This is a genomic window from Pseudomonas sp. AU12215, assembly GCF_001675465.2.
GTDB lineage: Bacteria > Pseudomonadota > Gammaproteobacteria > Pseudomonadales > Pseudomonadaceae > Pseudomonas > Pseudomonas nitroreducens.
In genome coordinates this window covers 1-56301 of the sequence record NZ_MACM02000122.1, presented here as the reverse complement: position 1 = coordinate 56301, position 56301 = coordinate 1, and the positions used below count along the sequence as shown (strand labels likewise).

51 protein-coding genes and 1 other RNA gene (1 of these 52 only partly in view) are annotated in these 56301 nt (G+C 64.9%); 28 read left to right on the top strand and 24 right to left on the bottom strand.

What is annotated here, in order from left to right; translation table 11 throughout:
- From A9513_RS16190 to A9513_RS16180, 3 genes are all read left to right on the top strand, one after another.
- Positions 1–361, top strand: partial view of a glutathione S-transferase gene (locus A9513_RS16190; protein ID WP_065085070.1) — the 3' portion only. It extends 257 nt beyond the left edge of the window; only the last 361 of its 618 coding nucleotides appear in the window; its start codon lies off the left edge, out of view; its stop codon occupies positions 359–361.
- Positions 362–467: 106 nt separating this feature from the next.
- Positions 468–1400: an ABC transporter ATP-binding protein gene (locus tag A9513_RS16185; RefSeq protein WP_065085069.1), complete on the top strand. Its 933-nt coding sequence runs from the start codon at positions 468–470 to the stop codon at positions 1398–1400.
- A complete protein-coding gene (locus A9513_RS16180; protein ID WP_024763878.1) occupies positions 1397–2176 on the top strand; it encodes an ABC transporter permease in 780 nt (259 codons plus the stop codon). The genes A9513_RS16185 and A9513_RS16180 overlap by 4 nt, the downstream gene beginning before the upstream one ends.
- 203 nt (positions 2177–2379) lie before the next feature.
- Here A9513_RS16180 and A9513_RS16175 read toward each other — a convergent pair whose 3' ends face one another.
- Both A9513_RS16175 and A9513_RS16170 read right to left on the bottom strand, forming a co-directional pair.
- Positions 2380–3696, bottom strand: coding sequence for a heavy metal sensor histidine kinase (locus tag A9513_RS16175; RefSeq protein WP_065085068.1), 1317 nt, complete (start codon positions 3694–3696; stop codon positions 2380–2382).
- The gene (locus A9513_RS16170; protein ID WP_024763880.1) at positions 3693–4373 is read right to left on the bottom strand and encodes a heavy metal response regulator transcription factor; all 681 of its coding nucleotides are present in this window, start codon (positions 4371–4373) and stop codon (positions 3693–3695) included. Before A9513_RS16170 ends, A9513_RS16175 begins: the two co-directional genes overlap by 4 nt.
- 126 nt (positions 4374–4499) lie before the next feature.
- Here A9513_RS16170 and A9513_RS36545 point away from each other — a divergent pair, with 126 nt between their 5' ends.
- From A9513_RS36545 to queF, 5 genes are all read left to right on the top strand, one after another.
- Positions 4500–4631 (top strand): co-regulatory protein PtrA N-terminal domain-containing protein, encoded by a 132-nt coding sequence (locus tag A9513_RS36545; RefSeq protein ID WP_255302866.1) that lies wholly within the window; start codon positions 4500–4502, stop codon positions 4629–4631.
- Between the two features lie 171 nt (positions 4632–4802).
- The gene (locus A9513_RS16165) at positions 4803–5345 is read left to right on the top strand and encodes a plastocyanin/azurin family copper-binding protein (RefSeq protein ID WP_024763881.1); all 543 of its coding nucleotides are present in this window, start codon (positions 4803–4805) and stop codon (positions 5343–5345) included.
- A 10-nt stretch (positions 5346–5355) separates the two neighbouring features.
- A complete protein-coding gene (locus A9513_RS16160; protein WP_065085067.1) occupies positions 5356–7035 on the top strand; it encodes a copper resistance system multicopper oxidase in 1680 nt (559 codons plus the stop codon).
- 9 nt (positions 7036–7044) lie between these two features.
- Positions 7045–7752, top strand: coding sequence for a copper resistance protein B (locus A9513_RS16155; RefSeq protein ID WP_065085066.1), 708 nt, complete (start codon positions 7045–7047; stop codon positions 7750–7752).
- 213 nt (positions 7753–7965) lie between these two features.
- Positions 7966–8796, top strand: coding sequence for an NADPH-dependent 7-cyano-7-deazaguanine reductase QueF (gene queF, locus A9513_RS16150; RefSeq protein WP_065085065.1), 831 nt, complete (start codon positions 7966–7968; stop codon positions 8794–8796).
- Between the two features lie 70 nt (positions 8797–8866).
- Here the strand turns inward: queF and A9513_RS16145 are convergent, their stop codons facing one another.
- The 3 genes from A9513_RS16145 to A9513_RS16135 all read right to left on the bottom strand — a co-directional run bounded on the left by A9513_RS16145 (position 8867) and on the right by A9513_RS16135 (position 10530).
- Positions 8867–9130, bottom strand: a complete 264-nt coding sequence (locus A9513_RS16145) for a DUF4404 family protein (RefSeq protein WP_024763885.1) — start codon at positions 9128–9130, stop codon at positions 8867–8869.
- 78 nt (positions 9131–9208) lie between these two features.
- On the bottom strand, positions 9209–9790 hold the full coding sequence (locus A9513_RS16140) for a phosphonate degradation HD-domain oxygenase (RefSeq protein ID WP_024763886.1): 582 nt from the start codon (positions 9788–9790) through the stop codon (positions 9209–9211).
- On the bottom strand, positions 9787–10530 hold the full coding sequence (locus A9513_RS16135; RefSeq protein WP_065085064.1) for a phosphatase: 744 nt from the start codon (positions 10528–10530) through the stop codon (positions 9787–9789). The genes A9513_RS16140 and A9513_RS16135 overlap by 4 nt, the downstream gene beginning before the upstream one ends.
- A 112-nt stretch (positions 10531–10642) precedes the next feature.
- Here A9513_RS16135 and A9513_RS16130 point away from each other — a divergent pair, with 112 nt between their 5' ends.
- The 4 genes from A9513_RS16130 to rssC all read left to right on the top strand — a co-directional run bounded on the left by A9513_RS16130 (position 10643) and on the right by rssC (position 14077).
- Positions 10643–11359, top strand: a complete 717-nt coding sequence (locus A9513_RS16130; protein WP_065085063.1) for a UTRA domain-containing protein — start codon at positions 10643–10645, stop codon at positions 11357–11359.
- 168 nt (positions 11360–11527) lie between these two features.
- Positions 11528–12232, top strand: coding sequence for a VacJ family lipoprotein (locus A9513_RS16125; protein WP_024763889.1), 705 nt, complete (start codon positions 11528–11530; stop codon positions 12230–12232).
- Between the two features lie 181 nt (positions 12233–12413).
- Positions 12414–13598, top strand: a complete 1185-nt coding sequence (rssB, locus tag A9513_RS16120; RefSeq protein WP_024763890.1) for a two-component system response regulator RssB — start codon at positions 12414–12416, stop codon at positions 13596–13598.
- Complete coding sequence (gene rssC, locus A9513_RS16115; protein ID WP_017517513.1) at positions 13595–14077, top strand: anti-sigma factor antagonist RssC; 483 nt, start codon at positions 13595–13597, stop codon at positions 14075–14077. Before rssB ends, rssC begins: the two co-directional genes overlap by 4 nt.
- Positions 14078–14142: 65 nt before the next feature.
- Here the strand turns inward: rssC and tal are convergent, their stop codons facing one another.
- A complete protein-coding gene (gene tal, locus A9513_RS16110) occupies positions 14143–15063 on the bottom strand; it encodes a transaldolase (RefSeq protein WP_024763891.1) in 921 nt (306 codons plus the stop codon).
- A 62-nt stretch (positions 15064–15125) separates the two neighbouring features.
- Entirely contained in the window at positions 15126–16130 is a 1005-nt protein-coding gene (dusA, locus tag A9513_RS16105; RefSeq protein ID WP_065085062.1) for a tRNA dihydrouridine(20/20a) synthase DusA, read from the bottom strand.
- Between the two features lie 179 nt (positions 16131–16309).
- Here dusA and A9513_RS16100 point away from each other — a divergent pair, with 179 nt between their 5' ends.
- Both A9513_RS16100 and A9513_RS16095 read left to right on the top strand, forming a co-directional pair.
- Entirely contained in the window at positions 16310–16651 is a 342-nt protein-coding gene (locus tag A9513_RS16100) for a hypothetical protein (RefSeq protein WP_065085061.1), read from the top strand.
- Between the two features lie 148 nt (positions 16652–16799).
- Positions 16800–18359 carry a methyl-accepting chemotaxis protein gene (locus A9513_RS16095; RefSeq protein WP_024763894.1) on the top strand — a complete coding sequence of 520 codons (1560 nt, stop codon included), beginning with the start codon at positions 16800–16802 and terminating at the stop codon, positions 18357–18359.
- A 107-nt stretch (positions 18360–18466) separates the two neighbouring features.
- On the opposite strand, the gene A9513_RS16090 is transcribed toward A9513_RS16095, so the two are convergent.
- The 5 genes from A9513_RS16090 to puuE all read right to left on the bottom strand — a co-directional run bounded on the left by A9513_RS16090 (position 18467) and on the right by puuE (position 23603).
- Positions 18467–19813 (bottom strand): nucleobase:cation symporter-2 family protein, encoded by a 1347-nt coding sequence (locus tag A9513_RS16090; RefSeq protein WP_024763895.1) that lies wholly within the window; start codon positions 19811–19813, stop codon positions 18467–18469.
- 375 nt (positions 19814–20188) lie between these two features.
- Complete coding sequence (locus A9513_RS16085; protein WP_024763896.1) at positions 20189–21526, bottom strand: urate hydroxylase PuuD; 1338 nt, start codon at positions 21524–21526, stop codon at positions 20189–20191.
- Positions 21527–21579: 53 nt separating this feature from the next.
- The gene (locus A9513_RS16080; protein ID WP_024763897.1) at positions 21580–22086 is read right to left on the bottom strand and encodes an ureidoglycolate lyase; all 507 of its coding nucleotides are present in this window, start codon (positions 22084–22086) and stop codon (positions 21580–21582) included.
- A gap of 69 nt (positions 22087–22155) precedes the next feature.
- On the bottom strand, positions 22156–22671 hold the full coding sequence (gene uraD / locus A9513_RS16075) for a 2-oxo-4-hydroxy-4-carboxy-5-ureidoimidazoline decarboxylase (protein WP_015477806.1): 516 nt from the start codon (positions 22669–22671) through the stop codon (positions 22156–22158).
- Positions 22668–23603 (bottom strand): allantoinase PuuE, encoded by a 936-nt coding sequence (gene puuE / locus A9513_RS16070; protein WP_024763898.1) that lies wholly within the window; start codon positions 23601–23603, stop codon positions 22668–22670. Before puuE ends, uraD begins: the two co-directional genes overlap by 4 nt.
- Positions 23604–24011: 408 nt before the next feature.
- On the opposite strand from puuE, the gene uraH reads away from it, so the two are divergent.
- Positions 24012–24365 (top strand): hydroxyisourate hydrolase, encoded by a 354-nt coding sequence (gene uraH, locus A9513_RS16065; protein WP_024763899.1) that lies wholly within the window; start codon positions 24012–24014, stop codon positions 24363–24365.
- 163 nt (positions 24366–24528) lie between these two features.
- Positions 24529–26322 carry an ATP-binding protein gene (locus A9513_RS16060; protein WP_065085060.1) on the top strand — a complete coding sequence of 598 codons (1794 nt, stop codon included), beginning with the start codon at positions 24529–24531 and terminating at the stop codon, positions 26320–26322.
- Between the two features lie 97 nt (positions 26323–26419).
- Here A9513_RS16060 and A9513_RS16055 read toward each other — a convergent pair whose 3' ends face one another.
- Positions 26420–27766 carry an NCS2 family permease gene (locus tag A9513_RS16055; RefSeq protein WP_065085059.1) on the bottom strand — a complete coding sequence of 449 codons (1347 nt, stop codon included), beginning with the start codon at positions 27764–27766 and terminating at the stop codon, positions 26420–26422.
- Positions 27767–28161: 395 nt separating this feature from the next.
- On the opposite strand from A9513_RS16055, the gene A9513_RS16050 reads away from it, so the two are divergent.
- A complete protein-coding gene (locus A9513_RS16050; RefSeq protein ID WP_037017034.1) occupies positions 28162–28938 on the top strand; it encodes a GntR family transcriptional regulator in 777 nt (258 codons plus the stop codon).
- A 139-nt stretch (positions 28939–29077) separates the two neighbouring features.
- Here the strand turns inward: A9513_RS16050 and A9513_RS16045 are convergent, their stop codons facing one another.
- From A9513_RS16045 to A9513_RS16030, 4 genes are all read right to left on the bottom strand, one after another.
- Complete coding sequence (locus A9513_RS16045) at positions 29078–30520, bottom strand: efflux transporter outer membrane subunit (RefSeq protein WP_065085058.1); 1443 nt, start codon at positions 30518–30520, stop codon at positions 29078–29080.
- Positions 30517–31584 carry an HlyD family secretion protein gene (locus tag A9513_RS16040; protein WP_065085057.1) on the bottom strand — a complete coding sequence of 356 codons (1068 nt, stop codon included), beginning with the start codon at positions 31582–31584 and terminating at the stop codon, positions 30517–30519. The genes A9513_RS16045 and A9513_RS16040 overlap by 4 nt, the downstream gene beginning before the upstream one ends.
- 11 nt (positions 31585–31595) lie before the next feature.
- The gene (locus tag A9513_RS16035; protein ID WP_065085056.1) at positions 31596–33179 is read right to left on the bottom strand and encodes an MFS transporter; all 1584 of its coding nucleotides are present in this window, start codon (positions 33177–33179) and stop codon (positions 31596–31598) included.
- A 163-nt stretch (positions 33180–33342) separates the two neighbouring features.
- On the bottom strand, positions 33343–34266 hold the full coding sequence (locus A9513_RS16030) for a LysR family transcriptional regulator (protein WP_037017040.1): 924 nt from the start codon (positions 34264–34266) through the stop codon (positions 33343–33345).
- A gap of 164 nt (positions 34267–34430) precedes the next feature.
- Between A9513_RS16030 and A9513_RS16025 the strand changes: the two genes are divergently transcribed.
- Positions 34431–34853: a universal stress protein gene (locus A9513_RS16025; protein ID WP_024763904.1), complete on the top strand. Its 423-nt coding sequence runs from the start codon at positions 34431–34433 to the stop codon at positions 34851–34853.
- 194 nt (positions 34854–35047) lie between these two features.
- On the opposite strand, the gene guaD is transcribed toward A9513_RS16025, so the two are convergent.
- From guaD to A9513_RS16000, 5 genes are all read right to left on the bottom strand, one after another.
- Positions 35048–36352: a guanine deaminase gene (gene guaD / locus A9513_RS16020; protein ID WP_065085055.1), complete on the bottom strand. Its 1305-nt coding sequence runs from the start codon at positions 36350–36352 to the stop codon at positions 35048–35050.
- Positions 36353–36411: 59 nt separating this feature from the next.
- Positions 36412–37263, bottom strand: a complete 852-nt coding sequence (gene xdhC, locus A9513_RS16015) for a xanthine dehydrogenase accessory protein XdhC (RefSeq protein WP_024763906.1) — start codon at positions 37261–37263, stop codon at positions 36412–36414.
- 192 nt (positions 37264–37455) lie between these two features.
- Entirely contained in the window at positions 37456–39846 is a 2391-nt protein-coding gene (gene xdhB, locus A9513_RS16010) for a xanthine dehydrogenase molybdopterin binding subunit (protein WP_065085054.1), read from the bottom strand.
- On the bottom strand, positions 39839–41302 hold the full coding sequence (gene xdhA / locus A9513_RS16005; RefSeq protein ID WP_065085053.1) for a xanthine dehydrogenase small subunit: 1464 nt from the start codon (positions 41300–41302) through the stop codon (positions 39839–39841). The genes xdhB and xdhA overlap by 8 nt, the downstream gene beginning before the upstream one ends.
- A 318-nt stretch (positions 41303–41620) precedes the next feature.
- Positions 41621–42757, bottom strand: coding sequence for an alkane 1-monooxygenase (locus A9513_RS16000; protein WP_037008772.1), 1137 nt, complete (start codon positions 42755–42757; stop codon positions 41621–41623).
- Positions 42758–42940: 183 nt separating this feature from the next.
- Here A9513_RS16000 and A9513_RS15995 point away from each other — a divergent pair, with 183 nt between their 5' ends.
- The 6 genes from A9513_RS15995 (at position 42941) to A9513_RS15970 (ending at position 51571) form a co-directional block, all read left to right on the top strand.
- Positions 42941–43600, top strand: coding sequence for a GntR family transcriptional regulator (locus A9513_RS15995; protein ID WP_024763910.1), 660 nt, complete (start codon positions 42941–42943; stop codon positions 43598–43600).
- A gap of 33 nt (positions 43601–43633) precedes the next feature.
- Entirely contained in the window at positions 43634–47122 is a 3489-nt protein-coding gene (gene smc, locus A9513_RS15990) for a chromosome segregation protein SMC (RefSeq protein WP_065085052.1), read from the top strand.
- 299 nt (positions 47123–47421) lie between these two features.
- Positions 47422–48312 (top strand): cell division protein ZipA, encoded by an 891-nt coding sequence (gene zipA / locus A9513_RS15985; RefSeq protein ID WP_065085051.1) that lies wholly within the window; start codon positions 47422–47424, stop codon positions 48310–48312.
- Between the two features lie 87 nt (positions 48313–48399).
- Entirely contained in the window at positions 48400–50787 is a 2388-nt protein-coding gene (gene ligA / locus A9513_RS15980; RefSeq protein ID WP_024763912.1) for an NAD-dependent DNA ligase LigA, read from the top strand.
- 29 nt (positions 50788–50816) lie between these two features.
- Positions 50817–51119 (top strand): HU family DNA-binding protein, encoded by a 303-nt coding sequence (locus A9513_RS15975; RefSeq protein WP_226046604.1) that lies wholly within the window; start codon positions 50817–50819, stop codon positions 51117–51119.
- Between the two features lie 74 nt (positions 51120–51193).
- The gene (locus tag A9513_RS15970) at positions 51194–51571 is read left to right on the top strand and encodes a hypothetical protein (protein ID WP_037008766.1); all 378 of its coding nucleotides are present in this window, start codon (positions 51194–51196) and stop codon (positions 51569–51571) included.
- Positions 51572–51577: 6 nt separating this feature from the next.
- On the opposite strand, the gene A9513_RS15965 is transcribed toward A9513_RS15970, so the two are convergent.
- Positions 51578–51937 (bottom strand): type 1 fimbrial protein, encoded by a 360-nt coding sequence (locus A9513_RS15965; RefSeq protein WP_065085050.1) that lies wholly within the window; start codon positions 51935–51937, stop codon positions 51578–51580.
- A 219-nt stretch (positions 51938–52156) separates the two neighbouring features.
- Here A9513_RS15965 and ffs point away from each other — a divergent pair.
- Positions 52157–52253: signal recognition particle sRNA small type (gene ffs / locus A9513_RS15960), an RNA gene on the top strand.
- A 61-nt stretch (positions 52254–52314) separates the two neighbouring features.
- Here the strand turns inward: ffs and A9513_RS15955 are convergent.
- Positions 52315–53037 (bottom strand): ABC transporter substrate-binding protein, encoded by a 723-nt coding sequence (locus A9513_RS15955; RefSeq protein WP_024763915.1) that lies wholly within the window; start codon positions 53035–53037, stop codon positions 52315–52317.
- Between the two features lie 152 nt (positions 53038–53189).
- On the opposite strand from A9513_RS15955, the gene dnaX reads away from it, so the two are divergent.
- The 3 genes from dnaX to recR form a co-directional block, all read left to right on the top strand.
- Positions 53190–55367 (top strand): DNA polymerase III subunit gamma/tau, encoded by a 2178-nt coding sequence (gene dnaX / locus A9513_RS15950; RefSeq protein WP_065085049.1) that lies wholly within the window; start codon positions 53190–53192, stop codon positions 55365–55367.
- A 37-nt stretch (positions 55368–55404) separates the two neighbouring features.
- Positions 55405–55731, top strand: coding sequence for a YbaB/EbfC family nucleoid-associated protein (locus A9513_RS15945; RefSeq protein WP_017516839.1), 327 nt, complete (start codon positions 55405–55407; stop codon positions 55729–55731).
- A gap of 112 nt (positions 55732–55843) precedes the next feature.
- The coding region (recR, locus tag A9513_RS15940) for a recombination mediator RecR (RefSeq protein ID WP_065085048.1) at positions 55844–56301 on the top strand (458 nt) is incomplete at its 3' end.

Genomic DNA, 56301 nt, shown 5'->3' with positions numbered 1-56301 from the left:
GCAGCAGCGCGCCAGCGCCGAGAAGTGGATGGACTGGACCACCTCGTCCCTGGCCGCGCCGTTCCGCACCGTATTCTGGGGGACCGTGCGCACCCCGCCGGAACAGCGCGACCCGGCTGCCATCCAGGCTGCCCTCGATATCTGCGCGGGTCTGTTGGCAATTCCCGAGGCGGTGCTGGCAAAGCAGTCATACCTGTCTGGCGAACAGTTCGGTATCGGCGATATTCCTCTGGGCTGCTTCATCTATGCTTGGTTCGAAATGCCCATCGAGCGCCCGGCGCAGCCGCATCTCAAGGCCTGGTACGAGCGCCTGAAGGCACGCCCGGCCTACCGTGACGCCGTGATGACCGAACTGACCTGAGTCCCTGCGCGTGCCCCGAAGGTTGCAATCCTCGCGGCGTGCCCTTATCAAGCAGGCCTTTTTCCAGAGACGTGCGTCTTTCCACCGACTTGCAACGGGAAAACCCATGAGTTCCGCGCTGTCCATCCGTCAACTGACGAAGACCTACGGCAACGGCTTCCAGGCCCTCAAGGGCATCGATCTGGACGTCGCCGAGGGCGATTTCTTTGCCTTGCTGGGCCCCAATGGCGCCGGCAAATCCACCACCATTGGCATCCTCTCCACCCTGGTGAACAAGACCAGCGGCACGGTCAATGTGTTCGGCCATGACCTGGACAAGGATCCCTACGGCTTGAAGCGCTGCCTGGGCGTGGTGCCCCAGGAATTCAACTTCAACCAGTTCGAGAAGGTGTTCGACATCGTCGTCACCCAGGCCGGCTACTACGGCATCCCGATGAGCGTGGCCAAGGGGCGCGCCGAGAAGTACCTGACCCAGCTGGGCCTGTGGGACAAGCGCAACTCCGCCTCCCGCGAGCTCTCCGGTGGCATGAAGCGCCGCCTGATGATCGCCCGCGCGCTGGTCCACGAGCCGCGCCTGCTGATCCTCGACGAACCCACCGCCGGCGTGGACATCGAACTGCGCCGCTCGATGTGGAACTTCCTTACCGAGCTCAACGGCGAAGGCATCAGCATCATCCTCACCACGCACTACCTGGAAGAGGCCGAGCAGCTGTGCCGCAACATCGCGATCATCGACCACGGCACCATCGTGGAGAACACCAGCATGCGCAAGCTGTTGAACAAGCTGCATGTGGAGACTTTCTACCTCGACCTGCAGGGCACGCTCAGCGAGACGCCCAAGCTCGACGGCTATCCGGCGCGGCTGGTGGATGACCACACCCTGGAAGTGCAGGTGGACAAATCCCTGGGGATCAACGGTCTGTTCGTCCAGCTCAATGCCCAGGGCGTGCAGATCCTGAGCCTGCGCAACAAGAGCAACCGGCTGGAGGAGCTGTTCGTGTCGCTGGTGGAGAAGAATCTGTCGAAGGTGGCGGTATGAGTCACGAACTGCGCGCCAACTGGGTCGCCCTCAACACCATCGTCTACCGCGAAGTCCGCCGCTTCCTGCGCATCTGGCCGCAGACCCTGCTGCCGCCGGCGATCACCATGGTTCTGTACTTCGTCATCTTCGGCAACCTGATCGGCCGGCAGATCGGCGATATGGGCGGCTTTACCTACATGCAGTACATCGTGCCCGGCCTGATCATGATGTCGGTGATCACCAACTCGTACGGCAACGTGGTGTCCAGCTTCTTCGGCAGCAAGTTCCAGCGCAACATCGAGGAGTTGCTGGTGTCGCCGGTGTCGCCGCACACCATCCTCCTCGGCTTCGTCTGCGGTGGTGTTCTGCGCGGATTGGCGGTGGGCGTGATCGTCACCATTCTGTCGCTGTTCTTCACCGACCTGCAGATCCACCACCTGGGCATCACCGTTCTGGTGGTGGTGCTGACGGCGGCGATCTTCTCCATGGGTGGCTTCGTCAACGCGGTATTCGCCCGTAATTTCGACGATATCTCGATTATCCCGACCTTCGTGCTGACGCCGCTGACCTACCTGGGTGGGGTGTTCTACTCGATCACGCTGCTGCCGCCGTTCTGGCAGACCGTGTCGCTGGCGAACCCGATCCTGCACATGGTCAATGCCTTCCGCTATGGCATTCTCGGGGTGTCGGACATCCGCATCGGCACCGCGGTGATCTTCATGCTGGTGGCTACCGTGCTGCTCTACGTGTTCTGCGTGCGCCTGCTGGTGAGCGGGCGTGGGATGCGCCAGTGAGTGACGCATTGCGCTGATGCCAAAAGGCCCCGGTTGGGGCCTTTTAGTTTTTTGGGCCAGCTGGAACTTCGCTGCATTGGTTTGCCCTCACCCCAGCCCTCTCCCGGAGGGAGAGGGAGCCGCGCGTGCCGGCTGATGCCTTGGTTTCCGCCTATTCCGTACAGTCCCCTCTCCCTCTGGGAGAGGGTTAGGGTGAGGGGCTCTTAAGCGGGAAACTCGATAACGAACCGCGTCCACCCACCAGCCGACTCGCAACGAATCTCCCCGCCATGGGCGCGGATGATGGAGCGACAGATCGCCAACCCCAGTCCGGCGTGCTCGCCCTGGCCCTCGCGGCGGGCCGGGTCGGCGCGGTAGAAACGGTCGAACAGGCGCGGCAGGCGCGCGGCGGGAATCTCCCGGCCGGGGTTTTCCACGCTCAGGCGGCCCGGCTCCAGGCGTACGCGAATCTGCCCGCCGTCCGGGGTGAAGCGCAGGGCGTTGTCCAGCAGGTTGGCCAGTACTCTGCGCAGCAAGGCACGGTCGCCTTGTACCGACAGCTCGCCGTCGCGCTCCAGGCGAATGGATTTTTCCTCGGCCAGCGGTCCGTAGAACTCCAGCAGTTCGTCCACTTCGGCGGCCAGAGCCAGAACCTGGCGGTTCGGCGCGAGCAGGCCGTGGTCGGCCTTGGCCAGGAACAGCATGTCATTGACCATCGCGGTGAGCCGTTCCAGCTCCTCCAGGTTGCCGTGCAGCGCTTCGCGGTAATCCTCCAGACCGCGCGAGCGTGAGAGCACTACCTGGGTCTGGGTCAGCAGCCCGGTCAGGGGCGTGCGCAGCTCGTGGGCGATGTCGGCGGAGAAGGCCGACAGGCGCTGGAAGGCTTCTTCCAGGCGCGCCAGCATCGCGTTCAGTTCGCCGGCCAGGCCGCGCAGCTCCTGCGGCATCTGCCCGGCGTCGAGGCGGGTCGTCAGCGAGTGCGCGCTGACCTGGGCCGCCACTTCGCTCATGCGCCGCAAGGGGCGCAGGCTGGCGCGGGCCGCCCAGGCGCCAAGCAGCGCGGTGGCCAGGGCGGAGAAACCCATGGTCATCCAGATCAGGCGCTGCATGCGCTGCAGGAAGTGCTGGTGGTGGGTGATGTCGAGGATCAGGGTGAGTTGCGCACCCTGCGGATTCCCGGCATCCAGCGGCGCTTGCAGTTCGCGGTAGGCGGGGGCTTCGTCGCTGGCCATGTTCATGGCGGGCAGTTGCCAGAACCAGCGTTGGCCGTCAGGGCCCTGCAGGCGCAGGCCGAGGTCGGGATGGCGCTCCAGTTCGCGGCGCAGTTCGGCGTCGTGGGGGGCGAGTTGTTCAGCACTGCCGACACCATTCAGTACGTCGCGGAAGATCGCCAGCTTGCCGTTCAGCAACTGCTGGTCCAGTTCGATGAAGTGTGCCTCGCTGGCGCGGCTGAAAATGAGGCCGGCCAGCAACGACACGGCGGCGGTGCAGGCGGCGAACAGCAGGCTCAGGCGCAGGCCGAGGGAGAGGCGGGCACTCATGCTTCGCGCTCTTCCAGCACGTAACCCATGCCGCGCACGGTGTGGATCAGGCGCTGCGGGAAGTCGTCGTCGACCTTGGCGCGCAGGCGGCGGATGGCGACCTCGATGACGTTGGTGTCGCTGTCGAAATTCATGTCCCACACCTGGGAGGCGATCAGCGACTTGGGCAGCACCTCGCCGCTACGGCGCAGCAGCAATTCCAGCAGGGCGAACTCCTTGGCGGTCAGGTCGATGCGCTTGCCGGCGCGCTGTACGCGGCGGCGCAGCAGGTCAAGCTCCAGGTCGGCCAGTTGCAGGGTGGTTTCCTGAATCTGCTGGCCGCCGCGGCGCAGCAGGGTGCGGACGCGGGCGAGCAGTTCGACGAAGGCGAAGGGTTTCACCAGGTAATCGTCGGCACCCAGTTCCAGGCCGCGCACGCGGTCTTCCACGGCGTCGCGGGCGGTGAGGAACAGCACCGGCACCGCGCTGCCGGCCTGGCGCACCGCCTGGAGGATCTGCCAGCCGTCGCGGCCGGGCAGCATCACGTCGAGGATCAGCAGGTCGTGCTCGGCGGCCAGGGCCAGTTGCAGCCCCTCGTCGCCATCGGCGGTCAGGTCGACGGCGAAGCCGGCCTCGCTCAGGCCCTGTTGCAGGTACTGGCCGATGCGGGGTTCGTCTTCGACGATGAGGAGTTTCATCCGGGTATCCATTCAGGCGCTCGGGGCGCGGCTGTCCTCAAGGTAATGGGGCGGTCAGCGAACTGACAGTGTCGGTATCGCAGACTGGCAGCGCATTTATTTTCAAGCGTCATTGAGGAGGCTGCCATGCACCTGATCATCTCCACGCTGTTTGCCGTGCTGTTGTTCCCCGTCACGCCAGCCTGGGCTGACGGAGGAGGGGGCATCACCTTCCAGCGCATGCAGGAACAGGCCGCCAAGGCGCGCCAGGTCTGCTGATTTCGCTTCATCGTGCTGCCCCTTGCCCGCCCTTCGGCGGGCTTTTTTCGCCCTCTTTATACTCGGTATCGGGCAAGCGAGCGCCAAGCTGACAGAGTTGTAATCTTCCCGACAGGTAACCCTCAGCCGCCGACAGCGACCATGGCCACCATTCCAGAAAGGAGATTCGCCATGTCCCTGCGTCATCTGCTCCAAGCTTCCGCCCTCGGCCTCGCCGCCGCTTTCAGCCTGCCGGCCCTGGCCGATACCGGGCACACCTACGACTTCGGCAAGCCGGCCCAGGCCGCCCAGGCCACCCGCACCGTGGAGATCAAGCTGGGCGAGATGTTCTTCGAGCCGGAGAGCATCGACGTGAAGCCGGGCGAGACCGTGCGCTTCGTCATCCACAACACGGGCAGCCTGCTGCACGAATTCAACCTGGGAAGCGCCGCCATGCACGCCGGCCACCAGAAGGAAATGCAGCAGATGATGGATACCGGGATGCTCACGCCTACCGGCATGCAGCACGACATGAGCCAGATGGACCACAGCAAGATGGGCCATGGCGACATGCCGATGATGAAGCACGACGATCCCAACAGCGTGCTGGTGGAGCCGGGCAAAAGCGCCGAACTGACCTGGACCTTCAGCAAGGCCACCAGCCTGGAGTTCGCCTGCAACATTCCGGGGCATTACCAGGCTGGCATGGTCGGCAAACTGACCGTCAAGCCTTGAGCGCGCCAAGATGATTCGCGCAAGGGATTGGGCTCTGGGGGCGCTGCTGCTGGCACCGTTGGCGGTGCAGGCGGGCGTGTATGACCTGACGATTGGCGAGGGCGAGTTGAAACTGTCCGATGGCGCACGCAAGGCGCTCACGGTGAACGGCCGGACGCCCGCGCCGGAGTTGCGCTTCAAGGAGGGCGAGGACGTCGAATTGCGCGTCACCAACACCCTCGACCGCGACACCTCGCTGCACTGGCACGGGCTGATCCTGCCCTACACCCAGGATGGCGTGCCGGGCATCAGCTTTCCGGGTATCAAGCCCGGCGAGACCTTCACCTACCGCTTCACCGTGAAGCAGTCCGGCACCTACTGGTACCACGCCCACAGCGACTTCCAGGAAATCGAGGGCCTCTATGGCCCACTGGTGATCGAACCGAAGTCGCGCGAGCCCTACCGCTATGACCGCGAGTACACCTTGCTGCTCGCGGACTGGCACGACACGAAGCCGGAAACCGTGTTCGCCAACCTGAAGAAGCAGAGCGACTACTACAACCATAACCAGCGAACCCTGGGGGATTTCATCGCCGACTCCAGTGCGAATGGTTTTCTGGCGACCCTGCGCGACCGCCTGAGCTGGGGCGGCATGCGCATGACACCGACGGACATCGCCGACATCGCCGGCTTCCGCTTCCTGGTCAATGGTCAGGACAGCGAACAGAACTGGACCGGCCGGTTCAAGCCTGGCGAGCGAGTGCGCCTGCGCCTCATCAACGGCTCGGGCATGAGCTATTTCGACTTGCGCATTCCCGGCCTGAAGATGACTGTGGTGCAGGCCGACGGCAACGACGTGCAGCCGGTGACGGTGGACGAACTGCGTATCGCCGTGGCCGAAACCTATGACGTGATTGTCCAGCCGCAGGAAGACCGCGCCTACACCTTCTTCGCCGAAGCGATGGACCGCAGCGGATACGCCCGTGCCACCCTGACGCCGCGCGAGGGGCTGGTCGCCGAGGTGCCGGTTCTGCGCGAGCGGCCGTTGCTGACCATGGCCGATATGGGCATGAGCCACGGAGGCATGGATCACGGCAGCATGGCGATGGGACATCCGGAAGGTTCGGACATGGCCGGCATGGATCACTCCAAAATGGCCGGCATGGATCATTCGCAGATGGCTGGGATGGATCATTCGACCATGGGCGCCGCGGCGCCGAAGTCCGACTACGCCCCCGGCAGCGGTCTGACCCCGCAACCGGCCGAGCCGGGCAATCGCCTGCTGGTCTACGCGGACCTGAAAGCCATGCGTCCCTACGCCGACTACCGTGCGCCGGATCGCACCATCGAGTTTCGCCTGACCGGCAACATGGAGCGCTACTTCTGGTCCATCGACGGCAAGAAGTACTCCGAGGCGGAGCCGATCCGCCTGACCTACGGCGAGCGCGTGCGCATCCGCTTCGTCAACGACACCATGATGACCCACCCCATGCACCTGCACGGCATGTGGATGCAGCTGGACAAGGGCAATGGCCGCTTCAACCCGCTCAAGCATGTGGTCAGCGTGGCGCCGGGCAGCACCCTGGACGTCGACGTACCGGCCGACGCGCTGGGCGAGTGGGCCTTCCACTGCCACCTGATCTACCACATGGCCGCCGGCATGATGCGCAAGGTCATCGTCGAGCCGGCACCCGCCAGCGCCAGTCTCTGAGGACCCGCCATGAAACGCATTGCAACGGTGGCCTGCGCGGCGACCCTGGGCCTGGCCTTGCCCGCAGAAAGTGCCGAGATGGACGACATGCCGATGGGCTCGCTGCTGATCCAGCGCCTGGAAAGCCGCTTCCACGGCAACGACCAGACATTGGGCTGGGAAGCCCAGGGCTGGTACGGCACCGATTACCAGAAGCTCCGTCTGAAGCTGGAAGGCGAGCGCGATGCCGGCGGCCCGACCATCGACAATGAGGTGCAACTGCTCTACCAGCGAATGGTCGCGGATTTCTGGGACTGGCAGGTGGGTGTGCGCCATGACGACCAGCCGGGACCGTCACGTACTTACGCCGTGCTGGGTATCCAGGGCCTGGCACCGCAGTGGTTCGAGGTGGACGCCAACTTGTTTCTCAGCGAGCGCGGCGATCCATCCCTGCGCCTGGAGACCGAGTATGAGCTGCTGCTGACCCAGCGGCTGATCCTCGAGCCATCGCTGGAATACAACCTGGCGCTGGCCGATGACCGGGATATCGGCGTGGGCGCGGGCGGCAGCGAACTGGAGGCGGGTTTGCGCCTGCGCTACGAAATCCGTCGCGAGTTCGCCCCTTATTTCGGCTATGTCTGGAGCAAGACCTATGGCCGCAGCGGCGACATCGCCCGCGCCGAAGGCGAGGATGACGAGGAGGGCTACTGGGTCGCGGGCGTGCGGATGTGGTTCTGAGGGTAGGTTGCTCTTCATAGAAGCGAGCTTGCTCGCGAACGGATTTCCCGGCGGCGTTATCGCCATGACGGTTCGCGAGCAAGCTCGCTCCTGCAGGGCGGGTGTCGCGGCGAAGGGCCCGGTTCGTCCGCCGGCTGCTGAAAGGCGAGGCGGATTTGTATACACTCGCCGCCTCGCGCCACCGCCCGCAACGTCGATCCAGCAGGTCCTCACATGCAGCATCCCGCCGAACACTCGCCCCTGGGCAAATCCAGCGAATACGTCTCCACCTACGCGCCGGAGCTGCTCTTCCCGATCTCGCGCACCACCAAGTGGGCGGAGCTGGGCCTGACTGCGGACACCCTGCCGTACCAGGGCGTGGATCTGTGGAACTGCTACGAGCTGTCCTGGCTGACCGCATCGGGCAAGCCGGTGGTGGCCATCGGCGAGTTCTCGATCCCGGCGCAGTCGCCTAACATCATCGAGTCCAAGTCCTTCAAGCTCTACCTCAACTCGCTGAACCAGACCGCCTTCGACAGCGCCGAAGCCGTGCGTGCGGTGATGGAGCGCGACTTGTCTGCCGCCGCTGGCGCGCCGGTCGGTGTGCGCGTACGCAGCCTGGACGAAGTGGCAGGCGAGGGCGTTGCCGTCATCGAAGGCACCTGTGTCGATGATCTGGACGTTGCGGTGGAGAGCTACGACCACCCGCGCCCGGAACTGCTGAGCTGCGATGACACTCGACGCGTCGACGAAGTGCTCTACAGCCACCTGCTCAAATCCAACTGCCCGGTCACCGGCCAGCCGGACTGGGGCACCCTGGTGGTCGAGTACGCCGGCCCGGCGCTGGATGCCGCAAGCCTGCTGGCCTACGTCGTCTCGTTCCGCCAGCACCAGGACTTCCACGAACAGTGCGTCGAGCGCATCTACCTCGACCTGCAGCGCCTGCTGCAGCCGACTCGCCTGACCGTCTATGCACGTTACGTGCGCCGTGGTGGGCTGGACATCAACCCGTACCGCAGCAGCGAAGCCGTGCAGCCGGACAATCGCCGGCTGGTGCGTCAGTAGTTGCTGGCGCGCCTGTCAATCGCGGATACAAAAAACCCGGCCTTGGCCGGGTTTTTCATGTCTGGGAGCTTCAGATGCCCATGTTCGCCAGGCTCTGCACGATGGAGCGGAGCGTGCCGGCCAAGGTCGGATGGCTTGCCTCGAAGCGCTCGACGGCCAGGTTGACGTTGTCCATCAGGGTCTCGTCGGCCAGCGCCTCTTCGTTGGCCAGCTGCAATTCGATGTCCTTGATCAGGGCTTGCAGCGATTCGCGCTCCTCCGCGTTCAGCGGCGGCTGGCGCTCCAGCTGGTCGCGCAGGGCCTGAAGTTCTTCCTGGAGGCGTTGTGTCGGCATGGTGGTGTCCTTCTGCGGTACGTACCCAAAGATGGACCTCGCCCGACGGGGAAAAGGTCCATCGCCATGCCTTTGAGCTTAACTCGCCGCGCGCACCCTTGCCTGATGCCGATCAACGCGCAGGAGACGTTCGAGCAGCGGGAAGAAGTGCTCCAGCTCCGGCGTGCGCATGGCCGGGTCCTTGCCCAGGTCGTCCAGGCGGCGCAGCGTCAGCGCGTCCTGGGAGAAGGGCGCGTTGAGAAAGGCGCTGGAGCCGCGTTCATCGAACGGCCCGCCCTGCAGCGCCAGGCTCTGCCGCGAGGCCGTGGACAGGCCGGCGTGGTAGGCCGGGTCCACCGCGCAGAGGTAGCGCTTGGCGGCTACGTGCAGGCGAATCGGCTGCCAGACGGCTTCGGGCAACAGCTCGCGCAGCAGGTTGGCGCCGAACTCCTCGTGCCGCTGGTCCTGTTCATCGATCAGTTGCGGATCTTCATAGAGGTGGCCGATGTCGTGGAGCAGGGCGGCGATCACCAGGCTGTCGGAACAGCCGGCGCGCTCGGCCAGGGTGGCGCACTGCAACGCGTGCTCGGCCTGGCTGACGGCCTCACCGTAAGGTTCGGCGCCGTGGCTGGCGAAGCGCTCGGCCAGCTCGTCGAGAAAGCGGTGGCGTTCGTGCTTCATGGTTTTTCTCCTTTCAGGCGGCGGCCGGCGATGTCCTGCAGGCAGGAGTCCAGCTCGCCCAGGTGATCGATGACCGAGTGCACACCGAGCCGGTACAGGCCCAGCGTGGCCTGTGCGCGCAGGCGGTCGCGGTCGAGGTTGCCCAGGGCGTCCCAGTCTCCCGGCGCCTGGCCGCACAGTGGGCCGCTGGCGGCCAGGCCGATGGTCCACAGGCCGGCGTTCAGGCCTGCCTGGAGCAGGCGCGGCTGGCCGCTGACCAGCACGCAGCCGTCCAGTAATGGCGTGCCAAGCTGCATCAGTGCCTGCCAGCAGGAGTCTGGCGCCGGCCACTGGCGGCCGGCAATATCCAGGCCGGTGGCAAGGTGTTCGTCCAGCGCGGCAGCAAGATGCAGCGTGGTGGCCCTGGGTAGCTCATCCAGCCAGCCGCAGGGAATACCGCGCCGGTGCAGTGACTGCAAGGCATCCAGCGCGCCGGGCGTCACCTCGGCGTGGGCCTGGGCGGCTTCGTCCAGGGCCGACTGGAACAAGTCGCACTCGGGGGCGTCGGCATCGTGGCCCAGGGCCAGATCCAGCGCCTGCTGCGGGGGCAGGGCGAGGGCGGAGGTCAGGCGCTCCGGCGGACAATCGGGGCAACTACGTTGCAGGGCAACCGGCAGCGTCCTTGCGCCGAAGTCCACCAGATCACCGGACAGTCCGAACAGCAGGGTGGTGAAGCGCGGAAGGTCGGCAGTCGCAGGCATGGTGGGCTTTTCTGATAATTGGTCTAGGCCAGACTAGCGAGCCATTGTGACGGTCCGATGAAGTCCCCCTGCTGCCCGTTATAATCGCCGCGCCTTTTTGTGGAAGACACCCATGCCGGTCGAACCCATGCCCCATTACCTGCGCATTCGCGACCAGTTGGCGCAGGACATCGCCAACGACACCCTCACCGAGCGCCTGCCCGCCGAGCGCGAGCTGGCCGAACGCTTCGGCTGCACCCGCGTAACCCTGCGTGAGGCGCTGCAACAGCTGGAAACAGAAGGCGTGCTCTACCGCGAGAATCGCCGCGGCTGGTTCGTCTCACCGCCGCGCATCCGCTACAACCCGACCCGCACCACGGGCTTCATGGATTACGTCCAGGCCCAGGGGCGGGTGCCGCGTACCGAAGTGCTGGCGGCTGAACGCCGTACCGCCGGGCCCGCTATCGCTCGACGCATGGGGCTGGATGAAGGGGCCGAGGTGTTTTATATCCTGCGCCGACGCTGGGTCGACGAACGCCCGGTAATGCTGGAGGAAATCACCCTGGATGCCAGTTGGTGCCCCGGGTTGCTCGACCATGGTCTGGACACCTCGCTGACCCGCGTACTGCGCGAGGAGCTGGGACTCAGCCTGTCACGTTCCGAGCTGGCCATGCATTCCACGGCGCTGGTGGCTGCGCGGGCGACACCGCTGCAACTGACGCCGGGCGCGCCAGGACTGCACGTGGAGCGCGCAAGCTTTGTCGACGGTGGCCGGATGGTGGAGTGGGACCAGGAGTTCTGGCGTTCCGATGCACTGGAAATTGTCATCGACGCACGGTATCCGGACTGAAGTGGCACTATGCTTTCTGTTGAAGGCAAGCGAAACGGCAGAGCGTGATCCAAATCGAAATCCTGCGAGATCGGTTCGGGTCCGCAAAACCCTTCGGCCTCTATATAATCTGCCCGCACAGCGGGGCCGCCATGGCTGGCCCGAAAGACATTCACTGGAGAACTCCCGATGCGCCCACTAGGCGTCCAATGGACGAAACGCTGCTTCAGCCTGCTCGCCGCCGCCGGTCTGGCCACGATCCCGTTCCTGGCACAGGCCGCCAGCGAAGACGACCCGTGGGAAAGCGTCAACCGCCCGATCTTCACCTTCAACGACACACTGGACACCTACGCCCTCAAGCCGTTGGCCCAGGGCTACCAGTACGTCACACCGAACGTCGTGCAAGACGGCGTGCACAACTTCTTCGGCAACATCGGTGACGTGCGCAACCTGGTCAACGACCTGCTGCAACTGAAGTTCCGCGATGCCGGCGTCGACACCAGCCGCCTGCTGTTCAACACTACCTTCGGCCTGGCCGGCTTCATCGACGTCGCGACCCACATGGGCCTGCGCCGCAACGACGAAGACTTCGGCCAGACCCTCGGCCATTACGGCGTGGGCAGCGGCCCTTACGTGATGCTGCCGCTGCTGGGCCCCAGCACCCTGCGCGATGCGCCCTCGCTGATCCCGGATGCCTACACCGGCCCGTATCCCTACATCGACAATGTATCGGTGCGTAACAGCCTGCGCGGCGTCAACGTGGTCGATACCCGCGCCGACCTGCTCAAGTCCGAGAAGCTGATCAGCGGCGACAAATACACCTTCATCCGCAACGCCTACCTGCAGAACCGCGAGTTCAAGGTCAAGGACGGCGAGGTCGAAGACGACTTCTGATCCGCCTTGCCCGCAGCCCGCTCCTGTGCTCCAGCCCGCGCCGTTCGTGGCGCGGGCTGCGGCTGCTTGAACCCTTGAGCGGATGGGAGTACTGTCTGCGCCTTGTCGCGACCGACCCGCGCCGCTGTTCCCTAGAATGAGCGCCAAACCACAACCCCGGCGCCGTTTGCCTGGATGACCCATGCACAAAGCCAGTGCCTCGCTGCTGATTATCGATGACGACGACGTCGTCCGCGAAAGCCTCGCCGCCTACCTGGAAGACAGCGGATTCAAGGTCACACAGGCCACCAACGGCCTGGAAGGCCTGAAGGTCTTCGAACACCAACTCCCCGACCTGGTGATCTGCGATCTGCGCATGCCGCAGATGGACGGCCTCGAGCTGATCCGTCGCGTCAGCGAGATGGCGGTGGAAACCCCGGTGATCGTGCTGTCCGGTGCCGGTGTGATGAGCGATGCCGTCGAAGCCCTGCGCCTGGGTGCCGCCGACTACCTGATCAAGCCGCTGGAAGACCTTGCCGTCCTGGAACATTCGGTACGCCGTGCCCTGGACCGCGCCTTCCTGCGCTCGGAAAACCGCCGCTATCGCGAAAAGCTGGAAACCGCCAACCGCGAACTGCAGGCCAGCCTGAACCTGCTCCAGGAAGACCAGAACGCCGGTCGCCAGGTGCAGATGAACATGCTGCCGGAAACGCCCTGGGAGTCCGAAGGACTGGCGTTTTCCCACCAGATCATCCCGTCGCTGTACCTGTCGGGTGACTTTGTCGATTACTTCCGTGTCGACGCCCGCCGCATCGGCTTCTATCTCGCCGACGTTTCGGGGCACGGCGCCTCGTCCGCCTTCGTCACCGTGCTGCTGAAGTTCATGACCACGCGGCTGCTGTACGAGTCCAAGCGCAACGACATGCTGCCGGAATTCAAGCCGTCGGACGTCCTCGGCCACATCAACCGCGGGCTGATCAACTGCAACCTGGGCAAGCACGTGACCATGCTCGGCGGCGTGATCGACCTGGATACCGACCGCCTGACCTACAGCATCGGCGGGCACCTGCCGTTGCCTGTGCTCTATGTCGACGGCGAAGCCCGTTACCTGGAAGGCAGAGGCCTGCCGGTTGGGCTGTTCGACGAAGCGACTTACGAGGATCATGTCCTCGATCTTCCCAAATCCTTCAGTCTTTCCCTGTTCTCGGACGGCATTCTCGATGTCCTTCCGGGAGCTACGCTGAAAGAAAAGGAGACGGCACTGCCCGAGCAGGTCGTCGCCGCCGGCGGAACCCTGGATGGCCTGCGTCAAGTCTTCGGACTGGCCAAGTTGTCCGAGATGCCGGATGATATTGCCTTGCTGGTGTTGAGCAGGAACCTTGCATGAGTACCGGTAAAATCCAGTTCGCCGAGCAGGATGGCTCATTCGTCCTGAAGTTCGTGGGCGAAGTCCGACTGACCTTGTGTTCGGCGCTGGATGCCACCATTGAAAAAATCTTCGCCGCGTTGAATTTCTCGGCGATCATCATCGATCTCACGGAAACCCAGAGCATCGACAGCACCACGCTGGGCCTCCTGGCGAAGTTGTCGATTCTCTCGCGGCAGAAGGTCGGACTGTTGCCCACGCTGGTCACCACCAACGCGGACATCACCCGGTTGCTGCAGTCGATGGGCTTCGATCAGGTGTTCAACATCGTCGATCGCCCGATTCCGTGCTCGGATTGCCTGACCGATCTGCCTCCCCAGGACCAGTCTGAGGAGGTGGTGCGCGGTAAGGTGCTCGAGGCCCACCGTATCCTGATGGGCCTGAACGAGACCAACCGCGAGGCCTTCCACGATCTGGTGAGCGCGCTCGAGCGCCACTGATTCGATGAGCTGAAATGCAAACCGGCGCCCTGGGGCGCCGGTTTGCATTTGCTCGTCCGCAGTTTTCAGCGGTTGGCGAGCAGCGCCTCGAGCTTTTCCTGGTCGCGGGCGAACAGGCGGATGCCTTCGGCCAGCTTCTCGGTGCCCATGGCGTCTTCGTTCATTTGCCAGCGGAAGGTGCTCTCGTCCAGAACCTGGCGCGCCTCGCCACCACCGGGCTGCAGCGCGCGCGGCAGCTCGCCCTGGGCATCAGCCAATTGCTGCAGCAGGTCCGGGCTTATAGTCAGGCGGTCGCAGCCGGCGAGCTGCTCGATCTGGCCGAGGTTGCGGAAGCTGGCGCCCATCACTACGGTGTCGTAGCCGTTGGCCTTGTAGTAGCGATAGATGCGCGAAACGGACTGCACGCCTGGATCTTCCGCGCCGACGTAGTCGCGGTTATTGGCCTTCTTGTACCAGTCGTAGATGCGCCCGACGAAGGGCGAGATCAGGAACACACCGGCGTCGGCACAGGCGGCGGCCTGGGCGAAGGAGAACAGCAGGGTGAGGTTGGTCTGGATGCCCTCGCGCTCCAGTTGCTCGGCAGCGCGGATGCCTTCCCAGGTGGAGGCGATCTTGATCAGCACGCGGTCGCGGCCGATGCCTTGCTGGTCATACAGGTCGATCAGGCGATGGGCGCGCTGCAGCGTGGCTTCGGTATCGAAGGACAGGCGGGCGTCAACCTCGGTGGAGATGCGCCCCGGAATCACGCCCAGTATGTCCTTGCCCACGGCGACGGCGAAGCGATCACAGGCGAGGCCGGCGTCACCCTGCGCGCCTTCGGTGGCGCGTGCCAGGTGCTCGGCGTAGCGGGGCAGGGCGGCAGCCTTCAGCAGCAGCGACGGATTGGTGGTGGCATCCACCGGCTTCAGGCGGGCAATGGCGTCGAAATCGCCGGTATCGGCGACAACCGTGGTGTATTGCTTGAGTTGTTCCAGCTTGGAGGTCATGGCGCGTCTTCCGTAGAGAGTGCATCGACCTTACCCGAGGCCGATGCGCCACTCAACGGGACTCAGTGACCGGCGAGAAGTTCTCCCGCCTGATCAAGCAACCCCAGCGAATCCTTGGTCTTGTGAACGTCCACCGAGAGCAGTTGGCGGAAGCGCCGTGCGCCAGGGAATCCCTGCGCCAGGCCAAGGACGTGGCGGGTCACATGGTGCATTGCGCCGCCTTCGGCAATGTGCCGCTCGATGTACGGGCGCATTCGCGCCAGGGCTTGCGCGCGGGTGATGGCCGGCTCCGACGAGCCATACAGCGCGGCGTCCACCTGGGCCAGCAGGTAGGGGTTGTGGTAAGCCTCGCGGCCGAGCATCACGCCATCGAACACCTGCAGGTGCTCGCGGCATTCTTCCAGGGTCTTGATGCCGCCGTTGAGGACGATTTCCAGTTCCGAGAAGTCGCGCTTGAGCTGCGCGGCGATGTCGTAGCGCAGCGGTGGGATTTCGCGGTTTTCCTTGGGCGACAGGCCTTCGAGGATGGCGATGCGCGCGTGCACGGTGAAGCTGCGGCAGCCGGCGTCGCGCACCTGGCCGACGAAGTCGCAGAGTTCCTCATAGCTGTCGCGGCCGTTGATGCCGATGCGGTGCTTGACCGTTACCGGGATCGATACCGCATCGCGCATGGCCTTCACGCACTCCGCCACCAGCGCCGGGTGGCCCATCAGGCAGGCGCCGATCATGTTGTTCTGCACGCGGTCGCTGGGGCAGCCGACGTTCAGGTTCACTTCGTCGTAGCCAGCTGCTTCGGCCATCTTCGCCGCCGCCGCCAGGTCCGCCGGATTGCTGCCGCCCAGTTGCAGGGCCAGCGGGTGCTCGCACTCGTCGTGACGCAGGAAGCGCGCGGCATCGCCGTGCAGGATGGCGCCGGTGGTGACCATCTCCGTGTAGAGCAAGGCATGGCTGGAGAGCTGGCGCAGGAAGAACCGACAGTGGCGGTCGGTCCAGTCCATCATCGGCGCCACGCTGAAGCGGCGGGAAGGCTCGGGGCGGGTAGTGGCGGTCGGAGCGGCAGTGGTCATCGGTGCTTCGTATCTGGCTTCGCTTGGGGCGCGAAATCGTTCGCACCGCGGAAAGGGCGGAGATTTTACCGGGGTTGCCCGCTCCGCGCACGGAAACCGGCGGGCGGTCTGTCTTGGCCTAGCGGTCAGCATCGACGCAGCTGCTACCCTCTGGGTTCCTGACAGAAGGATCTCATTCGATGAAACGCCTATTGCTGATGCTCCCGCTGATCCTGCTGGCGGCCTGTTCCTCGCCGGGCAAGCTGAAGGAGGAGGCGCCAGGGTTGCGGATGGAAAGCGCCAAGTCGCCCTCGGTCTATATGACCTGCCTGTTGCCGAAATGGCAGGCAATTCGCTCGGCGTCGGCGGTGAAGGAAATCCGCTTTGGCTACCGGCTGCTGATGCCGGCCACAGCGAGCGATAGCCCCGAGGCGTTGCTGGAGGCTACGGCAGCGGACAAGGGAAGTGATGTGGTGCTCTATCGCCGCCATTCGCCGAGTCCGGACGATGCGATCAACCTGGCGGCGCGCAGCTGCCTGTAGCGACTCAAGCAGCGCCTCGTCTACCACTAAGGAACGATAGCCGCCGCGTGAAGCAGGCGGCCTAATGGCTCTGACAAGAATAATCGGGCTTCCCGGCAGCGTGCCTGCGCTGTGCAGCGGTAGGGCCCGCCAGAAGAGAGCTGCCGCCATGGATATCGCGCGCCCGCGTATCGTCCTCATCCTTACCCTGCAGACGTGCGGCCTGGTGCTGCTGTTCATCGCCCAGGCGCTGGGCGGCTGGCCGTTGTCGTTGTGCCTGCTGCTGGCCGCGGTGCTGCTCTGGGGGCCATGGTTCGTTCCCGAGCGGGCGGCCCCGGCCGGTGCGCTGGCGGTATTGCCGGACGTCGCGGAGCTGACCCGCGAGCTGTCCCAGGGCACCAGTCGCAATGCGCTGTCCGCCGCCGGGGTGTCCTTCTCGGTGCAGCGCCTGGTGGAGAAGCTGGAGTCCCAGGTGGTGGCGGCCGAGCAGATCGTCGGCAGCGCCGAGGTGATGATCCATACCGAGCGGGCTACGTCGAATCTGGCCCGCCAGGCGAAGGAGGCAGCCACGCTCGCCCGCGCCGGCAGCGATGCCGGGCGCAGCGAGTTGCACGCCGCTATCGATTGCATGCGCCAGCTGAGCCAGCGCGCCAGTGCCAGCCGCGTGCTGATCGAGACGCTGAATGCGCGCAGCGAGGACATCCAGCGCGTGACCCAGGTGATCCAGTCCATCGCCAGCCAGACCAACCTGCTCGCGCTCAATGCCGCCATCGAGGCGGCTCGCGCGGGCGAGCATGGGCGCGGCTTTGCGGTGGTCGCCGAAGAGGTGCGCGGCCTGGCTGGACGCACCGCCGAGGCTACCGACGAAGTCGGGCAGATGATCGAGGATATCCAGCGCCAGACCGGCGAGGTGGTGGAGCAGATTCGCCAGCTCACCGATGACCTGGGCCTGGGCGTCAGCCAGGTGGAAAGTACTGGCCGGCAGTTGCAGGACATCGCCGGGCTGGCCGCCACGGTGGAGACCCAGATCACCGAGATTGCCGAAGGCGCGGAGATCAACCGTAACCAGCTGGACAGCCTGTTCGCCGCCGTCGAGCAGGTGCGCGGCGACCTGCGCGCCAGCGACGAGCAGACGCACCGGTTGGCGGACGCGGCGGTGCAGTTGGAAACCCAGGCGGAGATGATCAGCGAGCGCCTGGCTGAGGTGGCGCTGGACGACTATCACCAGCGCGTCTATGACCTTGCCCGCGCCGGTGCGCAGGCCATCGGTGCGCGTTTCGAGGCGGATATCGACACGGGGCGCATCGGCCCGGAGGATCTGTTCGACCGCGACTACCAGCCGATGCCGGGCACTCGGCCGCAGAAATTCCGTACGCGTTTCGACCGTTACACCGATGAGGTGCTGCCGCGCATCCAGGAAGACCTGCTGCAACGCCATGAAGGGCTGGTGTTCGCCATCGCCTGTACCGCCGAGGGTTACGTGCCGACGCACAACCAGGCGTTCAGCCATCCGCCCAGCGGCGACCTGCAGGTGGACATGCTGAAGAGCCGCAGCAAGCGCCTGTTCAACGACCGCACCGGGGTGCGCTGCGGCAGCCACAACCAGCCCATGCTGCTACAGACCTACTGCCGCGATACCGGCGAGCTGATGCACGACCTCTCGGTGCCGATCTACGTGCGTGGGCGCCAGTGGGGCGGCCTGCGCCTGGGCTACCGGCCGGAAGCCTGAGGCTCCAGGGGCTAGCCCGTTCCTACTAAGAATCGCAGGCGAAAAAAAGCCGCGAAGGAGTTGGACGCGGCTTGGGTGCGGGCGCCCGGGGCGCCCGCAAAAGGGTTTCAGTGATGCCCGCAGAGGGCGTCGCGGCCTTGTTCGCCGAGTATGTTGAAGAGGATGTTCAGCACCACGGCCCAGATCGCGGTCATCGCGATGCCGCTATGGGTGATCGGCTCCATCCATTGGGGCAACGCGGCGAAGAAGTCCGGGCGTACCACCGGCACCATTCCCATCCCGATGCTCACCGCCACCAGCAACTGGTTGCGGCGATCGACGATGTCCGCCTCATGAAGGATGCGGATGCCGCTGGCAGCGACCATGCCGAACATGGCGATGCCGGCGCCGCCCAGGACGGCGGGCGGAATCGAGGCGACCAGGAAGGCGGCCTTGGGCAGCAGCGACAGGGCGATCAGGAACAGCGCGGCGGCGGCGGTGACGTAGCGGCTGCGCACGCCGGTCATCTGCACCAGGCCGATGTTCTGGGCGAACGAGGAGTGGGTGAAGGTATTCATGAAGCCGGCGACGAACGACGCGCTGGCATCGCACAACAGGCCACGGCGCAGGCGGTTGGGGCAGATTTCGGTCTCGGTGATCTTGCCCAGGGCGAGGAACATGCCGGTGGACTCGACGAAGATGATCACCACCACCAGGCACATCGACAGCACCGGAGCCAGGTGGAATTCCGGGGCACCGAAATGCAGCGGCGTGACGATGTCGAACCACGGGCGCTGCTCGATGCCGTCCAGGCTGACCATGCCCATGCTGGCGCCGATGATGTAGCCCAGCAGCATGCCGATCAGCACCGAGACGTTGACCCAGAAGCCCTTCAGGAAGCGGTTGATCAGCAGGATCACTGCCAGCACGAAGGAGGACAGGGCGAGGTATTCGATGGCGCCGAAGTTGGCGGCTGCCTTGCCGCCGCCGGCCCAGTTGATCGCCACCGGGAACAGGCACATGCCGATGGAGGTGATCACGGTGCCGGTTACCAGCGGCGGGAAGAAGCGCACGATGCGGCTCATGAACGGCGCGATGAGCATGCCGAAGAAGCCGGCGGCGATGGTCGCGCCGAAGATGCCGGTCATGCCCACACCGGGCATCCCGGCCATGGCGACCATGCTGCCCACGGCGGCGAAACTGGCGCCCATCATCACCGGCATGCGGATGCCCACCGGGCCGATGCCGAGCGATTGCACGAGCGTGGCGATGCCGGCGACCAGCAGGTCGGCGTTGATCAGGAAGGCGATTTCTTCACGGGAGAGACCGGCGGCCTGGCCGACGATCAGTGGTACGGCGACGGCGCCGCCATACATCAGGAGAACGTGCTGGAAGCCGACCAGCAGCAGCTGCAGCAAGGGCAAACGCTGGTCGACGGGCGAGCCGGTAGGGGAGCGCTCAGTTACCACGGACATGCAACACCTCGGTTTTTATTGTTGTCAGTCGCTGGTTGCCGGACGGGCACGACAACCGGGAAGTACTGGCCGATCTCACCCCCGGGGCCGAGCGGGTGAAGCGGTGCGGGACTTTATAAACGCGATGTGTATTACGTTCAATCGATTTTTGTATACAACTCGTCGGTCATGTTTTGTCTCTGCAGTGCTGGATGGCTCTAGGTCGCGTGTTTCCTGGTTTCAGCAATTCTGTAGCCATTGGTCGAGTGGACTACATTTTTTGTTTCAAGGGGGGCAGCGGATGGCAATCGCGGACCCGCCGAGCCATGCCGGACTTTTGTACAGACATAAAAAAACCGCACCCGAAGGTGCGGTTCTTCTGGCCGTGCCGCAGGCTCAATTAACCTGGGCACCCTTGGAGATCCAGTCTCCAACGAGCTTGCGCTCTTCCGGGGTCATCTGCGTGATGTTGCCCAGCGGCATGACCTGCGAAGCCACGGCCTGCGCCTGGATGCGCGGGGCGAGCTGCTGGATCTGCTGCGGGGTGTCGAACATCACGCCGGCCGGCGCGGTACTGAACAGATTGCTGGTCGGCTTGGCCGAGTGGCAGACGGCGCAGCGTTCCTGGATGACGTGATGGACCTTGTCGAAGCCTTCGGTCGAGCCCGCGGCGGTGGACGCCTGGGTCGGAGCGGCCTGAGCCTGCTGGGCGGCAGCGGCCTTGGCGGCTTCCTCGTCCTTGGCGCGTTCGGCCGGGGTCTTGCCGCCAACGGCGGTTTCCGGCAGCGGCTGGTACTCGATCTTCTGAGCTTGCGCGGTAGAGGAGGCGTCGCTGGTTGGCCAGTTCGGGCCGGTGACGAAGGCCAGGGCGATCATGCCGACGGCGCCGGCGGGCAGGGCCCAGGCCATGCCATTGCCTTCGTGGCGGGTGTTGAAGTAGTGACGCACGATCACTGCCAGCGCCGCGATGCAGGTCAGGATCAGCCAGTTGTAGTGGCTGCCGTAGGTGCTCGGGAAGTGGTTGCTGATCATGATGAACAGCACCGGCAGGGTGAAGTAGTTGTTGTGGCGCGAACGCAGCAGGCCTTTTGCCGGTAGTACCGGGTCGGGCTCGCGGCCTTCCTCGATGGCCTTAACCAGCGCGCGCTGGGCCGGCATGATCACGCGGAACACGTTGCCCACCATGATGGTGCCGATGATGGCGCCCACGTGCAGGTAGGCACCGCGACCGCTGAACACCTGGCTGAGCAGGTAGGCGGCGAGGACCAGCAGGCCGAACAGGATGGCGCCGAGCAGGGCGGGTTTCTTGCCCAGCGGCGAATCGCACAGGGTGCTGTAGACGAACCAGCCGGCGATCAGCGAGCCGATGCCGATGGCCACGGCGGCGGCCGGAGCCAGGTCGCTGCCCGGGGCGATCAGGTACAGGGTCGGGTTCAGGTAGAACACGATGGTCAGCAGGCAGACACCCGACATCCAGGTGGAGTAGGCCTCCCATTTGAACCAGTGCAGGTTGTCCGGCATTTTCGGCGGGGCGAGCTTGTACTTCTCCAGGTGGTAGATGCCGCCACCATGGATCGCCCAGAGATCACCGGAAAGCCCCTCGCGCGGGTTGGCGCGATTGAGGTTGTTCTCCAGCCAGACGAAGTAGAACGAAGCGCCGATCCAGGCAATGCCCACAATCATGTGGACCCAGCGGACCAGCAGGTTCAGCCATTCGATGAGATGTGCTTCCACAGTTTTTTACCTCTTGCCCGGGTGCCGCCGTCGCGGCAGGCGGGCCTCTCTTATTAGTTTGCTTGGGGGTCGAGGAGGAGCTGTTCGTCCTCGGTGAAGAAATGCTCGTCGCAGTTGTTGCCAGAACCGCTGCGATCGACCACCAGGAAGTCATCCCGCTTTTCGATCGTCAGCACCGGGTGGTGCCAGACGCCGCGGTGGTAATTGACGCCCTGCTTGCCGTTGGACAGGAAAGCGCGGACGAGGCCCGATACAGGTACATCGCCAAGGGGCGCGACCACGATCAGAAAGGGGTTGCCGAGCAGCGGAATGAACGCCTGGCTGCCCTGCGGGTGACGTTCCAGCATGCGGATGCGCAAGGGCATCTCCAGGGATTCGGCGCTGAAGATGCTGATGATCGCCTGGTCATCGGGCTGCGCCGTTTCGACGGTGGCGAGCTTGTGATAACGGCGGGTGGAGCCGTTGTTGATCATGAAAAAGTCGCTGCCTTCGGTCTCGATGACATCACCGAACGGGGCGAAGGCTTCCTTGGTCAATGGCTCGATCTTCAGGGTACGCATGGCTGGTCTTCTTATTTCGTTATTCGCATGGGCCCCTTCCCAGGGGAGGGGGAGTGAAGGTCCGCTGGCTCAGAGCTGCTGCAGGCGGAACATCGCGATCTTGTTGATCTCCGCTAGGGCGGTCTGGAACTCCTGCTCCGGCGTGTTGTGGATGCGCTCTTCGAACGCAGCCAGGATCTGGTGGCGGTTGCTGCCCTTCACCGCCTTGATGAAGGGGAAGCCGAACTTGGCCTTGTAGGCGTCGTTGAGTTCGGTGAAGCGGGCGAATTCTTCGGCGGTGCAGTCCTGGATACCGGCACCGGCCTGTTCGGCGGTGCTGGAGGCGGTCAGCTCACCACGGATCGCGGCCTTGCCGGCGAGGTCCGGGTGCGCGTTGATCAGCGCCAGCTGCGCTTCATGGCTGGCGGACAGGAGGATGTCGGCCATGCGTTGCTGCAGCAGTTCGATGTCGTTCAGGCTGTCGTCGACGCCCAGGTCATAGGCCTTCTCGGCGACCCACGGGGAGTGCTCGTAGATGTCGGCGAAGGTGGCGACGAAGGCGGCGCGGTCGAGGCTGGCCGGGGTCAGGGTCTGGAAGCGGCTCATGCCTTGTTCTCCTGCGCTTTGAACGGGTGGTTCTCGTGCCAGTGCTTGGCGATGTCGACGCGGCGGGTGATCCACACCTTCTCGTGACCCTTAACGTACTGGATGAAGCGCTCCAGCGAGGCCATGCGCGCCGGACGGCCCAGCAGGCGGCAGTGCATGCCGATGGAGAGCATCTTCGGCGCGCCCTCGGCACCCTCGGCGTAGAGCACGTCGAAGGCGTCCTTGAGGTATTCGAAGAAGTCGTCGCCCTTGTTGAAGCCCTGCACCTGGGTGAAGCGCATGTCGTTGGTGTCCAGGGTGTAGGGGATCACCAGGTGCGGTTTCTCGGCGGTGCTCGCCGGGTCCCAGTAGGGCAGGTCGTCGTCGTAGGTGTCGGAGTCGTAGAGGAAGTTGCCGTCCTCGCGGACGATGCGGCGGGTGTTCGGGCCCAGGCGGCCGGTGTACCAGCCCTGCGGGCGCTGGCCGGTCAGCTCGGTGAGGATGCGCACGGCCTCGAACATGTGTTCGCGTTCCTGCGCCTCGTCCATGTACTGGTAGTCGATCCAGCGGTAGCCGTGGCTGCAGATCTCGTGGCCGTCGGCGACCATCTGGCGGATCGCTTCCGGGTGGCGCTGGGCGGCCATGGCCACGGCGAACACGGTGAGCGGCAGGTCGTACTTTTTGAAGAGCTTGAGCAGGCGCCATACGCCGGCACGGCTGCCGTATTCGTAGAGCGATTCCATGCACATGTTGCGCTCGCCCTTGAGCGGCTGGGCGGCGACCATCTCGGAGAGGAAGGCTTCGGACTCGGCATCCCCGTGCAGGATGTTGCGCTCGCCGCCTTCCTCGTAGTTGAGGACGAAGGAGAGGGCGATGCGCGCATCGTTCGGCCAGTGCGGGTGGGGAATGTTGTTGCCGTAACCGATCAGGTCGCGTGGATAGTCAGCGCTCACTGCAGTGTTCCTTCTTGTGGTTGGCGGTCGGCGCCGGGTCGGTAGACCGTGCGCTGCCGTGATGTGTGCATTGTATACAAAATGTCGGGCGGTCTGTAAATACAATCCGCGCAACGGTCGTTTCAATCCATCGGCCTCCCCCGCAGTGGCTGCGAATGCGCTGGATGCCATGCAATGGCGCAGTCTGCGGCTGATGGTTGGCTGCTTCTGCACGCCGGTACAGCTTCGGGAAAAGCTGCTTTTTGCCGTGATGGAACACTTTTTTGTATACAATTGGTCATGTCGCTGGGTATATTCGGTCCGACCAAAAGCACCCGCGTACTGTTCAATGGAGCAGTGCGCCGATATCGATCAACAAGACAGAGGAGGAAGGTGTCCGCCGGCGCCGCCGTCAGACACCGATAGCCCATGGGACGCTTGACCACTCACGTACTGGATTCCGCCCACGGCTGCCCGGGCCATGGCATCAAGATCGAACTGTTCCGTGTCGAGGGCCAGCAGCTCGAGCTGATCGCCACCCGCGTGACCAATGATGACGGCCGCTGCGACGAGCCGCTGCTGCAGGGCGAGGATTTCCGCGCCGGCGTCTACCAGCTGCTGTTCAATGCCGGCGACTACTACCGCGCCCGTGGCGTGGAGCTGCCCCAGCCGGCGTTCCTCGACCAGGTCGTGCTGCGCTTCGGCATTGCCTCGGAAAGCGACCACTACCATGTGCCGCTGCTGATTTCCCCCTACAGCTATTCCACCTATCGCGGTAGCTAGTCCCCGCCCGTAGGTCTTCCCCCGGACTCTTCGTGGAGTCTTCCTCGGCCCGCCCACACTGCGGGCTTTTTTTTGCCCGTCATTCAGCAATATGCCTGGGTTTTATGGGCGCAAACGCGGTAGTTGGACTAGAAGGAGAGATACCGAATTCGTGAGAAGTGGCATGAGCAGAATCCTGATCGTCGATGAACAACCGGTTACCCGCCATGCGCTGCGCCTGATGATGGAGGCGGACCGGCACGAGGTAGTCGGCGAGGCGGACAACGGCCCCGATGCGTTGCACCAGGCGCGCCTGTGCAAGCCGGACCTGATGATCCTCGAACTGTCGATTCCGCGGCTGGGTGGCCTGGAGGTACTGCAACGCCTGGTGGCCCAGGAGTCGCCGGTCAAGGTGCTGGTGCTCACTTCCCAGGACTCCGAGTATTTCGCCGGCCGCTGCCTGACGGCCGGCGCTGCCGGCTTCGTCAGCAAGCAGGAGGACCCGCAGGCCGTGCGCGAGGCGGTGCGAGCCATCGCCCAGGGGCACAGCTACTTCCCCAGCCACGCCCTGGGCAGTGTGAATGCTGCGGAGGAGGCGGGGCATGGCGGCCTGCTCAAGGACCTCTCGGTGCGTGAACTGAGCGTGCTGCAATTGCTGGCCCAAGGCTTGAGCAACATTGCCATCGCCGATCAGTTGTCTATCAGCGACAAGACCGTGAGCACCTACAAAGTGCGTCTTATGCAGAAGCTGCACGCCAAATCGCTGGTGGAGCTGGTCGATATCGGCCGGCGCCACGGGCTGGTCGAGGGAGGCGCAAAGGAAGAGGGGGGAGGTGAATCGGAGCTTGACGATGAGCAGAAGCGGGAATTCGAGCTTCTGCGCCACATGATCGACTCGCTTCCCTACCCGATGAGCGTGCGTGGGCTGGATGGTCGGGTGCGCTACTGCAATGCAACGGCGTTGAGCTATCTGGGGTTGCCCCTGGAGGCCGTCGTTGGCAGTTGGGTCGGCGAGTTGGGGGTTTTTAGCGACTCCAATGAGTGGGACTTTCTTCGCGAAAGGATGATTGCGAATATTGCGCGAGGCGAACCTTACGACTCGGATGTCGAGTTGCGTACGGTCAAGGGCCGCAGGGTATTCCATCATTGGGGGCGGCCGTATCGAGACGGCACCGGAACGTTGCTGGGTGCTATTTGCGGGGCGATCAATATCACCGACCAGGATGATCTGGTCCGCGCGTTGCGCAATGCCAATGCCCGCATTGAATCCATCAGCAGGGGAAAGACGCAGTTCCTGGCGGGGATGGGGAGCGAGATGCAGGGACCTATCCAGACCATTGTCGCCATGATTGACCTTGCACTGAATCAGGACGACGCCAGGCGCCGGCGCGAACCCCTTCTGGTCGCCCGCTCGCAGGCCAGCAATCTGTTGCATGTTCTGGACGACCTGCAGTTACTCAATCGGGCCAAATCCGGGCGGCTTCAATTGAACGTGGAAGAGACCGATTTACGAACTCTGGTCTCCCGTCAGGTTGAATCGGTAGCCGACTCTGCCGCCTCCAAGGGAATAAGCCTGGAAACCAACTTCGACCTTGCTCTGCAGCCGCGAGTCTGGTGCGACGCGCCACGTCTGCGGCAGATAATGGAGAATCTGTTGGGCAACGCGGTCAAGTTCACTGAGCAGGGAAGCGTGATTGTGCGGCTTTGCGCCAGGGGGAAGGGCCAGGGAATGGTAGAGGTTCAGGTGGATGTGATCGACACGGGAGTTGGCATTTCCGATGTCGAGTTGGCGCATCTTTTCGAGCCGTTTTCCTATGATCTCGATGGGCTGCGTATCGGACAAGGGGGGTCTGGACTGGGGCTGGCCTTGTGCAAAAGCCTGGTGACACTGATGGGGGGCGACATTAGCGTCAAGAGTCGCCTGGGCGTCGGCACGGAGTTCAGTTTCAAAGTGAGGGTCCCTGACGCCTCGTCCTGATCACGATACAGCGGTTCAGGACTTGATCAGGCCGCGAACGGAAACCAAAACCCCGGCAATCGCCGGGGTCTTAGTTTCTATCAGACGCGGCGGCGGCTCAGAGGAAGATGAACTTCGCCACGAAGATCGCACACAGCGCGTACAGGCTGATGGTCACGTCCTTGTGGCGGCCGGTGAAGACCTTCATCGCCACGTAGGTCACGAAGCCCAGCGCGATACCGTCGGCGACCGAGAAGGTCAGCGGCATCATGATCACGGTGACGATCGCCGGGATGGTCTCGGTGTGCTCGTTCCAGTCGATGTGGGCCATACCGCCCATCATCAGCATCGCAACGTAGATCAGCGCGCCGGCGGTGGCGTAGGCGGGGATCATGCCGGCCAACGGGGCGAAGAACATCGCCGCGACGAACAGCACGCCGACTACCACGGCGGTCAGTCCAGTACGGCCACCGGCAGCGACACCGGCCGCGCTCTCAACGTAGCTGGTCACTGGCGGTACGCCGAGCACCGCGCCGAAGGCACTGGAGGTGCTGTCGGCCTTCATCGCTTTCGACAGGTTCTCGATGCGACCGTCCTCGCGCACCAGGTGCGCGCGCTGGGCTACGCCCATCAGGGTGCCGGCGGTGTCGAACATATGCACGAAGAGGAAGGCCAGGATCACGCTGATCATGGTCACGTTGAACGCGCCGGAGATATCCATCGCCAGGAAGGTTGGCGCCAGGCTCGGCGGCATGGAGAACACGCCGCCGAACTTGACTATCCCTAAGGCGATGCCGGCCACGGTGACAGTGAGGATGCTGATCAGGATGCCGCCGAACACGCGGCGGTATTCCAGCACCGCGATCATCAGGAAGCAGATGGCGGCGAGCAGCGGGCCGGGGCTGGTCAGGTCACCCAGGTGAACCAGGGTGGCGGGGCTGGCAACCACGATGCCGGCGGTTTTCAGGCCGATCAGGCCGAGGAACAGGCCGACGCCGGCGCCCATGGCGAAGCGCAGGCTGACCGGGATGCTATTGAGCAGCCACTCGCGAATACGCGAGAAGGTCAGGATCATGAACGCGATACCGGAGATGAACACTGCACCCAGTGCGATCTCCCAGCTGTAGTTCATGGTCTTGACCACGGTGTAGGTGAAGAAAGCGTTGAGGCCCATGCCCGGCGCCAGGCCCACCGTCCAGTTGGCGTACAGGCCCATGAGGAAGCAGCCCAGCGCGGCGGCCAGGCAGGTAGCCACGAAGGCGGCGCCGTGATCGATGCCCGCGTCGGCCATGATGTTGGGGTTGACGAAGATGATGTACGCCATGGTGATGAAAGTCGTGAGACCCGCGGCGAGTTCGGTCTTCACGGTGGTGCCATGCTGGCTCAGCTTGAACAGGCGTTCGAGCAGGCCGGTGGCGGGGGGACTGGATGCAAAGGCTTGTTGTTCTTGTTTGGTGCTTTCCACAGCGGTACTCCTCAACGCTCTTGTTGTTGGTCCCTTGCCGTCGGCTGGTTCACCTGCGTCCCTTGCGCTAACGGAAAGAGTTGTGAGGGTGTGAATGTTGACCTTTGGGTCAGGAAGTCACGCCGCGATTATGCAGTTGTGTACAAAAAGTTCAAATAATGTTTAGTGTCTTGCTGAAAGATTTTTACAAGCAAAGCGTCGGAATGGTCGCAGGTTGGCCTTGGCCAAGCTCCTGTGCCCCGGGGCTCTGGGGTTGACGGCGAGTCGATCATGACGGCTGCACGATAGTGGCCACTTTGTGTACACTGTGCGCCATGCCTGGCCCGCGGCCAGCTTCACTCCAGCCCCCACGGATTTCGCGCCGGTTCGCACCGGCTGAGCAGGGTTCGACTCCGATGACCGACCAGTTGCAACAGATCAGGAAGCAGCCGCGCAATGGCAAGGCGCGCAGCGGCACTCAGGACGAAATCGTCTACGCGCATATTTTCGACGCCATCCTCGAGCAGCGTCTGGCGCCCGGTACCAAGCTGAGCGAAGAAGCCCTGGGTGAAATCTTCGGCGTTAGTCGCACCATCATCCGTCGCGCCCTGTCGCGCCTGGCCCACGAGCAGGTCGTGCTGCTGCGCCCGAACCGTGGTGCGGTGGTGGCCAGCCCGAGCATCGACGAAGCCCGGCAGATCCTCTTCGCCCGCCGCACCGTCGAGCGCGCGATCACCGAACTGGCCGTGGACAACGCCAGCGGTGACGCTCTGGCCGAGTTGCGCGACATGGTCAAGCAGGAGCAGTCCAGCTTTGCCCGTGGCGACCGTGGCGCCGGCATCCGCCTCTCCGGCGAATTCCACCTCAAGCTGGCCGAGATGGCGAAGAACGCCCCGCTGGTGGTGTTCCAGCGCAGCCTGGTGTCGCAGACCTCGCTGATCATCGCCCAGTACGAAAGTGGCGGCCGCTCGCATTGCTCGTTCGACGAGCACAACGAAATCCTCGACGCCATCGAGAAGGGCGACAAGGAAAAGGCCGTGACCCTGATGATGCACCACATGGCGCACATCGACGACAAGCTGAACCTGGACGTGGACGGCGCCTCCGGCGACCTGCACGCGGTTTTCTCGCACCTGCTGGCCGGCAAGAAGAAGCCGCGCCGCAGCAAGGCGGACGCCGACTCGGCGGCCTGATCGCCGAGCCAGAAAGAAGCCCCGCATCTGCGGGGCTTTTTCGTTTCTGCACGGGGCGCTTTCCTAGGAGCGAGCTTGCTCGCCAATCCGACGCACGCCGGCGTCTCAAGGTGCGATGCGTTCGCGAGCAAGCTCGCTGCTACAGGGATTGGGCGCTTTCCTCGGCCTGCTGCCAGCCGCCACCCAGTGACTTGTAGAGCAGCACGAGGGTGGTCGCCACGGCTTCGCGGCCGCGCACCTGCTGTTCCTCGGTGGCCAGCAGTTCGCGCTGGGCGCTGAGCACGTTGAGGAAGTCCACCGCACCGGCCTTGTATTGTTCGCGGGCGTTGGCCAGGGCGGTGCGGCCGTGTTCGGCAGCGCTGTCCAGGCTGGCCAGGCGGCGTTGGTCGGCGGCGTAGTCGGTGAGCGCATCGTCCACTTCGCGCCAGGCGTTGAGCACGGTGCGGCGGTAGGCGATGGCCGATTCCTGCTGCTGCGCCTCGCGCAGGGCGAGCATGCCCTTCAGCCGGCCGCCTTCGAAGATCGGCAGCGACAGGCTCGGGCCAATGCCGAAGGTGCGGCTGTTCCAGTCGCCGAAGTTCGACAGCTGCAACGCCTGGAAACCGAAGCTGCCATTTAGGCTGATGCGCGGGTAGAAGTCCGCGTTGGCCACGCCGATGCTGGCGGTAGCGGCGTGCAACGTTGCCTCGGCACGGCGGATGTCCGGGCGGCGCTGGGCCAGTTCCGAGGGCAGGCCGACTGGCACGTTGCGCGGTGGCTGCGGCACCGGCTTGGCCTGGGCGAGCTCAGCTTGCAGTGCGCCGGGCGCTTCGCCAAGCAGGTAGCCCAGGGCGTTGATCAGTCGCGCCTGGCGCTTCTGGCTGTCGGGCAGGCGTGCCTCGATGCTGGCCACCTGGGTCAGCGCTTCGGCCACGTCCAGCCCGGTGGCGACGTCGTCTGCGCGGCGCAGGCGGGTGAGGTCCAGGCTGCGCTGGGCGATCTCGAGGTTGCTGCGGATGATGGCTTCCAGGTCTTGCTCGGCGCGCAGTTGCAGGTAGTTGCGTGCGGTCTCGGCGAGCACCGAAACCAATACGTCGCGGCGGCTTGCCTCGGTGGCCTGCACGTTGGCGTCGGCGGCCTCCAGCTCGCGGCGCACGCGGCCCCAGAAGTCCAGCTCCCACGACAGGTCGAAGCCACCGTCGAGTTGGTTGAAGTTGTCCTTGCCGGCTTTGCCGGACGGGTCGTTCAGGCCGACCTCGCTGTTGCGCTTGCGCTGGTAGCCCAGGTCTGCGCCGATGTTGGGCACGGCATCGCCGCCCAGTGCCTGGCGGATCGCCCGGCTCTGCTGCAGGCGCGCATCGGCTTCGCGCAGGTCGAGGTTGGCATCCGCCACTCGGCGTTGCAGGTCGTTGAGCTGCGGGTCGCCCAGCAGCGTCCACCACTGCGCTTCCAGCGGCGCATTGAGTGCCTGGCTCGGTGCATCACCACGCCGGGCGGACCAGCTCACCGCGTCGGCATCGTCCGGGCGCTGGAAGTCCGGGCCGACGCTGCAGGCGCCGAGTGCGAGCAGAGTTAGAAAGAGAGGCGCGCGTTTGGCGATCATTGCACGGCCACCTTCTGCTCACCGTCGGCGTGCTTGCCGGTGTCGATCCGCGCGATGACCGACATACCCACACGCAGCTTGTCGCGCAGCGGCTGGTCGGCGTCGAGAACGATCTTCACCGGGATGCGCTGGACGATCTTGGTGAAGTTGCCGGTGGCGTTGTCCGGCGCGATCGGCGCAAAGCTCAGGCCGGTGGCCGGGGCGATGCTGTCGACGTGGCCGCGCAGTTTCTCGCCGGGGAAGGTGTCGATGCTGATCTCGACCATCTGGCCGGGCTGGACGTCGGTGAGCTGGGTTTCCTGGAAATTGCCGACCACATAGGCATCCTGCAGCGGCACCACGGCCAGCAATGCATTACCCGGTGTGGTGTAGGCGCCCACGCGCACGGCACGGCGGCCGACCATGCCGTCGAAGGGCGCACGGATTTCCGTATACGACAGGTTCAGTTGCGCCTGCTGCAACTGCGCCTGGCCGCGTTTCAGCGCGCCGAGGGCTTCGGCCTGCTGGGCCAGCAGCACGTCGAGTTGCTTGCGGGCGGCGAGGGCGGCGGCCTTGTTCTTGTCGAGCACGGCTTTCGCCGAGTCGACACGCGAGCGCGCCTGCTGGGCGTTCTGCAAGGTGCCGGCGCCTTGGCTGGCGAGGTGCTGGTAGCGGTTGAGTTCCTGCGAGGCGAAGGTCAGCGCGGCCAGGTCGGCTTGTACCTGGGCCGCGGTCTGGGCAATCACTGCCTGCTGGCGTTCCAGGTCGGCAGCGACGTGGTGGTGACGCGCCTCGGCGGCCAGCACGTCGGCTTCGGCAGCGGCCAGCGCGGTGCGGTAGTCGCGGGCGTCGATGCGCGCCAGGACCTGCCCCGCCTTCACCGACTGGTTGTCGTCCACCAGCACTTCCTCGATGAATCCGGCGACCTTCGGCGCCACCAGGGTGAAGTCCGCGTGGACGTAGGCATCGTCCGTGCTCTGCTCACGGCTCGGGCCGAGCAGGCGCAGCAGCAGGTAGACGACAAGGGCGAGCAGCAGCACGGCAACCAGGGCCAGACTGCCGCGACGGGAATTCAGTTTCGACATGGGCAGACCTTTCAATGAGCAGGAACGACGGGGCGCGGCGGGTAGACCCGCAGCGGCATCAGGGGAATCAGGACGAGCAGGGCGGCGGCCAGCCAGGACATCGCCAGCAGGGTGTCGGACGCGGCGAGCACGCCGGCCTGACCGCGCACCTGCCCGGCCAGCCGGCTGACGTTCTCGGCGCCGCCCAGTTGTTCAAGGCGCAGGCCGAGGGCTTGCGAGGCGTTGCCCAGGTGGTCGACCAGGCGGTTTGAGTGGTAGTGCTCGCGCCAGGTCATGAGGAACGAGACGATGGCGCTGCCCAGCACTGCGGAGAAGCCGCGCACGCTGTTGAACCAGGCCGAGGCGAACGGCCCTTCGATGGGCGCGACGACGCTGGTGGCGGACATCAGCAGCGGCACCACGGCCATCGGCTGGCCGATGATCTGCAGCGCCAGCAGGGCGTAGAAGTTCTCCCGCGTCCACTCGCTGGTCAGCTGGCTCATGCCGAAGGCCGAGAGCCCGCAAAGGCTGATGCCGATGGCCAGCACCCAGCGGCAATCCACGCGTGGGATATTGCACAGCGCGGCCACCAGCGGCAGGGAGATCAGCTGCGGCAGCGCCACCAGCAGCGCCATTGGCGCCGATTGCAGCGGGCGATAACCGTGGGCCGAGGCCAGGTACGACGCCGGCACGCCGGAGCACGCGCCGAGCACCACCAGCACGCCGGCGAGGGTGATCAGCGAGTGGGTGAAGTTGCGCCGCTTGAGGATGTCCAGGCGGAAGAACGGCAGCGGATGCGTCCACTCGTTGACGAAGAACGCCGCCAGCAGCCCGGCGCCGCCGATCACCAGCAGGGTGATCAGGTCCGACTCAAACCAGTCCAGGCGCTCGCCCTGCAAGAGGCCGATCACCAGCATGAGGATGCCCGGCAAGCCAAGTGAAAGGCCCAGGTAGTCGAACTGACGCAAGCGTTCCAGGCGCAGCGGGTCCTGCGGGATGCCCCAGGCGACGGCAGCGAGCGCCACGGCGCAGAGTGGAATGACCTGCCAGAACACCCAGTGCCAGCCGACGAATTCGGTCCACAGCGCCGCCAGGGGCATGCCGAGATTGGGCGCGAAGGTGGCGGTCAGCGCATAGGCACCCAGGCCGTAAAGCTTGATACCCGGCGGCAGGAAGCGCAGCGCCACGGTCATCAGCATTGGCGGCATGCAGCCGCCGGCGAAGCCTTGCAGCAGGCGCAACAGGTAGAGCGTCTCGACGTTCGGCGCAAAGGGGCAGAGCAGTGCCAGCAGGGCAAAGGCGGCGATGGCGCCGAGGGTGAAGCGGCGCAGCGAGACGGTGACCGAGAACCAGGGCGCAAAGGCCATGGCGGCGACCTGCGCCGCCGAATACAGGGCGAGCAGCCAGGTGCCTTCGTCATGGCCGATGGACAGTGCGCCGCGCACGTCGGTCATGGCCAGGTCCGTGACCTTCTCGTTGAGCCCGGCGCTGAGGGAGGCGATCAGCACGCCGAGCATGCCGACCACGATGCGCAGGCCGAACGGCTGGGCAGCAGCTGGCGTGGCTGGCTTGGCCGGTTGCGGATGGGCAGCGGAAATCGGGGCGAGCGCGGTCATGGCCGGCCTCCACGGGGGTGGCCGATGCCGCCGCCGGCAGGCGGTGATGTGCAAGGCATAGGAATCAACTCGGGTATTTGCGACCGAGTCTAGGGAAGGTCGATAGCTGTGGAAATTGAAATGATTGCAGCTAATCAGTGCATTTGACGCACTTGTCGCGCGATCAGCTCAGCAGGCCGGAGCTCTCGCGCAATTCGATGCACACACGCTTCACCGTCTGCCGCAGCCAGCTGTGCGCCGGGTCGTTGTCGAAGCGCGGGTGCCAGGCCTGGAGGATTACCACGGATTTGAGCGGCAGCGGGATGTCGAACTGGCGCAGGGCGAAGCCCAGGCGGTCCAGGCGCCACAGCGAATGCTCGGCGATGGGCAGTACCAGGTCGGATTCCAGCAGGGCGAAGATCGAGGAGTGGAAAGTCGGCGCGGTCAGGCGGATCTCGCGGCGCAGGCCGAGGTTCGCCAGTTCCTCGTCGATCGGCCCGATGGCGCGGCCGCGGCGGGACACGCTGATCTGAGGAAAGGAAGCGAAGCGTTCCGGGGTGATCTCGTCGTCGAATATCGGGTGGTCGCGCCGCGCCAGGCCGACGAAGTTGGTGGTGAACAGCGTCTGCGTGCGGATTTCCGGCTCCAGCGTCGAGGTGGCGCCGATATAGAGGTCGATGCGGTTCTGCCGCAGGGCTTCGTCATCGAAGTCCGCTTCCGGGGCAATGCGCAGGCTGCAGCGAGGCGCTTCTTCCTTCATCACCGCCAGCATGCGCGAGGCAAAGCCGCCCACCAGCACGTTGTTGGAGCGCAGCACGAAGCAGCGCTCCAACTGGTCCATGCGCAGGTTTTCCTTGGCGTTGAACAGGCGCATGGCGTGTTCCACCAGGTCGCTGACTTCCTCGCGCAACTGCAGTGCGCGAGGCGTCGGTACCAGGTTGCGCCCGGCACGAACCATGATCGGGTCGCCCACCGCTTCGCGGATGCGCGACAGGGTGCGGCTCATCGCCGGCGGGCTGAGGTGCATGCGCCGCGCGGCGCCGACCACGCTGCCTTCTTCGAGCAGGATGTTGAGGGCGACCAGCAGGTTGAGATCGGGCAGGGCCATGGTGACTCCGAAGGATGGGCGCGTTGCTATTCATGTTCCATTGCGACGGGCTCGATGGGCAAGCGTGCGTTTGACGCAATGGTTAATTACGTTTTGCGTGCCTTTACGGTGCGCGCCCTGGCCCGAAGAATGGCGGCGGATTTCGTTTCATGAAGGAGAAAGGCATGTTCAAGCGGATTCTTCTGGCCATCGACGGCGCGGCGCAGTCGCCGCGGATCATTGCCAGCGCCGCCGAGCTGGCGCGGTGCAGTGATGCGGTGGTGCATGTGGTATGCGCCGTGGACCGCGCTTTCGCCATGCCGCGCCAGGATGCGCTGGAGTACCCGCCGGCGGAGCAGGAGCAGCACGAGGCCCAGGCGCTGGTGGATGATGCCGTGGTGCAGTTGCAGCCGTGCGTGGCGACGGGAGCGGTGGTGGCCGGTGATCCGGCGCGGGCGATCCTGCGCGAGGCGGAGCGGCTGGAGTGCGACCTGATTGTGATCGGCCATCGTCACCTGGGGCGCATCGAGCGCTTGCTCGATCCATCGGTGGGGCAGCGGGTGATCGAGCGGGCGCCGTGTCCGGTGCTCGTCGAGGTGCGGGAGTAGCGTACCTGTTGGCTCTGAGCCGTGCGAACCCGCCCAACGCAGCGCTCGACAGGCCAAGCGCGGATAGAGTCCGCTCCTGCGCTGGCCGGGGAGAGCGGCACCCCTGTGGGAGAGGGGTGTGCGAAACAGAAAGAAAAGCGGCCCCGGCGCCGGGTTGGTCCTGAGCGAGGACCCGGCGCCGAAGCCGTAAGGGGTCAACCGCGGCGATGCACGTTGCGACCGTGCGCGAAGGTTTCCTTCACGGTACGGTCGTCGCCGAGGATGACCAGTGCGAAGAGTTTCTCCTCCAGGGTTTTCGCCTGCTGCAGGCGGTAGTCCAGCAGCGGGGTGGCCTTGTAGTCGAGGACCACGAAGTCGGCCTCGTTGCCCTGGGCGAAGCTGCCGACCTTGTCTTCCAGTTCCAGCGCGCGGGCGCCGCCGAGGGTGGCCAGGTACAGCGACTTGAACGGGTCGAGCTTGATGCCCTGCAGCTGCATGACCTTGTAGGCTTCGTTCAGCGATTGCAGCTGGGAGAAGCTGGTGCCGGCGCCGACGTCGGTGCCCAGGCCGACTTTCACCTTGTGCTTCTCCAGCTTCGCCAGGTCGAACAGGCCGCTGCCCAGGAACAGGTTGGAGGTCGGGCAGAAGGCCACGGCCGAGCCGGTTTCCGCCAAGCGCTGGCATTCGCCGTCGCACAGGTGCACGCCGTGGGCGAATACCGAGCGCGGGCCGAGCAGGCCGTGGTGGTCATAGACGTCCAGGTAGCCCTTGCGCTCCGGGAACAGCTCCTTGACCCACTCGATTTCCTTGAGGTTTTCCGACAGGTGCGTGTGCAGGTACACGCCCGGATGTTCCTTGAGCAGGCGGCCGGCGGCGTCGAGCTGTTCCGGGGTGCTGGTGGGGGCGAAGCGCGGGGTCACGGCGTAGAGCAGCCGGCCCTTGCCATGCCAGCGCTCGATCAGAGCCTTGCTGTCGGTGTAGCTGCTTTCGGCGGTATCGGTCAGGTAGTCCGGGGCGTTGCGGTCCATCATCACCTTGCCGGCGATCAGACGCAGGTCGAGCTTTTCCGCAGCGCCGAACAGCGCGTCCACCGACTGCGGGTGCACGGTGCCGAACACCAGCGCGGTGGTGGTGCCGGCGCGCAGCAGTTCCTTGAGGAAGATGCCGGCGACGTCGGCGGCGTGGGCCGGGTCGGCGAACTGCTTCTCGGTGGGGAAGGTGTAGGTGTTCAGCCAGTCCAGCAGCTGCTCGCCGTAGGAGGCGATCATGCCGGTCTGCGGGTAGTGGATGTGGGTGTCGATGAAGCCGGGGGTGATCAGCGCATCGCGGTACTCGACCACTTCCACGCCGCCCAGTTGCGGCAGTAGTTCGGCGGCGTGGCCGAGGCGGGCGACCTTGCCGTCTTCCACCAGCAGGATGCCGTCCTCGAAATACTGGTAGGACTGCTCCACACCGACTTCGGCCGGGTCGGCGACGCTGTGCAGGATACTGGCGCGGTAGGCTTTGGCTTGAGTGCTCATCGATCTCTCTTCAGTCGTGTTTCGGGGCCGGGGCGCGTGCGGGCGCCGGGGCGGAAATTTCAGGCGCCGCTTTCGGCAGTGCGTGCACGGCGGCTCGTGGGTAACAGTTTGGCCACGGTGTTCTCGCCCTGGCTGGTCTGCTGACCGAAGGTGGCGTTGTAGGTGGCGATGACTTCGCCGGCGATGGACACGGCGATCTCCACTGGCAGCTTGCCCTTCACCTCGCCGATGCCCATGGGGCAGCGCATGCGCTGCACGGTGTCGGCGGCGAAACCGCGGTCGCGCAGGCGGTGTTCGAACTTGGCGCGCTTGGTATCCGAGCCGATCAGGCCGAAGTAGGTGAAGTCGTTGCGCTCGAGGATCTTCGCGGTCAGCTCCAGGTCCAGGGCGTGGTTGTGGGTCATGACGATGAAGTAGCTGCCGGCAGGCATTTCGTCGATCTCGTCGATCACATCCTCGTTGATCACACGGGTCACACCCTCGGGGATATGGCCGGGGAATTCGGCCTCTCGCGAGTCGATCCAGCGCACCTTGCACGGCAGGCTGGCAAGCAGCGGTACCAGGGCGCGGCCGACATGGCCGGCGCCGAACACGGCGATGTGCGCCTGGGGCTGGCCCATGGGTTCGAACAGCAGCACCGTGGCGCCGCCGCAGCACTGGCCGAGGCTGGCGCCGAGGCTGAAGCGTTCCAGCTTCGGCTCGCGCTCACGGGCCAGCAGCATCTCGCGGGCGATGGCCATGGCCTTGAATTCGAGGTGGCCGCCGCCGATGGTGTCGTAGATCTTGTCGGCGCTGACGACCATCTTCGAGCCGGCGTTGCGCGGGGTCGAGCCGCGTTCTTCGATGATGGTCACCAGCACGCTGGCTTCGGCGCGCTGTTGCAGGTCGGCGAGGGCACTGATCCAGTTCATCGTATCGAACCTCGGAGGTGGCTTTTTTGTAGGAGCGAGCTTGCTCGCGAACGGGTTTCCCGGCAGCTCTGTGGCTTGGCGGTTCGCGAGCAAGCTCGCTCCTACAATTTGGAGTTAGGGTGGGGCGCCGCTGGCAGGGCGGAGGACGGAAGTGGGGACGTCTCTCCCTGCCAGCGGTGCCCCATGGTCACATCACGCCGGCTCGACCTGAGCCGGTGCTTTCTCGGCCTGGGCCAGCTTCAGCTTGCGCATCTGCTCCACGCCCCAGAGCACGCGCTCGGGGGTGGCCGGGGCGTCGATCTGCGGCTGGGCACGGTAGTCCGCCAGGCTCGCCACGGCGTCCTTGATCGCGCAGAACACCGAGATGCCCAGCATGAACGGCGGCTCGCCGACAGCCTTGGAGTGGAACACCGTCTGCTCCGGGTTCTTGCGGTTCTCCACCAGCTTCACCCGCAGGTCAATGGGCATGTCGGCAATGGCCGGAATCTTGTAGCTGGCCGGGCCGTTGGTCATCAGCTTGCCCTTGGCGTTCCAGACCAGTTCTTCCATGGTCAGCCAGCCCATGCCCTGGACGAAGCCGCCTTCCACCTGGCCGATGTCGATGGCCGGGTTCAGCGAGGCGCCGACGTCGTGGAGGATGTCGCTGCGCAGCATCTTGTACTCGCCGGTGAGGGTGTCGACGATCACTTCCGAGCAGGACACCCCATAGGCGAAGTAGTAGAACGGCCGGCCGCGCGCCTGGCTGCGGTCGTAGTAGATCTTCGGCGTGCGGTAGAAGCCGGTGGAGGAGAGCGATACCTGGCCGAAGTAGGCCTGCTGTACCAGTTCCTCGAAGGGCAGGATCAGGTCGCGCACGCGCACCTGGTTATTGCGGAACTCGACGTCATCCTCGGTGACCTTCCAGTGCCTGGCGGCGAATTCCACCAGGCGCTGCTTGAGGATTTCGGCGGCGTTCTGCGCGGCCTTGCCGTTCAGGTCGGCACCGGAGGACGCGGCGGTGGGCGAGGTGTTGGGGACCTTGTCGGTGTTGGTCGCGGTGATCTGCACGCGGTCGATGTCGACCTGGAAGACCTCGGCGACCACCTGGGCGACCTTGGTGTTCAGGCCCTGGCCCATCTCGGTGCCGCCGTGGTTCAGGTGGATGCTGCCGTCGGTGTAGATGTGGATCAGCGCGCCGGCCTGGTTGAGGAAGGTGGCGGTGAAGCTGATGCCGAATTTCACCGGGGTCAGCGACAGGCCTTTCTTCAGTACCGGGCTGCTGGCGTTGAAGGCGCGGATCTCGGCGCGGCGCTTGGCGTACTCGGCGCTGGCTTCCAGTTCCTCGGTCATCTCCTGCAGCAGGTTGTGTTCCACCTGCTGGTAGTAGTGGGTGACGTTGCGCTCGTCCTTGCCGTAGTAGTTGCGCTTGCGCACGTCCAGCGGGTCCTTGCCCAGATGGCGCGCGACGGCGTCCATGATCTCCTCGATGGCGACCATGCCCTGCGGGCCGCCGAAGCCGCGGTAGGCGGTGTTCGACGCGGTGTTGGTCTTGCAGCGGTGACCGTTCACGGTGGCGCTGCCGAGGAAGTAGGCGTTGTCCGAGTGGAACATCGCGCGGTCGACGATGGAGCCGGAGAGGTCCGGCGAATAGCCGCAGTTGCCGGCCAGCTCGATGTTGATGCCGTGCAGCAGGCCGTCGTCCTCGAAGCCCACGTCGTACTCGACGTAGAAGGGGTGGCGCTTGCCGGTCATCTGCATGTCTTCAACGCGCGGCAGGCGCATCTTCGTCGGGCGGCCGGTCAGGCGCGCGATCACGGCGCACAGGCAGGCCGGAGCGGCCGCCTGGGTTTCCTTGCCGCCGAAGCCGCCACCCATGCGGCGCATGTCGATGACCACCTTGTTGAAGGAGATGCCCAGCACTTCGGCCACCAGCTTCTGCACTTCGGTGGGGTTCTGCGTGGAGGTGTAGACGATCACGCCGCCGTCTTCGGTGGGCATCACCGAGGAAATCTGCGTCTCCAGGTAGAAGTGCTCCTGGCCGCCGATGTGCAGGGTGCCCTGGATGCGGTTCGGCGCGGTGGCGAGCTTGGCCTCGGAGTCGCCGATCTTGTGCTGGTGGCTGTCGAGCACGAAGTGCTTCTTGCGCAGCGCTTCGACCACGTCGAGCACCGGTACCAGGTCCTCGTACTCGATGATCGCGGCCATGGCCGCCTTGCGCGCGGTTTCCAGGCTGTCGGCGGCGACGGCGATGACCATCTGGCCGACGTACTCGACCTTGCCGTCCGCCAGCAGCGGGTCGCCGGCGACCACCGGGCCGATGTCCAGCTGGCCGGGCACGTCATCCTTGGTGATGGCGATGGCGACGCCGGGGAACTGGTAGCAGGGGCTGACGTCCAGTTTGGTGATGCGCGCGTGGGCGCGGTCGCTCATGCGGGCGTAGACGTGCAACTGGTTGGGGAATTCCAGGCGGTCATCGATGTACTGCGCTTCGCCGCTGACGTGCTTGGGCGCGCTTTCGTGCTTGACGCTGCGGCCGACGCCGGTGGTGAGGTCGGCGCGGAACAGCGCGGTGAGTTCTTCCTGGCTTTGTTGCGGCTTATGCATAGTGGGTCACTCGGGTCACGGCCTGAGGGGCTTCCAGCTCCAGGAAGCACTTGCGCAGCAGGTTCTGCGCGGTGAGCAGGCGGTATTCCTTGCTCGCACGGAAGTCGGTGAGCGGCGCGAAATCTTCGCTCAGAGCCTGGGCGGCGCGTTCGAAGGTGGCGCTGTTGAAGGTCTGGCCGAGCAGCGCAGCCTCGCAGGCCTTGGCGCGCTTCGGAATCGCGGCCATGCCGCCGAAACCGGTGCGTACGGCGGTGATCCTGCAGTTCTCGACGGTGACGCTGAAGGCGGCGCACACGGCGGAAATATCGTCGTCCAGGCGCTTGGAGACCTTGTAGGCACGGAACGCCTGGCTGGCCTGCGGACGGGGGATGATCACCTGCTCGATGAACTCGCCTTCCTGGCGCGCGGTGACCTTGTAGTCGATGAAGTATTCGTCGATCGGCAGTTCGCGGCGTTCGGCGCCCTTGCGCAGCACCAGGCGCGCGCCGAGGGCGATCAGCAGCGGCGGCGAGTCGCCGATGGGGGATGCGTTGCCGATGTTGCCGCCCAGGGTGCCCTGGTTGCGGATCTGCAGCGAGGCGAAGCGGTGCAGCAACTCGCCGAAGTCCGGGTAGTCGCGGGAAAGCGCTTCATAGCAGTCGGTCAGCGGAGTCGCCGCGCCGATCTCGATACGGTCGTCGAAGACTTCGACGCGCTTCATTTCCTCGACATGGCCGACGTAGATCATCACCGGTAGTTCGCGGTGGAACTGGGTGACTTCCAGGGCCAGGTCGGTGCCGCCGGCCAGCAGCCGTGCTTGCGGGTTGGCGGTGTAGAGGTCGGCCAGGTCGGCGATGGTCAGCGGCAGCAGGCAGCGCTTGTCGCCGCTGTTGAGCTCGGCGGTTTCGTTGGGCGCGATGGCCTTGAGCTGGGCGATGATTTCCGGCTGGGCGACGTCGAACTGGTCGGGCTGCTTCTGGCAGCAGGACTGCTCGGCGGCATCAAGGATCGGGCGGTAGCCGGTGCAGCGGCACAGGTTGCCGGCCAGCGCTTCATGGGCTTCGGCCTTGCGCTCGTCGGCGGTTTCGCCCGCGCTGTTCTTCTGCAGGGCGAACAGCGACATGACGAAGCCGGGGGTGCAGAAGCCGCACTGCGAGCCGTGGCAGTCGACCATGGCCTGCTGTACGCCGTGCAGTTCGCCGCGGTGCTTGAGGTCGTCGACGCTGATCAGCTGCTTGCCGTGCAGCGAGGAAACGAAGGTGAGACAGGAGTTGAGGCTGCGGTAGCGGATGCGCTCGGCACCTTCTTCGCCCACCAGTTCGCCGACGACCACCGTGCAGGCGCCGCAGTCACCGGAGGCGCAACCCTCCTTGGTGCCGGTCTTGCCCAGGGTCTGGCGCAGGTAGTTGAGCACGGTGAGATTGGGATCGAGGCGGTCTTCGACGCGCAGCTCGCGATTGAGCAGGAACCTGATCAAGGCTTGCCTCCAGGCTGATTCTTGTTTTTGGTAGGGCACTGGATGGCGAATTTATGGAAAGCTGACTTTTGAGTCAATAAAATTTCTGTCCGAATAGTCAGAAAGTTTTTCCGGCAAGACAAGTGGTAGGGAGAGAGTGGCTTCTCGCAGTGGCGAGCTTGCTCGCGAACCGCCGTTGCAGACACGTGCGCCGTGCCGATCGACTGGCTTTCAAGGGGCGAAGAGCTTCGCGAGCAAGCTCGCTCCTACAAGGTCAGCGGAAAGAAAAAAGGCGGCAAGCCGGGGTAGGGCTTGCCGCCAAGGCGTGGAACTCGTCGATCAGGCTTGCTGGGTAGCGCTCAGCTGATATTCCTCACCGGCGTAATAGGCGCGCACCCGGCGGTCCATCACCGCGCGCCAGAGCGGCGGGAACAGCGCCAGGACGATCATCCCGGCATAGCCATTGGGCAATTGCGGGCTCTCGTCGAAGTGCCGCAGGACCTGATAGCGGCGCTTGGCGTTGGCGTGGTGGTCGGAATGGCGCTGCAGGTGGAAGAGGAACAGGTTGGTCAGCAGGAAGTTGCTGTTCCAGGAGTGCTCGTGGGTGGTTCGCTCGTAGCGCCCGGTTTCGAGGCGGCGCCGGTGCAGCCCGTAGTGCTCGACGTAGTTGACGATCTCCAGCAGGGTGAAGGCCATCACCGACTGGCCGATGAAGTAGACCGCGCCGATCCAGCCGAAGGCAACCGTGAAACCGACCAGGAACAGCGCGCTGATGACGTACCACCAGATCAGCTCGTTGCGCCAGTGCAGCGCCGGCAGGCCCTTGCGTTTGAGGCGCTCCTTCTCGAGCTTCCAGGCATTCAGGAAGTTGTGCTTGTAGGCGTGGGGCAGGAAGGCGTAGAGGCTCTGGCCGTAGCGCGAGGACGATGCGTCCTCCGGTGTCGAGACGTGCACATGGTGCCCGCGTACGTGCTCGACCTTGAAGCCCGCGTAGCACACCGCCGCCAGCAGCAGGCCGCCGGCGTTCTGCTCCAGCTCCGGGTCCTTGTGGATCAGTTCGTGGGAAACGGTGATGCCGATGGCGCCCATCACCGTGCCCACCGAAAGAATCCAGCCCAGTTGCCCGACCCAGTTCCAGGCGTCATAAGTGGCCAGCACCCAGCCGCCGTACACCAGCATGCCCAGCAGCAGCGGCACCGTCAGCAGGCTGAGGAAGCGGTAATAGCCTTCGCGCTCCATGGGTGGGACTTCCTCGATCTCATCTGGATTGGCCGGATCGCGGCCGACCACGAAGTCCAGCAGCGGGATCACCCCGAACACCACGGTGATCACCAGCCAGGCCCAGGCATTGGGATAGTTGCTGCCGTAGGACCACCAGTAGCTGACGGGGATACCGAACACCGGCACCAGCCAGATCCAGTAGCCGGCTTTCTTGAGACGCAACATCCAGGCAGGGGAAAGGAAAAAGGCGAACATGGACGACTCCCGATACGTCTCTTGTGTAGGATTGTCTGACAATCCTGCGCCTGATTCCCCTGTCAGACGCACCAACCTTTGTTCTGTCATCCTCCCAGGGCAGGGGATGGCGCGGTAACACCCTGTGTTACACTGCGCGTCCGCATTACCCCTCGAAAAGCGCCCCGATTCTTAAGGACAACCATGACGTTCAAGGCCCCGGACAGCCTGGCTGAGCAGATCGCGCATCACCTTGCCGAGCGCATCATCCGGGGCGAACTCAAGGAGCGCGAGCGCATCCAGGAACAGAAGGTCACCCAGACCCTCAATGTCAGCCGTGGCTCGGTGCGCGAGGCGCTGCTGATCCTCGAGCGCCGCCACCTGGTGGTAATCCTGCCGCGCCGCGGCGCCCAGGTGTCCGAGCTGTCTCCCGCCCACGTCGAAAGCCTCTACTCGCTGGTCATCGAGCTGTACATCATGCTCGCCAGCAGCGTGGCCCGGACCTGGCGCGAAGAGGCCGACCTGGCACCCTTCATGGCGATCCAGCAGCGCCTGCTGGACAACCTCGAGCGCGGCGACATCAACGCCTTCGTCGAATCCAGCTTCGACATCATGCGCGCTGCCTTCCCGTTCGCTGGCAACCCCTACCTGCAGGAAACCGTGGAAAATCTCCTGCCGGCCATCAGCCGCACTTATCATCTGGCCCTGGAGCGCCGCAAAGGCGAGATGAGTCAGTTCATCGGCAGCTTCGAAGACCTGCTGCGCGCGGTGGTCGGGCGCGACGAAGCCGGCATCCGCGCGGTGCTGCTCGACTACGGTCGGCACAACAGCCAACTGGTCCTGGCCGCTCTGGCTGAACGATAAGCTCGCTACTAGAAGAACAAGGGGGGAGGGCGCATGCGGCTCAAGTGCATCAAGCTGGCGGGCTTCAAGTCCTTCGTCGATCCGACGACGGTCAATTTTCCGAGCAACATGGCGGCGGTGGTTGGCCCCAACGGCTGCGGAAAATCCAACATTATCGACGCCGTTCGCTGGGTGATGGGTGAGAGTTCGGCGAAGAATCTCCGTGGCGAGTCGATGACCGACGTCATCTTCAATGGCTCCAACACCCGCAAGCCGGTGACCCAGGCGTCCATCGAGCTGGTCTTCGACAACTCCGACCAGACCCTGCTGGGCGAATACGCCAGCTACGCCGAGATTTCCATTCGCCGCCGCGTGACCCGCGACGGCCAGAACACCTACTTCCTCAACGGCACCAAGTGCCGGCGCCGGGACATCACCGACATCTTCCTCGGCACCGGACTCGGGCCGCGCAGCTACTCGATCATCGAGCAGGGCATGATCTCCAAGCTGATCGAGGCCAAGCCCGAGGACCTGCGCAACTTCATCGAGGAAGCCGCCGGCATCTCCAAGTACAAGGAGCGCCGCCGCGAAACCGAAAACCGCATCCGCCGCACCCAGGAAAACCTCGCGCGCCTGACCGACCTGCGCGAAGAGCTGGAACGCCAGCTCGAACGTCTGCACCGCCAGGCCCAGTCGGCGGAGAAGTACCAGGAGTTCAAGGCCGAGGAGCGTACCCTCAAGGCCCAGCTCGGCGCCCTGCGCTGGCGCGACCTGAACGAGCAGGTCGGGCAGAAGGAAAAGGTGATCGGCGACCAGGAAGTGGCCTTCGAGGCGCTGGTGGCCGAGCAGCGCAGCGCGGACGCCAGCATCGAGCGCCTGCGCGACGGCCACCACGAGCTGTCGGAAACCTTCAACCAGGTGCAGGGCCGCTTCTATTCCGTGGGCGGCGACATCGCCCGCGTCGAGCAGAGCATCCAGCACGGCCAGCAGCGCCTGCGGCAATTGCAGGATGACCTGCGCGAGGCGGAGAAAACCCGCCAGGAAACCGAATCCCACCTGGGCCACGACCGCACGCTGCTGGCCACCCTGGCCGAAGAGCTGGAGCGCCTGGCCCCGGAGCAGGAGATCAGCGCGGCCGCTGCCGAAGAGGCCACCGTTGGCCTGGAAGAGGCCGAGCAGCGCATGCATGACTGGCAGCAGCGCTGGGACGCCTTCAACCAGCAGAGCGCCGAGCCGCGCCGCGAAGCCGAAGTGCAGCAGTCGCGCATCCAGCACCTGGAGCAGAGCCTGGAGCGCCAGGCCGAGCGGCAGCGCCGGCTGAGCGACGAACGCACACAACTGGCGGCTGACCCGGAAGACGCCGCGATCCTCGAACTGGGCGAGCAGGTTGCCGCCATCGAGTTGCTGCTGGAAGAGTCGCAGATCGAAGAGCAGGAACTGGCCGAGCGCCTGGAGCGCGTGCGCCAGTCCCTGCAGGAAAGCACCTCTGCGCAGCACCAGGCGCAGGGCGAGCTGCAACGCCTGAATGGCCGGATCGCCTCGCTGGAAGCCTTGCAGCAGGCCGCGCTCGATCCGGGCGACGGCACTGCGCAGTGGCTGCGCCAACAGGGCCTGGAACAACGCCCGCGCCTCGCCGAAGGGCTGCGCGTGCAGCCGGGCTGGGAGCTGGCGGTGGAAACCGTACTCGGCGCCGACCTGCATGGCGTGCTGCTGGATGATCTGAAGGGGCTGCCGTTCGACGCGCTGGAGAAGGGCGAGCTGCGCCTGCTCGATCTGGCCGCTGGCGCCGTTTCCCGCCCTGGCAGCCTGCTGGACAAGGTCGAGACGAACGTCGACCTGAGCTACTGGCTGGGCCGCGTGCGCCCGGTCGAAACCCTGGATCAGGCCCTGGTCCAGCGCGCTTCGCTGGGCGACGGCGAGAGCCTGGTCAGCCGCGATGGCTACTGGGTCGGCCGCAACTTCCTGCGTGTGCGCCGTGGCGAATCCGCCGATGGTGGCGTGCTGGCGCGTGGGCAGGAGCTGGAGCGCCTCTATGTCGAGCGGGAGACGCTGGAACAGCGCCTCGCCGAGATCGACGAGCAACTGGTGCGCCTGCGTGACGAGCAGCGTCACGCCGAGGAAGGTCGTGACCAGATGCGCCGCCGCCTGCAGGACGAAGGTCGCCGCCAGGGCGAATTGAAGGCGCAACTGTCCGCGCAGCAGGCCAAGGTCGAGCAGTTGACGTTGCGCCGGCGCCGTCTTGACGAAGAACTGGCCGAGCTGGCCGAACAGCACGCCATCGAGCAGGAGCAACTGGGCGAAGCCCGGCTGAGCCTGCAGGAAGCACTGGACGCCATGGCGGTGGATACCGAGCGCCGCGAGTCGCTGCTCGCCGAACGCGACGGCATGCGCGAGAAACTCGACCGCATCCGCCAGGAGTCGCGCCAGCACAAGGACCAAGCCCATCAGTTGGCTGTGCGCGTTGGTTCCCTGCGTGCCCAGCACGAATCCACCCGCCAGGCGCTGGAGCGCCTGGACAGCCAGGCGGTGCGCCTGGTCGAGCGCTGCGAGCAGCTCAACCTCAACCTGGAGGAAGGCGCCGCTCCGCTGGAAGAATTACGCATGCGCCTGGAAGAGCTGCTCGACCGGCGCATGGCAGTGGAGGACGAACTCAAGCACGCGCGTCTCGCCCTGGAAGATGCCGACCGCCAGTTGCGTGACGCCGAGAAGCGCCGGACCCAGGCCGAGCAGCAGTCGCAATTGCTGCGCGGCCAGCTGGAACAGCAGCGCATGGAGTGGCAGGCCCTGAGCGTGCGGCGCAAGTCGTTGCAGGAGCAGCTCCACGAGGACGGTTACGACCTGCACGGCGTGCTGGGCACGCTGCCTCACGATGCCGCCGAGAAGATCTGGGAAAACCGCCTGGAGGAACTGGCCACGCGCATCGGCCGCCTGGGGCCGATCAACCTCGCGGCCATCGAGGAATACCAGCAGCAATCCGAGCGCAAACGCTACCTCGACGACCAGAACGACGACCTGGTGGAAGCGCTGGACACCCTGGAAAACGTGATCCGCAAGATCGACAAGGAAACCCGCAACCGCTTCAAGGAAACCTTCGACCAGATCAATGCTGGCCTTCAGGCATTGTTCCCCAAGGTTTTCGGCGGCGGTCACGCCTATCTGGAACTTACCGGCGAGGATCTACTCGATACCGGGGTGGCGATCATGGCGAGACCGCCGGGCAAGAAGAACAGCACCATCCATCTTCTGTCCGGTGGCGAGAAGGCCCTGACCGCTCTGGCGCTGGTATTTGCGATCTTCCAGCTGAACCCGGCACCGTTCTGCATGCTCGACGAGGTCGACGCGCCATTGGACGATGCCAACGTCGGCCGTTATGCGCGACTGGTGAAAGAGATGTCGGAGAAAGTGCAGTTCATCTATATCACCCACAACAAGATCGCCATGGAGATGGCCGACCAGTTGATGGGCGTGACCATGCACGAACCGGGTTGTTCCAGGCTGGTGGCGGTGGATGTGGAAGAGGCGGTGGCATTGGCCGAAGCCTGATCGCGCGGCAGAACTTGCAGCAGGCTGGCAAGGTGCCGTGTTGTGTGTCTAAGGTATTGATTTGATTGGGATAGGTCGCATTCTCAAAGCGAAGATGGGAAGCGCTATGAAAAGTTGCAAAGTGCGCGGCGGAGTGTCGCCATAGACAGTGTAAAGTTATGTGAGAGCGTGTTAGCTTAATGCCCACTTTTGTATCGCGTGGAAAACATCAGTCAGAACATGAAGTTGGCTCCACGTTTTCAAGGGATAGGATGTCCTTTTCTTCATCATCATTTTTTGTTCAGGGGCTACGGGATTAGATGGATATCGGTCTGCGCGAATGGCTGATCGTCATTGGGCTTATCGTGATCGCCGGCATTCTGTTTGACGGCTGGCGTCGCATGCGGGGTGGCAAGGGCAAGTTGCGCTTCAAACTGGATCGCCAGTTTGCCAACCAGCCCGATGACGGGGATGAAAGCACTCCTGAACTGCTCGGGCCTTCCCGGGTGGTCGAACACCGCGAGCCGGAACTGGACGAGGAGGACCTGCCCAAGGTCAGCGCCAAGGAGTCGCGCGGCAAGCGCCGTGGCGAACCGCGCCAGGGCGACCTGAACCTGGACGACCCGGCACCGAACCTGCTCGGCCCGCTGGACGAGGAAGATTTCCCGAACCCGCTGGACGAAGCGCCCCAGGAAAAGCCGAAGAAAGAGCGCAGGAAGGACAAGGAGCGTAGCGCTCCTGCTGCCCCGGCTGCCGCCTCTTCGGCGGCCCAGGTTCCGATCGACGAAGTGCTGATCATCAACGTCATCAGCCGCGACGAGGGTGGCTTCAAGGGGCCTGCGCTGCTGCAGAACATCCTGGAAAGCGGCCTGCGCTACGGCGAGATGGACATCTTCCATCGCCACGAGAGCATGGCTGGCAACGGTGAAGTGCTGTTCTCCATGGCCAACGCGGTCAAGCCGGGCACCTTCGATCTGGACAACATCGACCAGTTCAGCACCCGTGCCGTGAGCTTCTTCCTCGGCCTGCCGGGCCCGCGCCATCCCAAGCAGGCATTCGACGTGATGATCGCCGCCGCCCGCAAGCTGGCCCAGGAGCTCAATGGCGAGCTGAAGGACGAGCAGCGCAGCGTGATGACTGCGCAGACCATCGAGCACTACCGTCAGCGCATCATCGATTTCGAACGACGCGCCCTGACCCAGAAGCGCTAAGCTTTCAGCACGCTGCACAGAAGCCCCAAGCGACCCTTGGGGCTTCGCATTTCTACCTCAAGCAGAAAAAGCCGCCGAGATTCCCGCATGACCGATTCCCAGACCGCTGCCGAACGCATCGCCCAGCTGCGCAGCGAACTCGACGACCATAACTACCGCTATTACGTGCTCGACGAGCCTAGCGTGCCGGACGCCGAGTACGACCGCCTGTTCCGCGAACTGAAGGCGCTGGAAGCCGAGCATCCCCAACTGATTACTCCCGAGTCGCCAACCCAGCGCGTCGGCGGCGCGGCCGCTTCGGCTTTCGGCGAAGTACGCCACGAAGTGCCGATGCTGAGCCTGGGCAACGCCTTCGAGGAGCAGGATCTCATCGATTTCGATCGCCGTGTGCGCGAGGGCCTGGCCGATCAGCTGCCTTCCTCCGATCTGTTCGGCGGCGGAGCCGAGGTGGAATACAGCTGCGAGCCCAAGCTCGATGGCCTGGCGGTCAGCCTGCTGTACGAAAATGGCGTGCTGACCCGCGGTGCCACCCGTGGCGACGGCACCACCGGCGAAGACATCAGCGTCAACGTGCGCACCATCCGCAACGTGCCGCTGCGCCTGAAGGGCGAGGGCTGGCCGGCGATACTGGAAGTGCGTGGTGAAGTGTTCATGTCCAAGGCAGGCTTCGAGGCGCTCAACGAACGGCAGATGGAAGCCGGCGGCAAGACCTTCGCCAACCCGCGCAATGCTGCCGCCGGTAGCCTGCGCCAGCTGGATTCGAAGATCACCGCCAGCCGCCCGCTGGAATTCTGCTGCTACGGCTTTGGCCGGGTCGAGGGCGGCACGCTGCCGGGCACCCAGGTGGAGATCCTTGAGGCCTTGAAGGGCTGGGGTATCCCGATCAGCCGCGAGCTGAAGCTGGCCAAGGGTGTGGAGGGTTGCCGCGCCTATTACGAAGATATCGGGACGCGCCGCGACAGTCTCGCCTACGAAATCGACGGCGTGGTGTTCAAGGTCAACCGCACCGATTTCCAGCGCGAGCTGGGCTTCCGTGCCCGCGAGCCGCGCTGGGCCATCGCCCACAAGTTCCCGGCGCGGGAGGAGCTCACCGAACTCTTGGACGTGGAATTCCAGGTCGGCCGCACCGGCGCAGTGACGCCCGTGGCGCGCCTGAAGCCGGTCCAGGTGGCCGGTGTGACCGTTTCCAATGCCACGCTGCACAACATGGACGAGGTCGCGCGCCTGGGCCTGATGATCGGCGACACCGTGATCATCCGCCGGGCCGGCGACGTGATTCCGCAGGTCATGCAGGTGGTCACCGAGCGCCGCCCGGCAGACGCGCGCCCGGTCGCAATCCCCACCCAGTGCCCGGTATGCGGCTCGCAGGTCGAACGTACTCAGTTGGTGAAGCGCAGCAAGGGCAAGGAGTCGGTCAGCGAGGGGGCCATCTACCGTTGCGTCGGACGACTGTTCTGCCAGGCGCAACTCAAGCAGGCGATCATCCACTTTGTTTCTCGCCGCGCCATGGATATCGACGGCCTCGGCGACAAGATCGTCGAGCAACTGGTGGACAAGGGCCTGGTGAAGTCGCCGGCCGATCTCTACACCCTGACCTTCGAGCAGGTCATCGAGCTGGAGGGTTTCGCTGAAGTCTCCACGCGCAATCTGCTCGCTGCCATTGCCGACAGCCGCAAGCCGGCGCTGGCACGCTTCGTCTTCGCCCTGGGTATCCCGGACGTGGGCGAGGAGACGGCCAAGCTGCTGGCACGCTCCCTGGGCTCGCTGGCGCGCATCCAGAAGGCGCTGCCGGAGGTGCTGACCTACCTACCCGATGTGGGCGGTGAAGTGGCCTATGAGATCCACAATTTCTTCGATGACGAGCACAACCGCAGCGTGATCCAGCAACTGCTGGAGCGTGGCGTCGAGCTGCAGGACGAGGGCGAGGTGTCGGCCGAGTTCGCCGCCGTCGCCACCCTGGCAGGCTTCATCGACAAGCTGAACATTCCCTTCATCGCCGCCACTGGCGCCGAGAAGCTCGCGGACCGCACCGGCAGCCTCGACGCACTGGTTGCCCTCAGCCAGGACTGGCTGGACCTCAGCACCCTGAAAGGAGTGAACGAGAAGGCCAGGCAATCGGTGCGCGAGTACTTCGCCGATGCCACCCGCGTCGAGCGTGCCAAGGCCGTCGAGGCACAGCTGGCGGAGTTCGGCATGCACTGGCGCAGCGAGCGCAAGGTCGTCGAAGGCCTGCCGCTGGCGGGCCAGACCTGGGTGCTCACCGGCACGCTGGAGGCCATGAGCCGCGACGTCGCCAAGGAAAAGCTGGAAAGCCTGGGCGCCAAGGTGGCCGGCTCCGTCTCCGCCAAGACCCATTGTGTCGTTGCCGGACCGGGAGCAGGTTCAAAGTTGGCCAAGGCCCAGGAACTTGGCGTCGCCGTGATGGACGAAGAGCAGCTGATCAAGCTGCTGGCCGACCACGGCATCGGCGCCTGACACGCCTTCCTTCCAATCAAAGAATCAAGATCAACGCATCAAGGAGTCATTCCATGCCCATGACCAAGGACCAACTGGTTCGCGATATCGCCGAATCCCTCGACCTGACCCAGGCCGCCGTGCGCGGCGTGTTCGAGCAACTGGCGCAGATCGCCCAGGACGCCCTGGAGAACGACGGTGAGCTGACCCTGCCGGGTATCGGCAAGCTCAAGGTCAGCGAACGCGCCGCCCGTACCGGCCGCAATCCGCAGACCGGCAAGACCATCGAGATCGCCGCGAAGAAGGCCGTGCGTCTGGTGCCCGCCAAGGCTCTGGTCGACAGCCTGAACTGATCGGCAGGCCCGTTCGGCCTCTGCGTTGCGATGCAGGACGGGACGGGCCATTCCATTGGTTGACGGAGAGCGAGATGGACAAGGCAAGAAAGCAGCGCCTGCTCGGCGTAGGGGCACTGGTGCTGTTGTTCGGGGCTTACGTGGCCTGGACCGAGCGCCCGCAGATCGTCCTGCATTATGAGGCGCAGGGTGGTCCGGCGGTCAGCTACAGCTACAAGGAAAACGGCGAGGAAACCCTCGCGGGCGAGATCAAGCCTGGTGAGGCGCGAACCTTCCCGCTGCGCCTGTGGCGTTCCGGGGAATATCGCGTGGCCTTCCAGTTCCACCAGGGCGCGGAGCGCTACTCCACCTTCAGCACCCGTCCGGGCTACAGCAAGATGGACCTGTTCATCGGGCCGAACCTGGAAGTCTCTACCCAGCCCCGGCCCGAGGGCCTGCTGCAGGCGCAGTGAGACCGGTTACAGGTACTCGGCTACCAGCACGAGGTGACGCGTGCCTGCTGGGTCCTTGGCGCGAATCATCCCCGCGACGTTGCCGTTCGGTGTGCTGAGTTTTTCCACTGTGCGACCCTGGCTGTCGGTGAGTCGGTAATGCACCGCTAGCTGATTGCCGCGGGGCTCGTTCAGGTACAGGTCCACCGACTGTTTGCGCTGGCTGGCCGTCACCCGGCCGCTGGAGTTGGTGATGTCGCTCACGCCGATCTGGCAGGTAGGTTCGACGACGGCGCCGCGAAAGGTGATGGTGCCGCTGCTCGCCGCCTGCAGCGAGCCGCAGAGGGCAATGGCAAGTAGCGCGGTAGAGTTCACGATCAATCGCATTTGAACACTCCTTGCATGGGCGGGGACGCCCCGGGCGGGCGGACTTATCCATTGCTTCGGCCTGTGGCGAGGAAGCTTGAGTGGCCTGGCGGAAAAGCTCCCCAGGCTGCGATGTGGATCAAAGGAAAGAACGTAAGTGCTTGAAGTGCTTGTAACTTGCGCTCAAGCCGCTACAATGGCGCGGCTCGCCGGACTGGCGAGCTCTCGCGATGGTGGCCCTGTCGGTCCCCCCGCAACGATTACTCGCTTACCTGGTCAGGTCCGGAAGGAAGCAGCCAAGGCGGGGACATTGTGTGCCGGGGTGTGGCTGGCGGGGCCGCCTCCATTTCGGAGCCTGGAAAATGGCCCGCCTCGCGGCCTGTCGAGCGCTGCCCGTCTCAGCGGTAGTGATCCAGGATCTGCTCGATCTTCCCTGACGCCTTGATCTTCGCCAGCACCGATAGCACCTCTTCGGCGCGGACTTCGGGCGCGTCCAGCACCATGCACGACAGCGGGGTCTCCTCGATCACGCTGGCGGTTCTCAGGCGCTCCGCCTCGGGCAGATCACGGTTGAACCAGTTCAGCGCGAACTCGCTGCTGATCGCATATTGATAACGTCCGATGCGCAGCTTCTTCAGCACCAGCTCCTGGTTGCGCGCGTCGTCGCGGATCAGCCAGTGGCTGTCCAAAAGCGGCTGCAGGCGGGGGTAGTGATAGCCCAGCACCGTGCCGATGGACTGGCTGGGGAGGGTTTCGAGGTTTTCCGCAGGGGCGTCGCGGACCACCAGCAGGTCGCGCTGCAACATCAGTGGTGCAGTCCAGCGGTAGTCCTTGAACTCGTGCTCGATCCAGGTGCGCGAGACGTAGCAGCGCACGTCCACGGAGTGAGTGAGCAGCGCCTGTTCGATGCGGGCGCGGGGCACGATGTGGAACGCCGGCGTCCGTCCAAGCTCGCGGGCCGTCTCGTTGAACAGCTCGAACAGGATGCCGCCGGTCAGTTCGCCATTTTCGATCTGCGCCAGCGGCATCGCCCAGCTGTCGACCACCGAGAAGCGCAGGGGACGGTCGTCGGCCTGGGCGAGGGTGGCGGTCAGCAGCAGGGCGGTGGCGAGGAAGCGCATCAAGGCTCCGTTGATGGCAGAACGACGACACAATGCCGTGTAGCCCGGCCCTTGCCAAGATGCGACAACGTCCGGTGCGGACATCGAGTGCAATTTACGGTCCGCTTCGCTAGGATTAGCGCACTTCTGCTCACCTGTCGCGATGGATTTCAATGAGTTATCAGGTTCTTGCCCGCAAATGGCGTCCGCGCTCGTTCCGCGAAATGGTCGGCCAGACCCATGTGCTCAAGGCCCTGATCAACGCGCTGGACAATCAGCGCCTGCACCACGCCTACCTGTTCACCGGGACCCGCGGCGTGGGCAAGACCACCATCGCGCGCATCCTGGCCAAGTGCCTGAACTGCGAGACCGGCGTCAGCTCCACTCCGTGCGGACAGTGCTCGGTGTGCCGCGAGATCGATGAGGGCCGTTTCGTCGACCTGATCGAAGTCGACGCCGCCAGCCGCACCAAGGTCGAGGATACCCGCGAGCTGCTCGACAACGTGCAGTACTCGCCGAGCCGCGGCCGCTACAAGGTCTACTTGATCGACGAAGTGCACATGCTCTCCAGCCACAGCTTCAACGCCCTGTTGAAGACCCTGGAGGAGCCGCCGCCCCATGTGAAGTTCCTGCTCGCCACCACCGACCCGCAGAAGCTGCCGGTCACCATCCTCTCGCGCTGCTTGCAGTTCTCCCTGAAGAACATGCCACCGGAGCGCGTGGTGGAACACCTGACCCACGTGCTGGGCGCCGAGAACGTGCCGTTCGAGGACGATGCGCTGTGGCTGCTCGGCCGCGCTGCCGACGGCTCCATGCGTGACGCCATGAGCCTCACTGACCAGGCCATCGCGTTCGGTGAAGGCAAGGTGCTGGCCGCCGATGTGCGTGCCATGCTCGGCACCCTGGATCACGGGCAAGTCTACGGCGTGCTTCATGCGCTGCTGGAAGGCGATGCCCGCGCGTTGCTGGAGGCGGTACGCCACTTGGCCGAGCAGGGCCCGGACTGGGGCGGCGTGCTGGCCGAGATACTCAACGTGTTGCACCGCGTGGCCATTGCCCAGGCGCTGCCCGAGGCAGTGGACAACGGCCAGGGCGACCGCGATCGTGTGCTGGCGCTGGCCCAGGCCTTGCCAGCCGAGGACGTGCAGTTCTACTACCAGATGGGCCTGATCGGCCGCCGCGACCTGCCGCTGGCGCCCGATCCCCGCGGCGGCTTCGAGATGGTCCTGTTGCGCATGCTGGCGTTCCGCCCGGCGGATGCCGACGGCGCACCGAGGTCACCACTAAAGGACCTGGGGATCAGCAAGGCCACGGCTGATTCCAACCAGAGCCCAGTGGCCGGCGCCGCCGTTGTGGCGCCGGTTGCATCCATTGCTGCTCCGGCTGTTGCGCCTGCACCGGTAGTGCCGGTTGCTGCGGTTGTGCCTGCTGTTGCCGCGCCTCAGCCTCAGCCTCAGCCGGCTCCGGCTCCGGCTCCGGCTGCGCAAGCCGAACCAGCCGTTGCGCCGACTCCGGTTGTCCAACCTGTGCCTGAGCCGGCTCCGGTGGAGCCGGAAGCCGCCGTGCAACTCGAGCCGACGGTGCCGGCTGCCGAGCCGGAACAAGCCGTCGCCGAGGCGCCGATCGATCTGCCGTGGGACGAACCTGCCGCACCGGTTGCCGCGGCTCCAGCGCCAGTCGAGACTGCTGCACCTGCACCTGCACCTGCACCTGCACCTGCACCTGCACCTGCACCTGCAGTTGCCACGCCGGCACCGGTGGAAGCGCCTGCGCCCAAGGTCGAAGAGCCGGCCCCGATAATCGCCGAAGTTCCGGCCGAGGACGACGACCGCGATGACGAGCCGCCGCCCGCCGAGGACTACTACGAAGTCGACATGGAGTCCTACGGCTACCTCGAGAACGAGGCGCCGCAGGAGCAGGCCGAGCCCGAACCCGAGCCCGCCGCCATGCCGGCAACCGGTCTGGCTGCCGAGTGGCTGGACCTGTTCCCGCGCCTGGGCCTGGCCGGCCTGACGGCCAGCATCGGCGCCAACTGCACGCTGGTCGCCGTCGAGGGCGATACCTGGCACCTGCACCTGGATCCGGGCCAGAGCGCGCTGTTCAACGCGACCCAGCAGCGTCGCCTGAACGATGCGCTGAACCAGTTCCACGGTCGTACGCTGACCCTGCAGGTGACCCAGCAGAAGCCCGAGCAGGAAACCCCGGCCCAGGCCGCCGCGCGCAAACGTGCCGAGCGCCAGCGCCAGGCCGAGGCGTCGATCGCCGCCGACCCTTATGTGCTACAGATGAAGCAACAGTTCGCCGCGGTCGTCCGCGACGGTACTATCGAACCCCTGGAGGCCAAGGCTTGAGCCTGGGTCGACGACTGAACGAATCGAGGAACTCGACATGATGAAAGGTGGCATGGCCGGCCTGATGAAGCAGGCCCAGCAGATGCAGGAAAAGATGCAGAAGATGCAGGAAGAGCTGGCCAACGCCGAAGTGACCGGTCAATCCGGCGCCGGCCTGGTGAGCGTGGTGATGACCGGTCGCCACGACGTCAAGCGCGTCTCCCTGGATGACAGCCTGATGCAGGAAGACAAGGAAATCCTCGAGGACCTGATCGCCGCCGCGGTGAACGACGCCGTGCGCAAGATCGAGCAGAACAACCAGGAGAAGATGTCCGGCATGACCGCTGGCATGCAATTGCCGCCCGGCTTCAAAATGCCTTTCTAATCCAGGCTCTGCCCCTGTAGGAGCGAGCTTGCTCGCGAACGCTGCCTGGCAGGGTTCGCGAGCAGGCTCGCTCCTACAGTCGTTCTAACCTCCGGAAATTCGAGACCGTCCCATGAGCTTCACGCCGCTGATCCGCCAACTGATCGACGCCCTGCGCACCCTGCCCGGAGTGGGGCAGAAGAGTGCCCAGCGCATGGCGCTGCAGCTGCTGGAGCGTGACCGCAGCGGCGGCCTGCGCCTGGCGCAGGCGCTGACCCAGGCGATGGAAGGCGTTGGCCACTGCAAGCAGTGCCGTACGCTGTCGGAAGACGAGTTCTGCCCGCAGTGCACCGACCCGCGCCGCGATGACAGCCTGCTGTGCGTGGTGGAAGGGCCGCTGGACGTGTTTGCTGTCGAGCAGACCGGTTATCGCGGCCGCTACTTCGTGCTCAAGGGACACCTGTCGCCGCTGGATGGCCTGGGCCCGGAAGCCATCGGCATTCCTGAGCTTGAGGCGCGAATCAAGGCCGGCAGTTTCAGCGAGATCATTCTCGCCACCAACCCCACGGTGGAAGGCGAGGMGATCGGAAG

Excerpts from the sequence above, each read along its gene's own strand:
- dusA (WP_065085062.1), bottom strand. The coding sequence starts at position 16,130 with ATGACCACTGCCGCTCCGACCGCCACTACCCGCCCCGAGCCTTCCCGC.
- ligA (WP_024763912.1), top strand. The coding sequence starts at position 48,400 with ATGACCGATTCCCAGACCGCTGCCGAACGCATCGCCCAGCTGCGCAGC.
- A9513_RS16140 (WP_024763886.1), bottom strand. The coding sequence starts at position 9,790 with ATGAAGCACGAACGCCACCGCTTTCTCGACGAGCTGGCCGAGCGCTTC.
- rssB (WP_024763890.1), top strand. The coding sequence starts at position 12,414 with ATGCACAAAGCCAGTGCCTCGCTGCTGATTATCGATGACGACGACGTC.
- A9513_RS15970 (WP_037008766.1), top strand. The coding sequence starts at position 51,194 with ATGGACAAGGCAAGAAAGCAGCGCCTGCTCGGCGTAGGGGCACTGGTG.
- A9513_RS16060 (WP_065085060.1), top strand. The coding sequence starts at position 24,529 with ATGAGCAGAATCCTGATCGTCGATGAACAACCGGTTACCCGCCATGCG.
- A9513_RS16090 (WP_024763895.1), bottom strand. The coding sequence starts at position 19,813 with ATGTCCGTGGTAACTGAGCGCTCCCCTACCGGCTCGCCCGTCGACCAG.
- A9513_RS16185 (WP_065085069.1), top strand. The coding sequence starts at position 468 with ATGAGTTCCGCGCTGTCCATCCGTCAACTGACGAAGACCTACGGCAAC.
- A9513_RS16035 (WP_065085056.1), bottom strand. The coding sequence starts at position 33,179 with ATGACCGCGCTCGCCCCGATTTCCGCTGCCCATCCGCAACCGGCCAAG.
- A9513_RS16160 (WP_065085067.1), top strand. The coding sequence starts at position 5,356 with ATGATTCGCGCAAGGGATTGGGCTCTGGGGGCGCTGCTGCTGGCACCG.
- A9513_RS16095 (WP_024763894.1), top strand. The coding sequence starts at position 16,800 with ATGGATATCGCGCGCCCGCGTATCGTCCTCATCCTTACCCTGCAGACG.
- A9513_RS16135 (WP_065085064.1), bottom strand. The coding sequence starts at position 10,530 with ATGCCTGCGACTGCCGACCTTCCGCGCTTCACCACCCTGCTGTTCGGA.
- A9513_RS16100 (WP_065085061.1), top strand. The coding sequence starts at position 16,310 with ATGAAACGCCTATTGCTGATGCTCCCGCTGATCCTGCTGGCGGCCTGT.
- A9513_RS16130 (WP_065085063.1), top strand. The coding sequence starts at position 10,643 with ATGCCGGTCGAACCCATGCCCCATTACCTGCGCATTCGCGACCAGTTG.
- A9513_RS36545 (WP_255302866.1), top strand. The coding sequence starts at position 4,500 with ATGCACCTGATCATCTCCACGCTGTTTGCCGTGCTGTTGTTCCCCGTC.
- zipA (WP_065085051.1), top strand. The coding sequence starts at position 47,422 with ATGGATATCGGTCTGCGCGAATGGCTGATCGTCATTGGGCTTATCGTG.
- A9513_RS16000 (WP_037008772.1), bottom strand. The coding sequence starts at position 42,757 with ATGTTCGCCTTTTTCCTTTCCCCTGCCTGGATGTTGCGTCTCAAGAAA.
- A9513_RS15955 (WP_024763915.1), bottom strand. The coding sequence starts at position 53,037 with ATGCGCTTCCTCGCCACCGCCCTGCTGCTGACCGCCACCCTCGCCCAG.
- guaD (WP_065085055.1), bottom strand. The coding sequence starts at position 36,352 with ATGAGCACTCAAGCCAAAGCCTACCGCGCCAGTATCCTGCACAGCGTC.
- uraD (WP_015477806.1), bottom strand. The coding sequence starts at position 22,671 with ATGAGCCGCTTCCAGACCCTGACCCCGGCCAGCCTCGACCGCGCCGCC.
- A9513_RS16145 (WP_024763885.1), bottom strand. The coding sequence starts at position 9,130 with ATGCCGACACAACGCCTCCAGGAAGAACTTCAGGCCCTGCGCGACCAG.
- A9513_RS16040 (WP_065085057.1), bottom strand. The coding sequence starts at position 31,584 with ATGTCGAAACTGAATTCCCGTCGCGGCAGTCTGGCCCTGGTTGCCGTG.
- A9513_RS16030 (WP_037017040.1), bottom strand. The coding sequence starts at position 34,266 with ATGGCCCTGCCCGATCTCAACCTGCTGGTCGCCCTCAACATCCTGCTC.
- A9513_RS16180 (WP_024763878.1), top strand. The coding sequence starts at position 1,397 with ATGAGTCACGAACTGCGCGCCAACTGGGTCGCCCTCAACACCATCGTC.
- A9513_RS16125 (WP_024763889.1), top strand. The coding sequence starts at position 11,528 with ATGCGCCCACTAGGCGTCCAATGGACGAAACGCTGCTTCAGCCTGCTC.
- A9513_RS16175 (WP_065085068.1), bottom strand. The coding sequence starts at position 3,696 with ATGAGTGCCCGCCTCTCCCTCGGCCTGCGCCTGAGCCTGCTGTTCGCC.
- A9513_RS16050 (WP_037017034.1), top strand. The coding sequence starts at position 28,162 with ATGACCGACCAGTTGCAACAGATCAGGAAGCAGCCGCGCAATGGCAAG.
- uraH (WP_024763899.1), top strand. The coding sequence starts at position 24,012 with ATGGGACGCTTGACCACTCACGTACTGGATTCCGCCCACGGCTGCCCG.
- A9513_RS16170 (WP_024763880.1), bottom strand. The coding sequence starts at position 4,373 with ATGAAACTCCTCATCGTCGAAGACGAACCCCGCATCGGCCAGTACCTG.
- A9513_RS16165 (WP_024763881.1), top strand. The coding sequence starts at position 4,803 with ATGTCCCTGCGTCATCTGCTCCAAGCTTCCGCCCTCGGCCTCGCCGCC.
- queF (WP_065085065.1), top strand. The coding sequence starts at position 7,966 with ATGCAGCATCCCGCCGAACACTCGCCCCTGGGCAAATCCAGCGAATAC.
- A9513_RS15945 (WP_017516839.1), top strand. The coding sequence starts at position 55,405 with ATGATGAAAGGTGGCATGGCCGGCCTGATGAAGCAGGCCCAGCAGATG.
- tal (WP_024763891.1), bottom strand. The coding sequence starts at position 15,063 with ATGACCTCCAAGCTGGAACAACTCAAGCAATACACCACGGTTGTCGCC.
- xdhC (WP_024763906.1), bottom strand. The coding sequence starts at position 37,263 with ATGAACTGGATCAGTGCCCTCGCCGACCTGCAACAGCGCGCCGAAGCC.
- A9513_RS16080 (WP_024763897.1), bottom strand. The coding sequence starts at position 22,086 with ATGCGTACCCTGAAGATCGAGCCATTGACCAAGGAAGCCTTCGCCCCG.
- rssC (WP_017517513.1), top strand. The coding sequence starts at position 13,595 with ATGAGTACCGGTAAAATCCAGTTCGCCGAGCAGGATGGCTCATTCGTC.
- A9513_RS16045 (WP_065085058.1), bottom strand. The coding sequence starts at position 30,520 with ATGATCGCCAAACGCGCGCCTCTCTTTCTAACTCTGCTCGCACTCGGC.
- A9513_RS15995 (WP_024763910.1), top strand. The coding sequence starts at position 42,941 with ATGACGTTCAAGGCCCCGGACAGCCTGGCTGAGCAGATCGCGCATCAC.
- A9513_RS16155 (WP_065085066.1), top strand. The coding sequence starts at position 7,045 with ATGAAACGCATTGCAACGGTGGCCTGCGCGGCGACCCTGGGCCTGGCC.
- smc (WP_065085052.1), top strand. The coding sequence starts at position 43,634 with ATGCGGCTCAAGTGCATCAAGCTGGCGGGCTTCAAGTCCTTCGTCGAT.
- dnaX (WP_065085049.1), top strand. The coding sequence starts at position 53,190 with ATGAGTTATCAGGTTCTTGCCCGCAAATGGCGTCCGCGCTCGTTCCGC.
- A9513_RS16025 (WP_024763904.1), top strand. The coding sequence starts at position 34,431 with ATGTTCAAGCGGATTCTTCTGGCCATCGACGGCGCGGCGCAGTCGCCG.
- xdhB (WP_065085054.1), bottom strand. The coding sequence starts at position 39,846 with ATGCATAAGCCGCAACAAAGCCAGGAAGAACTCACCGCGCTGTTCCGC.
- A9513_RS15965 (WP_065085050.1), bottom strand. The coding sequence starts at position 51,937 with ATGCGATTGATCGTGAACTCTACCGCGCTACTTGCCATTGCCCTCTGC.